General features: G+C 62.9%; 47 protein-coding genes (2 of these 47 cut by a window edge). 19 read left to right on the forward strand and 28 right to left on the reverse strand.

Annotated elements, in window-relative coordinates:
* Positions 1-316 carry the 3' end of an LPS export ABC transporter permease LptG gene (gene lptG, locus ACSYDV_RS18955; protein ID WP_438325456.1) on the forward strand. 782 nt of this gene lie to the left of the window's left edge, so only the last 316 of its 1,098 coding nucleotides appear in the window; the start codon falls outside the window, past its left edge; it ends in the stop codon at positions 314-316.
* A 206-nt stretch (positions 317-522) separates the two neighbouring features.
* On the opposite strand, the gene ACSYDV_RS18960 is transcribed toward lptG, so the two are convergent.
* Positions 523-1,521 (reverse strand): MarR family transcriptional regulator, encoded by a 999-nt coding sequence (locus tag ACSYDV_RS18960; RefSeq protein WP_438325458.1) that lies wholly within the window; start codon positions 1,519-1,521, stop codon positions 523-525.
* A 256-nt stretch (positions 1,522-1,777) separates the two neighbouring features.
* On the opposite strand from ACSYDV_RS18960, the gene ACSYDV_RS18965 reads away from it, so the two are divergent.
* From ACSYDV_RS18965 to ACSYDV_RS18990, 6 genes are all read left to right on the forward strand, one after another.
* Positions 1,778-2,359, forward strand: a complete 582-nt coding sequence (locus ACSYDV_RS18965; RefSeq protein ID WP_438325460.1) for a thermonuclease family protein — start codon at positions 1,778-1,780, stop codon at positions 2,357-2,359.
* 61 nt (positions 2,360-2,420) lie between these two features.
* Positions 2,421-2,798 carry a fluoride efflux transporter CrcB gene (gene crcB, locus ACSYDV_RS18970; RefSeq protein ID WP_438325462.1) on the forward strand — a complete coding sequence of 126 codons (378 nt, stop codon included), beginning with the start codon at positions 2,421-2,423 and terminating at the stop codon, positions 2,796-2,798.
* A complete protein-coding gene (locus tag ACSYDV_RS18975) occupies positions 2,795-4,042 on the forward strand; it encodes an RluA family pseudouridine synthase (protein ID WP_438325464.1) in 1,248 nt (415 codons plus the stop codon). The genes crcB and ACSYDV_RS18975 overlap by 4 nt, the downstream gene beginning before the upstream one ends.
* Positions 4,042-4,662 (forward strand): FMN-binding negative transcriptional regulator, encoded by a 621-nt coding sequence (locus ACSYDV_RS18980; RefSeq protein ID WP_438325465.1) that lies wholly within the window; start codon positions 4,042-4,044, stop codon positions 4,660-4,662. Before ACSYDV_RS18975 ends, ACSYDV_RS18980 begins: the two co-directional genes overlap by 1 nt.
* Complete coding sequence (locus ACSYDV_RS18985; RefSeq protein ID WP_438325467.1) at positions 4,659-4,895, forward strand: hypothetical protein; 237 nt, start codon at positions 4,659-4,661, stop codon at positions 4,893-4,895. The genes ACSYDV_RS18980 and ACSYDV_RS18985 overlap by 4 nt, the downstream gene beginning before the upstream one ends.
* Positions 4,896-4,902: 7 nt before the next feature.
* The gene (locus tag ACSYDV_RS18990; protein ID WP_438325469.1) at positions 4,903-5,592 is read left to right on the forward strand and encodes an ATP12 family chaperone protein; all 690 of its coding nucleotides are present in this window, start codon (positions 4,903-4,905) and stop codon (positions 5,590-5,592) included.
* Positions 5,593-5,947: 355 nt separating this feature from the next.
* Here ACSYDV_RS18990 and ACSYDV_RS18995 read toward each other — a convergent pair whose 3' ends face one another.
* The 4 genes from ACSYDV_RS18995 to ACSYDV_RS19010 are packed head-to-tail and all read right to left on the reverse strand — an operon-like array spanning position 5,948 to position 9,462.
* Positions 5,948-6,751 (reverse strand): crotonase/enoyl-CoA hydratase family protein, encoded by an 804-nt coding sequence (locus tag ACSYDV_RS18995; RefSeq protein WP_438325471.1) that lies wholly within the window; start codon positions 6,749-6,751, stop codon positions 5,948-5,950.
* 13 nt (positions 6,752-6,764) lie between these two features.
* The gene (locus tag ACSYDV_RS19000) at positions 6,765-7,382 is read right to left on the reverse strand and encodes a 2-hydroxychromene-2-carboxylate isomerase (protein ID WP_438325473.1); all 618 of its coding nucleotides are present in this window, start codon (positions 7,380-7,382) and stop codon (positions 6,765-6,767) included.
* Positions 7,383-7,408: 26 nt separating this feature from the next.
* Positions 7,409-7,882, reverse strand: a complete 474-nt coding sequence (locus tag ACSYDV_RS19005; RefSeq protein ID WP_438325474.1) for a hypothetical protein — start codon at positions 7,880-7,882, stop codon at positions 7,409-7,411.
* 56 nt (positions 7,883-7,938) lie between these two features.
* Positions 7,939-9,462, reverse strand: a complete 1,524-nt coding sequence (locus ACSYDV_RS19010; protein WP_438325475.1) for an acyl-CoA synthetase — start codon at positions 9,460-9,462, stop codon at positions 7,939-7,941.
* A gap of 195 nt (positions 9,463-9,657) precedes the next feature.
* Between ACSYDV_RS19010 and ACSYDV_RS19015 the strand changes: the two genes are divergently transcribed.
* A complete protein-coding gene (locus ACSYDV_RS19015; protein ID WP_438325476.1) occupies positions 9,658-11,202 on the forward strand; it encodes a class I adenylate-forming enzyme family protein in 1,545 nt (514 codons plus the stop codon).
* Here the strand turns inward: ACSYDV_RS19015 and ACSYDV_RS19020 are convergent.
* The 6 genes from ACSYDV_RS19020 to crtY all read right to left on the reverse strand — a co-directional run bounded on the left by ACSYDV_RS19020 (position 11,178) and on the right by crtY (position 16,566).
* The gene (locus tag ACSYDV_RS19020) at positions 11,178-11,699 is read right to left on the reverse strand and encodes an AAA family ATPase (RefSeq protein WP_438325478.1); all 522 of its coding nucleotides are present in this window, start codon (positions 11,697-11,699) and stop codon (positions 11,178-11,180) included. The two genes, ACSYDV_RS19015 and ACSYDV_RS19020, sit on opposite strands and share 25 nt — an antisense overlap.
* Positions 11,696-12,280, reverse strand: a complete 585-nt coding sequence (pnuC, locus tag ACSYDV_RS19025; RefSeq protein ID WP_438325479.1) for a nicotinamide riboside transporter PnuC — start codon at positions 12,278-12,280, stop codon at positions 11,696-11,698. The genes ACSYDV_RS19020 and pnuC overlap by 4 nt, the downstream gene beginning before the upstream one ends.
* A complete protein-coding gene (locus tag ACSYDV_RS19030) occupies positions 12,277-13,251 on the reverse strand; it encodes a phytoene/squalene synthase family protein (RefSeq protein ID WP_438325481.1) in 975 nt (324 codons plus the stop codon). The genes pnuC and ACSYDV_RS19030 overlap by 4 nt, the downstream gene beginning before the upstream one ends.
* A complete protein-coding gene (locus ACSYDV_RS19035) occupies positions 13,251-13,832 on the reverse strand; it encodes an LOG family protein (protein WP_438325483.1) in 582 nt (193 codons plus the stop codon). Before ACSYDV_RS19035 ends, ACSYDV_RS19030 begins: the two co-directional genes overlap by 1 nt.
* Before the next feature lie 101 nt (positions 13,833-13,933).
* The gene (locus tag ACSYDV_RS19040; protein ID WP_438325485.1) at positions 13,934-15,418 is read right to left on the reverse strand and encodes a phytoene desaturase; all 1,485 of its coding nucleotides are present in this window, start codon (positions 15,416-15,418) and stop codon (positions 13,934-13,936) included.
* Entirely contained in the window at positions 15,415-16,566 is a 1,152-nt protein-coding gene (gene crtY / locus ACSYDV_RS19045) for a lycopene beta-cyclase CrtY (protein WP_438325993.1), read from the reverse strand. The genes ACSYDV_RS19040 and crtY overlap by 4 nt, the downstream gene beginning before the upstream one ends.
* 52 nt (positions 16,567-16,618) lie before the next feature.
* Between crtY and ACSYDV_RS19050 the strand changes: the two genes are divergently transcribed.
* The 6 genes from ACSYDV_RS19050 to ACSYDV_RS19075 all read left to right on the forward strand — a co-directional run bounded on the left by ACSYDV_RS19050 (position 16,619) and on the right by ACSYDV_RS19075 (position 22,809).
* Positions 16,619-17,365, forward strand: a complete 747-nt coding sequence (locus tag ACSYDV_RS19050) for a sterol desaturase family protein (RefSeq protein WP_438325487.1) — start codon at positions 16,619-16,621, stop codon at positions 17,363-17,365.
* The gene (locus tag ACSYDV_RS19055) at positions 17,316-17,720 is read left to right on the forward strand and encodes a DUF2141 domain-containing protein (protein ID WP_438325488.1); all 405 of its coding nucleotides are present in this window, start codon (positions 17,316-17,318) and stop codon (positions 17,718-17,720) included. Before ACSYDV_RS19050 ends, ACSYDV_RS19055 begins: the two co-directional genes overlap by 50 nt.
* Positions 17,721-17,753: 33 nt before the next feature.
* A complete protein-coding gene (gene lnt / locus ACSYDV_RS19060) occupies positions 17,754-19,397 on the forward strand; it encodes an apolipoprotein N-acyltransferase (RefSeq protein ID WP_438325490.1) in 1,644 nt (547 codons plus the stop codon).
* Between the two features lie 50 nt (positions 19,398-19,447).
* Positions 19,448-20,668, forward strand: a complete 1,221-nt coding sequence (gene metK, locus ACSYDV_RS19065) for a methionine adenosyltransferase (RefSeq protein WP_438325491.1) — start codon at positions 19,448-19,450, stop codon at positions 20,666-20,668.
* 71 nt (positions 20,669-20,739) lie between these two features.
* On the forward strand, positions 20,740-21,471 hold the full coding sequence (gene trmB / locus ACSYDV_RS19070; RefSeq protein ID WP_438325492.1) for a tRNA (guanine(46)-N(7))-methyltransferase TrmB: 732 nt from the start codon (positions 20,740-20,742) through the stop codon (positions 21,469-21,471).
* 126 nt (positions 21,472-21,597) lie between these two features.
* A complete protein-coding gene (locus ACSYDV_RS19075) occupies positions 21,598-22,809 on the forward strand; it encodes a tyrosine-type recombinase/integrase (protein WP_438325493.1) in 1,212 nt (403 codons plus the stop codon).
* A gap of 432 nt (positions 22,810-23,241) precedes the next feature.
* Here ACSYDV_RS19075 and ACSYDV_RS19080 read toward each other — a convergent pair whose 3' ends face one another.
* The 4 genes from ACSYDV_RS19080 to ACSYDV_RS19095 are packed head-to-tail and all read right to left on the reverse strand — an operon-like array spanning position 23,242 to position 27,541.
* A complete protein-coding gene (locus tag ACSYDV_RS19080; RefSeq protein ID WP_438325495.1) occupies positions 23,242-23,529 on the reverse strand; it encodes a DUF3325 domain-containing protein in 288 nt (95 codons plus the stop codon).
* Positions 23,526-25,088, reverse strand: a complete 1,563-nt coding sequence (locus tag ACSYDV_RS19085) for a PepSY-associated TM helix domain-containing protein (protein WP_438325496.1) — start codon at positions 25,086-25,088, stop codon at positions 23,526-23,528. The genes ACSYDV_RS19080 and ACSYDV_RS19085 overlap by 4 nt, the downstream gene beginning before the upstream one ends.
* Complete coding sequence (locus tag ACSYDV_RS19090) at positions 25,085-25,393, reverse strand: DUF3649 domain-containing protein (protein ID WP_438325497.1); 309 nt, start codon at positions 25,391-25,393, stop codon at positions 25,085-25,087. The genes ACSYDV_RS19085 and ACSYDV_RS19090 overlap by 4 nt, the downstream gene beginning before the upstream one ends.
* Before the next feature lie 45 nt (positions 25,394-25,438).
* Complete coding sequence (locus ACSYDV_RS19095) at positions 25,439-27,541, reverse strand: TonB-dependent siderophore receptor (protein WP_438325498.1); 2,103 nt, start codon at positions 27,539-27,541, stop codon at positions 25,439-25,441.
* A gap of 168 nt (positions 27,542-27,709) precedes the next feature.
* Here ACSYDV_RS19095 and ACSYDV_RS19100 point away from each other — a divergent pair, with 168 nt between their 5' ends.
* Together ACSYDV_RS19100 and ACSYDV_RS19105 are read left to right on the forward strand one after the other, a co-directional pair.
* A complete protein-coding gene (locus tag ACSYDV_RS19100) occupies positions 27,710-28,345 on the forward strand; it encodes a DUF4198 domain-containing protein (protein WP_438325500.1) in 636 nt (211 codons plus the stop codon).
* A 120-nt stretch (positions 28,346-28,465) separates the two neighbouring features.
* Complete coding sequence (locus tag ACSYDV_RS19105) at positions 28,466-30,601, forward strand: TonB-dependent siderophore receptor (RefSeq protein WP_438325501.1); 2,136 nt, start codon at positions 28,466-28,468, stop codon at positions 30,599-30,601.
* 163 nt (positions 30,602-30,764) lie between these two features.
* On the opposite strand, the gene ACSYDV_RS19110 is transcribed toward ACSYDV_RS19105, so the two are convergent.
* Both ACSYDV_RS19110 and ACSYDV_RS19115 read right to left on the reverse strand, forming a co-directional pair.
* Entirely contained in the window at positions 30,765-31,394 is a 630-nt protein-coding gene (locus ACSYDV_RS19110) for a tyrosine-type recombinase/integrase (protein ID WP_438325502.1), read from the reverse strand.
* A gap of 142 nt (positions 31,395-31,536) precedes the next feature.
* Positions 31,537-32,889: a flavin monoamine oxidase family protein gene (locus tag ACSYDV_RS19115; RefSeq protein WP_438325503.1), complete on the reverse strand. Its 1,353-nt coding sequence runs from the start codon at positions 32,887-32,889 to the stop codon at positions 31,537-31,539.
* Here ACSYDV_RS19115 and ACSYDV_RS19120 point away from each other — a divergent pair.
* Positions 32,852-33,589 (forward strand): TetR/AcrR family transcriptional regulator, encoded by a 738-nt coding sequence (locus tag ACSYDV_RS19120; protein WP_438325505.1) that lies wholly within the window; start codon positions 32,852-32,854, stop codon positions 33,587-33,589. The two genes, ACSYDV_RS19115 and ACSYDV_RS19120, sit on opposite strands and share 38 nt — an antisense overlap.
* A gap of 403 nt (positions 33,590-33,992) precedes the next feature.
* Here ACSYDV_RS19120 and ACSYDV_RS19125 read toward each other — a convergent pair whose 3' ends face one another.
* The 3 genes from ACSYDV_RS19125 to ACSYDV_RS19135 form a co-directional block, all read right to left on the reverse strand.
* Positions 33,993-34,949 carry a C-terminal binding protein gene (locus ACSYDV_RS19125; RefSeq protein ID WP_438325506.1) on the reverse strand — a complete coding sequence of 319 codons (957 nt, stop codon included), beginning with the start codon at positions 34,947-34,949 and terminating at the stop codon, positions 33,993-33,995.
* 73 nt (positions 34,950-35,022) lie between these two features.
* Positions 35,023-35,862 (reverse strand): fumarylacetoacetate hydrolase family protein, encoded by an 840-nt coding sequence (locus ACSYDV_RS19130; protein WP_438325507.1) that lies wholly within the window; start codon positions 35,860-35,862, stop codon positions 35,023-35,025.
* Between the two features lie 43 nt (positions 35,863-35,905).
* Positions 35,906-36,706: an SDR family NAD(P)-dependent oxidoreductase gene (locus ACSYDV_RS19135; protein WP_438325509.1), complete on the reverse strand. Its 801-nt coding sequence runs from the start codon at positions 36,704-36,706 to the stop codon at positions 35,906-35,908.
* A 100-nt stretch (positions 36,707-36,806) separates the two neighbouring features.
* Between ACSYDV_RS19135 and lldD the strand changes: the two genes are divergently transcribed.
* Positions 36,807-37,955 (forward strand): FMN-dependent L-lactate dehydrogenase LldD, encoded by a 1,149-nt coding sequence (gene lldD / locus ACSYDV_RS19140; protein WP_438325511.1) that lies wholly within the window; start codon positions 36,807-36,809, stop codon positions 37,953-37,955.
* Between the two features lie 88 nt (positions 37,956-38,043).
* On the forward strand, positions 38,044-38,778 hold the full coding sequence (locus tag ACSYDV_RS19145; protein ID WP_438325513.1) for a FadR/GntR family transcriptional regulator: 735 nt from the start codon (positions 38,044-38,046) through the stop codon (positions 38,776-38,778).
* Between the two features lie 7 nt (positions 38,779-38,785).
* On the opposite strand, the gene ACSYDV_RS19150 is transcribed toward ACSYDV_RS19145, so the two are convergent.
* From ACSYDV_RS19150 to ACSYDV_RS19185, 8 genes are all read right to left on the reverse strand, one after another.
* Positions 38,786-40,114, reverse strand: coding sequence for an MFS transporter (locus tag ACSYDV_RS19150; protein ID WP_438325515.1), 1,329 nt, complete (start codon positions 40,112-40,114; stop codon positions 38,786-38,788).
* 112 nt (positions 40,115-40,226) lie between these two features.
* Entirely contained in the window at positions 40,227-42,893 is a 2,667-nt protein-coding gene (locus ACSYDV_RS19155; protein ID WP_438325517.1) for a TonB-dependent receptor, read from the reverse strand.
* A 187-nt stretch (positions 42,894-43,080) separates the two neighbouring features.
* Positions 43,081-43,854 (reverse strand): alpha/beta hydrolase family protein, encoded by a 774-nt coding sequence (locus tag ACSYDV_RS19160; protein ID WP_438325518.1) that lies wholly within the window; start codon positions 43,852-43,854, stop codon positions 43,081-43,083.
* Positions 43,851-44,699, reverse strand: coding sequence for a phytanoyl-CoA dioxygenase family protein (locus ACSYDV_RS19165; protein WP_438325520.1), 849 nt, complete (start codon positions 44,697-44,699; stop codon positions 43,851-43,853). The genes ACSYDV_RS19160 and ACSYDV_RS19165 overlap by 4 nt, the downstream gene beginning before the upstream one ends.
* Before the next feature lie 777 nt (positions 44,700-45,476).
* A complete protein-coding gene (locus ACSYDV_RS19170) occupies positions 45,477-46,064 on the reverse strand; it encodes a hypothetical protein (RefSeq protein WP_438325521.1) in 588 nt (195 codons plus the stop codon).
* 354 nt (positions 46,065-46,418) lie between these two features.
* On the reverse strand, positions 46,419-47,045 hold the full coding sequence (locus ACSYDV_RS19175; protein WP_438325522.1) for an OmpH/Skp family outer membrane protein: 627 nt from the start codon (positions 47,043-47,045) through the stop codon (positions 46,419-46,421).
* Positions 47,046-47,048: 3 nt separating this feature from the next.
* Positions 47,049-47,954 (reverse strand): SapC family protein, encoded by a 906-nt coding sequence (locus ACSYDV_RS19180; RefSeq protein WP_438325523.1) that lies wholly within the window; start codon positions 47,952-47,954, stop codon positions 47,049-47,051.
* 105 nt (positions 47,955-48,059) lie between these two features.
* Positions 48,060-57,671, reverse strand: the 3' portion of a protein-coding gene (locus ACSYDV_RS19185; RefSeq protein ID WP_438325525.1) for a filamentous hemagglutinin family protein. Its footprint extends 2,757 nt past the window's final position; only the last 9,612 of its 12,369 coding nucleotides appear in the window; its start codon lies off the right edge, out of view; it ends in the stop codon at positions 48,060-48,062.

Consider the following 57,671-nt stretch of genomic DNA (forward strand, 5'->3'; position numbering starts at 1 on the left):
GATCGCCGACCTCGAAGCCGCAGGGCGCCCGGTTGATGCGCTGAAGGGCGTGCTCTGGCACAAGATTTCGGGGCCGCTGTCGGCGATATTGATGCCGCTGCTGGGCGCGGTTGCAGCCTTTGGCCTCGCGCGGTCGGGCAAGCTGTTCGTGCGCGCGATTCTGGGAATGGGCCTCGGCTTCGCCTATTTCGTCGCCGACAATTTCGCGCTCGCGATGGGCGACCTCGGGGCTTATTCGCCCTTTCTGGCGGCATGGGGTCCCTTCATCCTCTTCGCGCTGATCGGCGAGATGATCCTGATCCGAAGCGAGGAATAACAGGCCCGCAAACGGCCCGTCACTCGCCGTCACCCCGGGCTTGACCCGGGGCCTGCCTTGTCTTTTCACCGGGCTAGGGAAAGCGATCAGGCTGCGGGCTTTTGATTGGATCTGCCGCCATTGACAACAAGGAAGGCGGGTCCCGGGTCGAGCCCGGGGTGACGAGTGAAGAGCGGCAGCTCACCACCCCAAAACGATCCTCGCCCCTATTCCTCCAACGCCTCGAAATAGCGCGCGAGCGCTTCGAACGCCGCTTCGGAGAGGCCGATGAAGATGCGGCGGCCATCGAGCGGGTCGGCTTCGCGCACGAACAGCCCGGCGTCGGTCATCGTCTTGATCCAGCGTAGCGCGGTCGTCGCGGGCACCGCGGCGGCGATGCACAGGCTCGACACCGACACCGGCTGGCGATCCAGCCGTGCGGCATAAAGATCGAGCAGCATGTCCCACGCCGGATCGGCGAACAGATCGGCGGGGAAATATTGCTCGCGCATCCGCCGCTGGCGCAGCATCCGTCGCACCACCTTTGCGCGTTGCCGGTCGATGGTGCGCTCTTCGGGAACGAAGCTGCGCGGCGCCGCAGTATAGTCGCGCGCCGGCGTGCGGACCTGCGGCGGATAATTGGCATAATCCTCCGCGCGGAGCGCAAAACCCGACGGCGGCGTGCCGGAGAGTCCGCCGCGCTGTCCCGCAAGGTCGCCCAGCAGGCGGGCGATTCGCGCGACCTCTTCCTGCAAACGGTCGATCCGTTCCATCGCGGGATCGCGCGAATCCTCGTGGACCGTTTGCCGATAGGCTTGCTGCGCGGCGGCCAGTGCCACAAGCCGGTCAGTCTCGTCGGCATCGACGAGCCATTCGACACGGATGACATCGGGAATCGCCGCCGCCACCCGGTCGAGCGCGGCAAGCGATGTTTCACAAATCAGGTGGCAGTTTTTTTCGATCGTCGCGGCACAAAGATCGGCGAGCATCTCGGGTTCGATCGTCTCCGCCGCGGCCAGCCAGATGATATCGACCAATGCCATCTCGCGGATATGGCCCGCAGCGCGCAGCACCGGGATGGCCGCGACCAGGCATATGCCATCGACCCTATCGCAATCGGGCGCATCGGCTGGCGGCCCGACGAACAGCAGGCGTTCCAAGGCGGTCGGCGCATCCAGCGCGCGCGCGACGCCATCGAACGGCAACGCCTGCGTCCGCGTTCGCATGAATGCCGAATATTCCATTATGCCCCCTCCCGCTCGTTCTCGATCCGCCCCGGCGCCCTTATGTCGTCAATCCGGAGATATTCACCCTTTGTTCGTTCGCATTTGCTGCCGATCCGGACCCAAGGTTCCACGAAGCATGAGTCGGCGTAGATCGGCCGGATTGGAATTGGTCCATTTTGGACATGATTTGTTCTCATCGTCAACCTCTTATTGTTGCTTGCCAAATCTCGGCCCTCCAGTCAGTCCAGGGCCGATGATGCTGCGCCCTTCCCCGCTCACCCGCCTGCGCTGGCGACGGCGTGTCCGGTCGCTGATCGCGCTCGTCCTGTTGGCCGCGCTCGCATTCGTCGCCTGGGTCTGGTTGCCCGCACCGGTTACGACGGTGCCGCTGGTGCATATCATCGACGGCGACAGCCTGAAGGTGCGGCAGGAGAAGGGGGACACCACCATCCGCCTCACCGGCCTCGACGCCGTTGAATATCGCCAGGATTGCGGACGCCCCGACGGGACGCGCTGGGCCTGCGGACGCGAGGCGCGGACGGCGCTGGAAAAGCTCGCGGGGCGCGGACCGCTCCACTGCGAACTCGCCGCCAGGGACGCCTATCATCGCACGCTCGCCGAATGCCGGACGCAGCCCTTTCCCGATGGCGTCGATCTCGGCGCCGAAATGGTTCGTCAGGGCTGGGCCGCCGCGACCACCGACGCCTATATGGTCGAGGAAGCCGAAGCGCAGGCAAAGCGGCGCGGAATCTGGCAGGGCAGCTTCATCACTCCCGCCGAATGGCGAGCCACCCACGAACGCCCCGCAACCGCAATCGCAACGCCGCCCGACGCCTGAGATCGAGGCCCCATCATCAGGTCGCTATGCCTCGACGCCGTTTGCGGCTAGGGCGGGCCTTATGAACAGCCTGTTTCCCGTCATGATCGGCGGCGCTATTGGCGCCGGCGCCCGGCATCTTGTCGGGCAATGGGTCGTTGCGCGCGCCGGCTCCGGCTTTCCCTGGGGGACATTGTCGATCAACATCGCCGGCAGCCTTGCGATGGGGCTGTTGATCGGCGGGCTCGTGCGCGGCGACGGCAGCGAAACAATACGGCTGTTCGTCGGCGTCGGCATCCTCGGCGGCTTCACCACTTTTTCGGCTTTCAGCCTCGATTTCTGGGTCTTGTTCGAACGCGGTCAGGGGGGACAGGCTTTCGCCTATATGCTCGCCTCGGTCGTCGGCGCGATCACCGCCTGCGGGCTCGGGCTTCTTATCACGCGGCAGGTATCGGTATGAGTAAAACTCCCCAAAATCAGGACGAGGCGATCATCGCCGAGGAAGACGACGGCATCCGCCTCGACCGCTGGTTCAAGCGCCATCGCGTCGGAACCCCGCACGCGCTGCTCGCACGCTGGGCGCGGTCGGGCGAACTGCGGCTCGACGGCAAAAAGGCCGATGTATCGGACCGCATCGCGACGGGTCAGAAACTCGTCATGCCGACACCGCCCGTCGAAACCGCCGCGCGTCCCGCGCGCAAGGGGCGCCCGCTGACCGACGCCGATGTCGAGCTGGCGACCGGAATGATGATCCACCGCGACGCGGCGGCGATGATCCTCAACAAGCCGCCCGGGCTGGCGACGCAGGGCGGGACCAAGACCGACGCGCATGTCGACGGTCTGCTCGACGCGCTGAAATTCGACGGCCCGGTGCGGCCCAAGCTGGTGCACCGGCTCGACAAGGACACGTCGGGCGCGCTGCTGATCGCGCGCACCCCGCGCGCCGCCGCCTTTTTCGCCAAGGCCTTTTCGAACCGCAGCGCACGCAAAACCTATTGGGCGCTGATCGTCGGGGTTCCCGAAATCCAGCAGGGCGAGATCGACCTGCCGCTGGCGAAACAGCCGGGATCGGGCGGCGAAAAGATGCACGTCCATGACGACGGCCTGCCGTCGAAAACGCGCTACCGCGTCATCGAACGCGCCGGCAACAGCGCTGCGTGGGTCGAGCTGCAACCGCTCACCGGGCGCACCCATCAGCTGCGCGTCCATATGGCGGCGATCGGCCATCCGATCGTCGGCGACGGGAAATATGGCGGCAAGGGCGCCTTCCTGACCGGCGCGATCAGCCGCAAACTGCATCTGCACAGCCGCCGGCTGCGCATCGATCACCCCGACGGCGGCGCGATCGACGTCAGCGCCGAATTGCCCGAACATTTCAAGATGAGCCTCGATTCGATCGGCTTCGACATGTTGCTCGGCGATGTCGGGATCGAACCCACGAACAAGGCCGCACCGCCCAAATCAGCGCTGAAGGCGCAGGCAAAGGCGCACAGCAAACAGATTCGCAAGGCACGACGCGGCGAACGTCGCGGCCGAACCGCCGACAGCAAGCCGACCGATTTTGTCGGCAAGCCTGCGAAGGACAAAGCAAAGGCCAAACCAGGTAAGCCCGGCAAGCCGGCGCGGCCCGCGAAGTCCACGACGCCCACCGGTAAAAAGCCGAGCGCGAAGAAGCATCCGGCGCGGCCCGTCAAGCCGGCCTGATGCACCCCAATTCGGCCTTCCGTCCGGGGCAGAAGGATCTCGCGGCGCTGTTCGTCCGCGAGATCGGTTTTGCTGCCATCTTCGCGAACACGCCCGACGGCCCGCGCGTCGCGCACGCCCCGGTGGTGCTGAGCGACGATGCGGCGACGCTGCAATTCCACCTCGCGCGCGGCAATGCGCTGACCCGGCACCTCGATAGAGCGAGCGCGCTCGTCGTGGTGCAGGGCCCCGACGCCTATGTCAGCCCCGGCTGGTACAGCGCCGCCGATCAGGTTCCGACGTGGAATTATGTCGCGGTTGAGATGGAAGGCATGGCGCAAAAGCTGGGCGATGAGGCGCTGGTTGCGCAGCTCGATACGCTGTCGGCGAGTCATGAGGCGCGGATCGGCGCGACCCCGCCATGGACGCGCGATAAAATGAACCCCGCGCTGTTCAGCAAGATGACCGGCGCGATTACCGGTTTCGAAATCCGCATCACCGCATGGCGCCCGACGATCAAGCTGTCGCAGAACAAGCCCGCCGACGAGCGCGAGCGCGTCGCCGCGGGACTGGACGCCACCGGCCATGGCGCACTCGCACAGTTGATGCGGCATCTTGGCGGCGATAGGGAGGGCGCATGACCTCCCCCGAAGATGCCCTCGCCAGGAAACGCTTTTTCGCGATCACCATGATCCGCATCACGGGCGCGCTGCTCGTGATGATCGGCTTCGTACTGATCCGCGGCGGATGGGAGCTTGCGGGCCAGCCGACCGACCGCTGGATCGGAGTCCTGTTCGTACTGGTCGGCGCGTTCGACTTCGCCGTGATGCCCAAGCTGCTCGCGCGGCGCTGGCGCTCGCCCCGCGACCTGTGAGCGCAGAATGAAACGTTTCTGGAAAGAGGCTTTTGCCATATCCCAGGATGGCGGCTGGGGCGTCGCGCTCGATGGGCGCCCGGTGCGCACCCCGAAGCGCGCTTTGCTGGTCGTACCGACCGAGGCGCTGGGCCGCGCGATCGCCGCCGAATGGCAGGCGCAGGGCGAAGAGCTGTCTCCCGCAACCATGCCGCTGACCGGGCTCGCCAATGCCGCGATCGATCTCGCCGCGCCCGACCCCGCCGCCTTTGCCGAACCCGTCGCCGCCTATGCCGCGACCGACCTGTTCTGTTACCGCGACGACCGCGACGCGTCGTTGCAGGCCGAACAGGCCGCAACGTGGAACCCGCATCTCGCCTGGGCCGAGGCGCGCTACGGGATCGAATTCACCCTCACCCAAGGCATTTTGCCCGTCGATCAGCCGCCCGCGACCGTGGCGGCGCTGCGCAATGCCGTGTTCGCCCAGGACCCGTGGCGGATGACGGCACTCACCCCGCTGGTGACCATCGGCGGCTCGCTCGTCGCCGGGCTGGCGCATGTCGATGAAGCGATCGACGCCGAAGCCCTGTGGCAGGCGGTCAGCCTTGACGAACTCTATCAGGAACGCCGCTGGGGCGCCGACGCGCTGGCGCAAGCACAACGCGCCGCGCACAAGCGCGACTGGGACAATGCGGTGCGGTTTCTGGAATTGCTCTGAGGACGCGCGACCTCGGCAAAGCAATCTCTAGCACGCAGGCCGATCGTCCCTTGTGGAGTGGTGAGCGGACATTGGCCAAGGCGTCGCCCCCGCGGAGGCGGGGGCCGCGGGCAACCTTACGCTACGCCGATAGCGGCCCCCGCCTTCGCGGGGGCGACGGACCAAGTACGTCAACAACTGGTCGTTACCGACCGCTCCTCTTTTCCGCTCGTGTCGAGCGAAGTCGAGACACCCATCGAGATCGCGCTACATTGAGGGGCATCTCGACTTCGCTCGATGCGAACGGGTTAGGTAGGCGTTACGGCAGAAATTGGTCGCGAGCCGACAACCGCTAATCGTCGCCCCCCTCTTCAGTTCAATCCACAAAATTCGGTTTGCGTTTCTGCATGCCCGCCATCACCGCTTCCATCTGGTTCGGGGTGCGGATCACCTTCACCTGTTCGTCGCTTTCGGCCTGCAATATTTCGGCGTCGCTCGCATGGCCGAGCATGTTGCACAGTCGCTTGGCGCCGCGGATCGCATGGGGGTTCTTGTCGGCGATCACGGCCGCCAGTTCCATCGCCCGTGCCAGCGGATCGTCCGATACATGGGTCGCAAAGCCGAGGAGTTTCGCCTCCGACCCGTTGAATTCGCGGTTGGTGTAGATCAGCTCGCGCAGCACATCGTCGGCGACCTGCGTGCGCCACAGCGCCATGCCCGCGACGTCGGGCACCAGCCCCCAGCGCATTTCCATGATCGCGATCCGCGTGTCGGGGTGGACGATGCGGATATCGGCGGCGGCCATGATCTGGCTGCCCGCGCCAAAGGCAACGCCGTGCACCGCTGCGATCACGGGCACCGGCAGTTCGCGCCAGCCCCACGCCGCATATTGGGCGTTGTTCGCAATGCCCTTCGTCCTCTCCGACAGGCTGCCGCCCGCGCTGCTGCCGCCCGGAGTGCGATCGTCGCTCAGGCTCGACAGATCGAGCCCGGCGCAAAAGGCGCGCCCTTCGCCCGACAACACGACCACGCGCAGGTCGGCCATGGCTTTCAACGTATCGATCGCCTCGCTCAGCGCCGCCCACATCTGGGTGTCGAGCGCGTTCATCTTGTCGGCGCGGATCAAGCGGACGTCGGCAATGCCACCATCGAGCATGGTGATCGAAATACGGTCCTTCATTGGGAGAGTCCTTCTAGCTTCTGTGTGTCAGCGCCGCTTCGACGAGCGGCAGTTGATCGTTTCCAAAATACATGTCGGTGCCGTCGACGAATATCGTCGGCGAACCATAGCCGCCGCGCGCGACGACCTCGTCGGTGTTGGCGCGAAGCCGCGCCTTGACCGGATCGCTGCCAGCGGCGGCGCGGATCGCCGCACCGTCCAGCCCCTCGGCTTCGGCAACGGCTTCCAGCACGTCGGGGTCGTCGAGATTCTCCTGCCGGTCGAAATAGCTCGTGAACGCCGCGCGCGCGAAACGCACCAGTGCCGCCTGATCATCCTCAAGCGCCGCAGCAAAGCGCATCGCCTGAACGCTCTTCGCCGGATGCCATTGCGACGGGAAATTCATCGGCACCCCGGCCAGCCGCGCCCAGTCCTTCAGCACTTTCCAGCTGTGCGCCATGCGCCGGTTATCCGCCTGTTCGCGCGCCGCATAGACGGCCGGGTTCACCGCATTGAACACCCCGCCAACCAGAACAGGGCGATAGCGCGCGGTCGCACCCGCCCGCTCCAACACCCCCGGCAGGTTGTGGAAGGCGAGACAGGTCCAGGGTGACGACAGATCAAAGAAGAATTCGATACGTTCGTCCGTCACCCCGGACCCCCTTTCGCTGTTTCGGCTCAGCCGACCTTGAGTTCGATATCCTTGACGCCCGGGCAGACGACCCGAACCGAGTTATAGGCGGGCTGTGCGTTCGCGATATCGAGGCTGAGCGGAACCGGCTCCACCGCGGCGCCCCCCGCGGCCGGTGCATTGGCACGCAGCAGAACGACCTGATTCGGCGGATTCATCTTGTCCAGCGGTCCCGCCTGAAGCGCAACGGCATAACCGAGTTGCGGCGCATTGGCAGTGCCGCTGACCTTCAACGTGTTCGTCGCCTTGTCGATCGCCGCCGCCAGCTTGACGTCGCCCAGCCGGTCGCAGGCATTGGGCTTCGCGGGATCGATCGGAATCGCCGCTGGCGTGACGGGCGCGGCGGGCGCCGCCATCGTATCGACCGACACTTTGTCTTCGGCCGGCGGGGCGTCTTTTTTGCCGCAGCCCGCCAATCCCACGGCGAGCATGATCGCCGCCGTCATCATTGCCTTGTTCATGAACATCCCTCCAACGTCAGGGCGACGGGCTGTCGATCCGTCGCCGACTCGCGCGGTCAATTCGCCGGCTTCCAATATTGATCCCGCAGCAGGCGCTTGTATAGCTTGCCCGTGTCGTGGCGCGGCAGGGCTTCGAGGAAGTCGATCCGCCGCGGAATTTTCACTCCCGACAGCTTCTCGCGCGCATAGGCGATCAGTTCGTCGCGCAGCGCGTCGGTCGCATCGGCCATGTCGGCGGGCTGGACGACCGCGATCACTTCCTCGCCCATTTCTTCGTGCGGACCGCCGATCACAGCGACGTCGGCGACCTTGGGATGGGTGACGAGGTGATTTTCAATCTCCTGCGGATAGATATTCACCCCACCCGAAATGATCATGAAGCTCTTGCGGTCGGTGAGATAGAGGAAACCCTCTTCATCGACCCAGCCCACATCACCCAGCGTCGACCAGCCCTTGGCATTGCGGCTCGACGCGGTTTTTTCGGGGTCGCCATGATATTCGAAAAGCTGTTCGCTCTCAAAGAATACCGCGCCTTCCTGACGCGCCGGCAGCTCGGTTTCATTGTCGTCGCCGACAATGTGCAGCACGCCGCTGATCGCGCGTCCCACCGTACCCTTGTGCGCCAGCCAGTCGGGACTGGTGGCAAAGGTCATGCCATTGCCTTCGGACCCGGCATAATATTCGAGCAGCACCGGCCCCCACCAGTCGATCATCGCCTGTTTCACCGGCACCGGGCACGGCGCCGCGGCATGGATCGCGCCCTTCATCGTCGACACGTCATATTTGGCGCGGACGTCATCGGGCAGTTTGAGCATGCGGACGAAATGGGTCGGCACGAACTGGGCGCTGTTGCAGCCAAAGCGTTCGATCGTGGCGAGCGCGGCCTCGGGATCGAATTTCTTCATCAGAACAACCGTTCCGCCCAACCGATGGATGGTCATCGACCAGCGCAGCGGTGCGGCGTGATAGAGCGGTGCCGGCGACAGATAGACGCTATCGGCGTTGATACCGAACGCGGCCGAGGCCAGCATGACCAGGCTGTTCGGTGCATCGATCGCGGGATCTTCAGGCAGCGGCACGCGCACGCCCTTGGGCCGCCCGGTGGTCCCCGACGAATAGAGCATATCGACCCCGGCACGTTCGTCGGCGATCGGTGTCGCAGGCATTTCGGCCAGCGCGTCCTCGATCTTCGGCCAGCCGGGGATATCGCCGCCCATCGAGAAGCGTTCGATCTGCGTGGTCAGTTGCAGCGCGGCCGGGGCCAGGCTGGCGGAGACGATCAGGATTTTCGCCCCGGAATTTTCCAGAATATAATCGGTCTCGTCCTGCGTCAGCCGCGACGAAATGCAGACATAACGCAGCCCGGCGCGTTGTGCGCCCCAAGTCAGCGCATAATAATGCGGGGTGTTTTCGAGCATGAAGGCGACGACATCTTCATGCCCCAGCCCATGTTTGCGAAACAGCTGAGCGGCGCGATTCGATGCCCCCTCCAACTCGCCATAGCTGATCGCTTCGCCCGTTTCGGCGACGATGATCGCGGGCTTGTCAGGGGTACTGCGGGCGTAAACAGAAGGGTGCATCGGGCCATCATCTCCGGGGAAGTTGTTTTCGTTGTGCCGCAGATGAGTAGCGAGTTGAAACTGTTGGTCAAGACGGGTGCGCGCGCAAAACACAGCCCTGCCCCTTCTCCATCATCAGCATGAGGCAGACGAAATTGCACTCGATCCTGGCGCGGCCGCCATTGCGCCCCGGCGCGCCTGTGCTACGTTTTGGCCATGACCAGTATCGAAATGCTCGACAGCGACTTCGCCACCCTGCCCGACCTGATCCGCGCTTACGCCCGCGAACGCCCCGCCGACATCGCCGCGGCGGACGCCGAACGGCGGTTGAGCTGGTCCGAACTGGACATGCTTATGGACCGGATTGCAGCACGATTGCAGCAAGATGGCTTTCAAAAGGGCGATCGCACCGCCGTCGCCGGACTGAACAGCGTCGAGCAGATGGCGGTCATCCTCGCCACACTGCGCGCCGGCGGAGTCGCAGGCCTGATCACCAACAGCGCGACGGGCGAACAAATGGCGGCGATGATCGCCGACACCGGCGCGCGCCACCTGTTCCTCGACGCGGGCGCCGCCGCGAGCATTGCCGGGCAGAATGTCACCGAACCCGATCGCATCGCAATCGACGGCAGCGACGCCGGAACCCCGCTCGACGGGTGGATCGCACCCGAGGGCAGCACCCCGGCTCCCGTCACGATCGATCCGCTCGACGGCTTCAACATCATCTATTCATCGGGCACGACGGGTACGCCGAAGGGCATCGTCCACAGCCACGCGATGCGCTGGCAACATATTCTTCGCGGCGCCCCCGCCTATGGCCCCAAAGCCGTGACGATCCTCTCGACCCCGCTTTATTCGAACACGACGATGGCCAGTTTCCTGCCCACGCTCGGATCGGGTGGGCAGGTCGTGCTGATGAAGAAATTCGACGCGCGCGGCTTCCTCGAACTGGCGCAGCGCGAACGCGCGACCAATACGATGCTGGTCCCGGTCCAATATCGCCGCATCATGGCGCTGGAGGATTTCGGCGACTTCGACCTCACCAGCTTCGTCGTGAAATATTGCACCTCGGCGCCCTTTGCCGCGTCGCTCAAGGCCGATGTGCTCGCGCGCTGGCCGGGCGGGCTCGTCGAAATCTATGGCCTGACCGAGGGCGGCGCGACCTTCATCCTCGAGGCGCATCATTTTCCCGACCGGCTCCACACCGTCGGCAAGCCCGCGCCCGGCCATGTCGCCAAGGTGATCGACGAAGACGGCAAGGAATTGCCGCAGGGCGAGGTCGGCGAAATCGTCGGCCGCTCACCCGCCATGATGACGGGTTATAACAACCGCCCCGACGCGACCAAGGCGATGCACTGGTACGATGGCGACGGGAATCTCTTCTATCGCCACGGCGACATCGGCCGCATCGACGCGGACGGCTTTCTGACCCTGATGGACCGCGCCAAGGACATGATCATTTCCGGCGGCTTCAACATCTACCCCAGCGATCTGGAGGGCATATTGCTGGCCGACGCGCGCGTGGTCGAAGCGGCGGTCGTCGGCATGCCGAGCGATGAATGGGGCGAAACCCCCGTCGCGTTCGTCGTGCTGAAGGATGGCGCCGATGCCGAGGCCGTGCGTGCGGACTGCAATGCCAAGGTCGGCAAGACGCAGCGGCTGAGCGCGATTACCGTGGTTGGCGAATTGCCGCGCAGCCCGATCGGCAAGGTGCTGAAGCGCGAATTGCGCGACGCCTATTCGGTGAAGTCGGCCGCCTGAATCGCCGCAAGCGCGCTCGCAAGGCGCGCGTCGCCTTCGCCCTCGACCCACGCCCAGCGCAGTTTGCGGCGCTCGAGCTCGCCGATTGCGACGTCCATGAACTGGCGCCGCGCAAGATCGCTGCCGAACAGCCGCGTCCCGTCCTCTTCCCATGGCAAGTCCATCGCCGGGACCAGATACAGGTCGGCGACGTCGCCCCACGCCTCGATCTCCGGCAGGCGCTGGCCGAGCAGCATCACCGCCCACGCCTGCGTCATCAGCGGGTCGGTGTCCGAAATCAGCCACGCCGGCCTGCGCGCCAAGGCCATCTGCGTCGCCGCGACATGGCCGCGGAAGATCGCGCGCAGGTCGTCGGCTTCGAGGTCGGTGCCATGCGCCTCGCAATAGGCGCGGCCATATTCCGGGACGACCAGTCCGCCCAATCGCGCGGCGATCCGCGGCGTCAGCGCCGACTTGCCCGTGCTTTCGGCACCGTGAAGACAGATATGGCGCGTCATGCCGCCAGCCCTTCCCGCAGCGCCTCGACGCGCGACGCCGCGCGCCGCCACTCGATCAGCCCGGCGATCGAAATGCCGAGCAGCAGCACATAAACCGCGCTCGTCGCATAAAGCCCGCGCCAGGCGAACAGCGGAACGGCGATCAGGTCGACGAGGATCCACAGCCACCAGCTTTCGACCCGCCGGCGCGCAAGCAGCCATTGCGCGGCGATGCTTGCCATCGCGATCGCGCCATCGGCCCATGGCGCCGCCGCGTCGGTGAAGCGATGCATGCCAAAGCTCCACGCCAGCCACGCCGCGATGGTCGCGCACGCCCATAGCGAGCGATCGCGGGCCGTCATCCATCCGACGGGGACGCCGCTGTCGGCGCGCGCGCGCTGCCAGTTGGTCCAGCCATAAAGATTGAGCGCGAAAAAAAAGCCCTGAAGCAGCATGTCGCTGTAGAGCCGCGCCTCGTAAAATACGATCGCGTAGAGGCTGACCGCGACAAGCGCGAAGGGATAATTCCAGACGCTGCGCCGCGCGACGAGCGCAACATTGACCAGCACCAGCGCGGCGGCGGCCCACTCGAGTTCGCTCATGTATCGGCCCCGTCGCCCGGTTCGACGTACCTTGGCCGCACCCACAATCCCTCGCGGCTGATCCGCCGCTGCGGCGGGCGGCGCAGCACCGACCAGCCGGCGCGCGCGACCCAGCCGAGCTTGCTCATCCGCGACGTGCCGGCACGGTGATCCCACGCATGGTCGCCCCGCGCACGCACCTCGCGCGCGATATCGCCATAGATGCCCGTCGCCGCGAGCACCGCCCAGCGGCTGCGCGGCGGAAGCTTGCGCGCGCCCCAGCGCGCCGACGCTTCATATTCCTCAGCCATTTCGGACAGCCATTTTGCCATCACCGACAAGCGCGAACGAAATGCCGGATGCATGTGCTGCCCCGGCGGGATATCGAGTTCGACCATCCATTCGACCGGCAGATAACAGCGGTCGGCGGCGGCATCCTCGGCCACATCGCGTGCGATATTGGCAAGCTGGAAGGCGATACCAAGGTCCGACGCGCGGTCGAGCGTCGTCTCGTCGGCCGGGTCCACCCCCATCACCAGCGCCATCGCGACCCCGACCGCTCCCGCGACATGATAGGAATAACGCAGCAGGTCGGCCTCGCTGCGCGGGCGCCAGTCGTCGGCATCGAGCGCGAAGCCCGCGATAATATCGTCGATCACCGCGCGCGGAATGGCGACGTCGGTCAGCAACATACCAAGCGCGTCGAACGCCGCCTCGCCCGTCGGTCGCCCTGCGAAGGCCGCATCGGTCAATGACCGGATGCGCTCCAGCGCGACGCTTGCATCATGCCCCTCGCGCATCGTCCCGCCATGGTCCTGTCCATCGGTCAGGTCGTCGGCGGCACGGCACCAGGCATAGAGGAGCCATACGCGTTCGCGCGTGATGCGATCGAACAACTGGCTCGCCAGTGCGAAACTTTTGGATCCGCGCGCGATGCTGTCGTGCGCGAAACCATGGAGGGCATGCGCATCATAGACACCCTCCCCCGTCATTACAGATCGTCGGCCTTCATCGCGAAAATGGGGGCGTGCGGTTCATAGGCCGCCATCTTGTCGAGCAACTCGTCGATCCCGGCATCGACGACCATGATGCCGGCGTGTGCGGGGCGAATGAAACCGACGTCGATCATCTTGCGGTTGAAGGCGATGAGATCATTGTAGAAACCGGCGGCGTTGAGCAATCCGACGGGCTTCGCATGATAGCCAAGCTGTGCCCAGCTGATCGCTTCCCACAACTCATCCATCGTCCCGACCCCTCCGGGGATGGTCAGGAAGCCGTCCGACAGGTCGGTGAACATGCGCTTGCGCTCGTGCATTCCCGACACGACATGAAGTTCGGTGCAGCCGCGATGCGCGACCTCGGTCCCGACGAGCGCGTCGGGTATCACCCCGATGACTTCGCCGCCGACTTCCAATGCGCTGTCGGCGACCGCGCCCATCAGTCCCAACCGGCCGCCGCCATAGACGACGCCGATCCCGCGTTCGGCCAGCGTGCGGCCAACGTGGCGCGCGGTTTCCATATAGATCGGATCGGCAGGGGTCGCGGACCCGCAATAGACGGCAAGACGTTTCATAAAGCCTCCCTTACCCGTTCGTGTCGCGCGAAGTCGAGACATGCTGCGCCAATTCGCCACCCAATGGCTTTCGCGGCTTCACCCGAAACGGCCCGAATCAATCAGTCGGCCGCTTCCAGCATCAACGCCGCCGTGGCCTTCGCGCTGCCGACAACGCCCGGAATACCCGCCCCCGGATGCGTCCCCGCGCCGACGAAATAGAGATTGTCGATCACATCGTCGCGATTATGCGCGCGAAACCACGCGCTCTGCCACAATAGCGGTTCAAGGCTGAACGCGCTGCCCAGATGCGCCGACAGGTCGCGGCCAAAATCGGCGGGGGTATAGTGGAAACGGGCGACCAGCTTCCCGCGAAGCCCAGGCAAAACGCGCCGCTCGACCTCTTCCAGTATCGCATCGGCGAATTGCGCGCCGAATGCGCCATCCCAATCGGCCTGCGCCTTGCCCAGATGCGCGACCGGTGCGAGCGCATAGAAGCCCGCATGGCCCGGCGGCGCCATCGCGGGGTCGGTCGCACTCGGATGGTGGAGATAGAGCGAGAAATCATCGGGCACGACGCCGTTCCGGTAGATATCGTCGAGCAGGCCCTTGTAGCGCGGACCGAATAATATGCTGTGGTGCGCGATGTCGGGATAATCGCCCTTCACCCCGAAATGGACGACGAACAGCGACGGCGACCAGCGCTTGCGCGCCAGGCTTTTTGCGACCTTCCTGCCGCGCGGATGCTCGGCGAGCAGCGCCTTGTAACTGTGCATCAGGTCGCCGTTGCACGCGACCATGTCGGCATCGCCCTGCCACCCGTTCGCCGTCGTGACCCCGGTCGCCCGATCCCCCGCCGTTTCGATTTTCGTCACCGAATCGCCGAGGCGCAGCGTCCCGCCAAGCCGTTCGAACAGCGCCGTCATGCCCGTAACCAGCGCATTGGTGCCACCGCGCGCGAACCAGACGCCGCCGTCCTTCTCGATCGTGTGGATCAGCGCATAAATTGCGCTCGTCGTCATCGGATTGCCGCCAACGAGCAGGCTGTGGAAGGACAGCGCCTGCCGCAGCCGTTCATCGGCTACATAGGAGGACACGACCGAATAGACGCTGCGCCACGCCTGATATTTCATCAGCGCCGGTGCAGCCCGGATCATCGACGTAAAATCCAGAAAGGCGACGGCCCCCAGCTTCACATAGCCCTGTTCATATACGCCCTTGGAATATTCGAGGAAGCGGTCGTACCCCGCGACGTCGGCGGGATGAAGTTTCGCAATCTCCGCGCGCAGCGCCGCTTCGTCGTTCGAATAATCGAAATTCGTCCCGTCGGGCCAGTTGAGCCGGTAAAAGGGCATGACCGGGACCAGATCGACATCGGCGGCCATGTCCTGCCCGCTGAGCGCCCACAGCTCCTCCAGGCACGGCGGATCGGTGATCACCGTCGGCCCGGCGTCGAAGGTGAAACCGTCCCGCTTCCAATGATAGGCCCGTCCGCCGGGCTGGTCGCGCGCCTCGACGATCGTCGTCGCGACGCCCGCCGACTGCAACCGGATCGCCAGCGCGAGGCCGCCGAAGCCGGCGCCGATAACAATCGCGCTGCGACTCATTTCCAGTCGAATTTCGAAAGCGCCGCAATCGCACGGCCGACCCGCACCGGCGGCCTGCCCGTCAGGATGCGCAATGTGTCGCCGCGTGTCGATCGTCCGGCATAGAAGCGCGCGATCAGCCCGGAAGACAGGCGATAGAAGCGCGCAAAAATGCGATACCGCTCTGCGGGTTCGGCGGCGCGGAACAGCATGGCGCCCAGCATACGATAGAAACGCTGACGCCGCCACCCGGCCGCCGCGCGATCGCGCAACGCCGCAGCCAGATCGGCGCGCCCAGCGAGGGCAGGCAATGCCGAAGCCGTCCGCACCGCGTCGGGCAGCGAATAGCCGGTCGTCGCATGAAAGGCCCCGGCGCGTGTTCCGATCCGCGCGGTGCGGTCAGAGGGGGGCCACAGGCGGTCGAAATCGCCCGCCATCACCACCGGCAGCACCCCCGTCTCCTCGCGCGTCACCGCCGCGACGTTCCAATTGCGCGCGGCCGCATAGGCCGCGATCCGCTCGCGAACCGCCGCGACGTCCAGATCGGCGTCGTCGCTGTAATATGTATCCTCGACGAACAATGTCTCGGCATCGAGCGGGAGCAGATAGACGAAGCGATAACCGTCCAGCTGTTCGACAGTCGCATCCATGACGGTCGGATGCGCAACACCGTGCCCGCCGCTGACCGTCAACGCCTGCCCGACAAATTTCTGCCAGCCGCAATCGAGCGTCGGAAATTTGGCCGCCCCGCGCGCATCGATGACGTGCCTTGCCGACAGCCGCCCGCCGCGCGCGAGCAACACATGATCGGGCGCGACATGTTTCGCGCGGTCGGCGATGATATGTTCGGCCGGCAGCGCCGCAGCAACCGCAGCCGAGAGCGCTTCGCCGGTGATGCTTTTGTAACCCATCTTCAGCGTGCGGCGATGCCCGGGGAAGGCGACATCATATTCGCCCCAATGATGCCGGACGAGCGGCGCGACCAGCCAGCGGTCGCCGCGGGCGATGTCGCTGTCGAAGAAGGACCAGATATGATTTCCGCCGATCGGGCCGGGTTCGACCAGCCGCACATCGAGGTCGGGTCGCTTCGCCGCAAAGGCCAGCGCAGCAAGCCCGCCGGCCAGTCCGCCACCGACAATCGCTATATCGCAGGGTAAAAGGTCGGGCACGGCCATGCACCAGCCCTAGCCGCGCGAACGCGCAACCGCTATCGCTTCGTGCATGGCCGCTTTGCTTTTCTCGACGCTCGCGATGACCGCCATTGTCGGCGTGCGTTATCTGATCAGCAGCGGCGCCTTTGCGTTTGCTACAAAAATGAAGCACCCCGGCCTTTATCGCGGACTCGAACCGCAGATGCGGCGCGAGATCGGATGGAGCCTCGCGAGCGCCGCCATCTATGGCGTCCCCGCAGGCATCGTCGCCTGGGGATGGCAAAAACATGGCTGGACGCGCATCTATACCGACCTCGATGCCTTTCCGATCTGGTATCTGCCGGTCAGCCTCTTCGCTTATCTGCTCATCCACGACACGTGGTTTTACTGGACGCATCGCTGGATGCACCGTCCCGCGCTGTTTCGCATCGCGCACGCGGTCCATCACGACAGCCGCCCGCCGACCGCATGGGCGGCGATGAGTTTCCATCCCGTCGAGGCGGTGACCGGCGCCGTCGTCATCCCCGCACTTGTCTTCCTGATCCCGATCCATGTCGCGATGCTCGGCCTTATCCTCACGATCATGACCATCATGGGGGTTGGCAATCATATGGGGTGGGAAATGTTTCCGCGTGCGCTGGTCCATGGACCAGCGGGCCGCTGGCTGATAACCGCAACGCACCATCAGCAGCATCACGCCGCTTACCGAGGGAATTATGGGCTCTATTTCCGTTTCTGGGACAAAGCGTGCGGCACCGATCTGGGCCTTGGCCGCTTTGCCGCTGCTGACCGCGAACACCCCGCCGCCGAAGGTTGAAGTCAGCGTCACCGGGCTGCGCAACATGAAGGGCCAGCTGCTGGTGTGCCTGACCACCAACCCCAGGGCCTTTCCCGATTGCAGCAAGGACAAGACGTCGGTGCGGATGGCGGTAAAGGCCGAAAATGCGGGAAATTTCAGGATCGCCGCGCCCGCAACCGGGACTTATGCGATCGCCGTCGTTCATGATGAAAACAGCAACAACAAGATGGACGTCGCGATCTTCCTACCCAAGGAGGGCTTCGGCTTTTCGCGCAATCCGACGATCACCGTCGGTCCGCCCAGCTTCAAATCGGCGAGCTTTGCGGTGGCAGGCGATACGCATCAGACGATCCGTATGAAATATATGCTCTAGTGAGCGGAAGAACGCCCGGCTAAAGCATCGCCCGTGACCGCGAACTCCTCCCGCATCGCCGCTTTCGCCGACCGCTGGCCAAAGCTGTTGGCCCTCGCCCTGGGCCTCGTCTCGGCGACCGGCTTCGCGCCGCTCCACCTCTGGCCGCTGACCTTGCTTGCGTTTGCCGGCTGGATGGCGCTGGTGGTACGCGCCCCGCGCGGCTGGCGCGCTTTCGGCACCGGCTGGGCGTTCGGGGTCGGCCATTTCGCGGCAGGGTTAAGCTGGATCGCGACCGCCTTCACCTATCAGGCGGCGATGCCGGCATGGCTCGGCTGGATCGCGGTCGTGCTCCTGTCGCTGTTTCTCGCCCTTTACCCGGCGCTCGCCGCATGGGGTACGTGGGCGGTGGCCAAATTCGTCAAACCTGTGAAGGCAGTGGCCGCCGGCGGCATGACGCCGAGGGCCCCTGCCCTTGCCAACGCGACCCTTTCCTTCGCCCTGACCTTTGCTGCACTATGGACGCTGACCGAATGGCTGCGCAGCTGGCTTTTCACCGGCTTTGCATGGAATCCCCTGAGCGTGATCGCGGTGCCCTGGTTCGCGGCGCCGTCGCGCTGGATCGGAACCTATGGCACCAGCGGCCTCGTCTTCATCGCGGCCGCCATTCTGCTGCTCGCCTGCTATCGCCGCCGCGCCGCCGCCCTCGCCCTTTTCGGCACGCTGTTCGTCGCATGGGGCGCCGCATCGCTGGTGCAATTGGGCGACAATGTCGATGCCGCCGTCCGGAACAAAGGGCCCGCGGATGACCGAACTGCGATCACCATCGTTCAGCCCAATGTCGGACAACAGGACAAATGGGTCGGCGCAAAAGCCGACGCCAATTTCGCGAAACTCGCGCGGCTCACGAAGTCCAAAAACGACAAGCCGCGCCTGATTCTGTGGCCCGAGGCGGCGATCCCCGACTATCTCGAAACCGGCTACCCCTCGGTCTATTACGACCGCTCACCCGCCGAGGCGCGCGGGCGACTGACCGATCTGATGAATCCGGGCGACCTCATGCTGCTCGGCGCGCTGAAGCTCGAACTTGACAAGACGGGCGACGTCGTCGGCGCGCGGAATGCAGCGATGACCGTCCATCCCGACGGCACGCTCGGCCCCCGCTACGACAAGGCGCATCTTGTTCCCTATGGTGAATATCTGCCGATGCGCCCCCTGCTCTCGGCACTCGGCCTGTCGCGCCTCGCGCCCGGGGATATCGATTTCTGGCCGGGCCCGGGACCGCTTACGCTCGACCTCGGCGCATTCGGCCGGATAGGCCTGCAAATCTGTTACGAAATCATCTTTTCGGGTCAGGTCGTCGACCGCGCGAACCGCCCCGATTTCATCTTCAACCCGTCGAACGATGCCTGGTTCGGCGCGTGGGGCCCGCCGCAGCATCTGGCGCAGGCGCGATTGCGCGCGATCGAGGAAGGCCTGCCCGTCGTGCGCGCGACCCCCACCGGGATCAGCGCGGTGATCGACGCCGACGGCCATATACTCAAATCGCTGCCGATGCATCAGGCCGGGCGGATCGACACCAGCTTGCCGCCGCCGCATGCTCCGACATTGTTCGCCCGCTTCGGCAACATGCTGCCCGTCGGATTTGCGTTGCTGTTGCTCGCGCTGGGCATTGCCTTTCGGCGGCGCGGACGCTAACAGCCCGGTCACATAAAGCTTCCTTTATATCGGTTCACAAAAGGCTCTCTATGCGCAACAGCTTCCTCTTCACCTCCGAAAGCGTGTCCGAAGGACACCCCGACAAGGTGGCCGACCAGATCAGCGATTCGATCGTCGACCTGTTTCTGTCGAAGGACCCCGAAGCCCGCATCGCGTGCGAGACGCTGACCACCACCCAGCTTGTCGTCCTCGCCGGCGAAATCCGCTGCAAGGGCGTGTTCGAGAACGGCGAGTGGGCGCCCGGCGCGCTGGAGGAAATCGAAGCCACGGTGCGAAACACCGTTCGCGAAATCGGCTATGAACAGGACGGCTTTCACTGGGAAACCTTCCGCTTCGAGAATAATCTCCACGCCCAGTCGGCGCATATCGCGCAGGGCGTCGATGAAAGCGGCGACAAGGACGAAGGCGCCGGCGATCAGGGCATCATGTTCGGCTATGCGTCGGACGAGACCCCTGATCTGATGCCCGCTACGCTCGACTACAGCCACAAGATCCTCGAACGCATGGCGGCCGACCGCAAGGCGGGCAACGCGCCTTTCCTCGAGCCTGACACCAAAAGCCAGGTCACGCTGCGCTACGCCAACGAACGCCCGGTCGAGGCAACCGCGATCGTCGTATCGACCCAGCATGCACCGGGTTATTTCTTCCACAATGGCGAAGGCGACGAAGCGAGATATCTCGAGCTGCGCAACTATGTGCTGCGCGTGATCGCCGACGTTCTGCCCGCCGAACTGCTGACCGCGAACACCGTCTATCACATCAACCCGACAGGCCGTTTCGAAATCGGTGGTCCCGACGGCGACGCCGGCCTGACCGGCCGCAAGATCATCGTCGACACCTATGGCGGCGCAAGCCCGCACGGCGGCGGCGCATTCAGCGGCAAGGACCCGACGAAGGTCGATCGTTCGGCCGCCTATATCACGCGCTACCTCGCCAAGAATATCGTCGCTGCGGGCCTCGCGCGCCGCTGCACGATCCAGCTCAGCTATGCCATCGGCGTCGCCGAGCCACTGTCGATCTATGTCGATCTGCACGGCACGGGCAATGTCGACGAAGGCAAGCTGGAGGCCGCGATTCCACAGCTCGTGCGCCTGACGCCGAAGGGCATCCGTACCCACCTCGGCCTCAACAAACCGATCTACAAGCAGACCGCAGCCTATGGCCATTTCGGCCGCACGGCGACCGGCGAGGCTTTCCCGTGGGAGCGCACCGATCTGGTCGATCAGTTGAAGGCCGCACTCGCCACCTGAGGCAGATTTGATGCTGCATCAGGCCGGGTGGCGGGTTGCCGCCGCCCGGCCTCGCGGCTAATGCCCGCCGCATGACTGCACATAAACCCGGCGACCCCACGACGATCAACCGCCTGTACGGCCGTTCGAAGGGCAAGCCCCTGCGCGCGGGTCAACAGGATCTCATCGACAATCTGCTGCCGCAGATCGCCGTGCCCGATGAAGGCGACGTCACCGCCGAGGCACTCTTCGGTTACGACCGCCCCCTGCATTTCGAGATTGGCTTCGGCGGCGGCGAGCATATGGCCGGCCGCGCCGACATGCTGCCCGATCATGGCTTCATCGGCGCCGAACCCTTTATCAACGGCGTTGCACAGGCGCTGGTCCACGTCGCCGGCGATCCCCATCTCGCTAAAAAGGGGGGCGAGCGCTTGCCGCTCGGCAATGTCCGCATCCATCATGGCGATGCGCTGGAGGTGCTACGCCGCATTCCCGACGGCGCGCTCAGCTTCGCCTATCTGCTCCACCCCGATCCCTGGCCCAAGGCGCGCCATGCCAAGCGGCGGATGATGAACGACGGTCCGCTCGACCTGATCGCGGCCAAGCTCAAGCCCGGCGGCGAATTTCGTTTCGGAACCGATCATCCCATCTATGTCGCGCACGCGCTGATGGTGATGCGTCGCCACCGTCATCAGTTCGAATGGCTGGCCAAGGATTCACAGGATTTTCTCGTCCGCCCCGGCGGCTGGCCCGAAACCCGCTATGAAGCCAAGGCGCGCACGCAGGGGCATGAGGTCTGGTATTTTCGCTGGAAGCGTAAATAGGGATACGATAACGTAGAATTTTCGGCTTATTTATAATTGCTTATGCGACAATCGTACGTTGTTGCGCGCCACCATTTCCGCTATGGTGATTTCCGAGTGATTGTAAGATCACGGCTGAGGTAACACATGGCGACAGGCAGAATCAGCAAGGAAACGGTCGACCGCCTTCAGGCCGAATCGGCGGCGTCGTTCCTTTGGGACGACGAACTCAAAGGCTTTGGCGTGAGGGTCACGCCGTCGGGCGCGAAGAGCTACATCTTCCAATACCGAATGGGTGGCCGGGAAGCGAAGACCCAACGCTACACGATCGGCCGCCACGGTTCGCCATGGACCGCGGCAACAGCTCGAATGGAGGCAGTGCGGATTTGCACTCTTGTCCGGCAGCGCCGCAATCCAGTCGACCTGGAGAAGCAACGACGGCGGGAAGCAGTCGAGCTACCATTTGCGGCCTACGCCAGTCGCTTTGCACAATCATGCACAGGTAAAGGCTGGCGGACGTTAGTTGAACGCTCGCTTCGACTTCATCTCATTCCAGCGCTTGGCAACAAGGCGCTGCCACAGATTGTACGGTTCGACATCGTCATTGCGATGGATCAGATTCCAAAAGAGCAGATTGCCAACCGACGTAACGTATTTGCGGTTGCGCGACGTCTCTTTCGTTGGGCGGTCAGTCGCGGCGACATCCTAATCAGCCCGATGGAAGGAATGGAGACGCCAAAAGCGGTCAAACCGCGAGATCGTTGGTTAAGTGACTCGGAATTGCCGCGCATATGGAATGCGGCTCCACAAGCGCATCCGTGTTTCGGGCCTATTGTCCGCCTGCTGATAGCAACCGGACAACGCCGCGAGGAAGTGTCGGGGCTCAGTTGGGCTGAGCTTGATCGCAAAGCGCGGATGTGGACGTTACCCGGTGAGCGAACCAAGAATGGCGAGCCCAACTACATTCCCCTCAATGATCTCGCGATAGCGGAGTGCGACAAGATAGCAGGCGGAGAAAACTGGCCGAAACGCGGACGAACATTCGCGACCTCATCCGGCGCCGCTTTCTCAGGATTCGCTAAAGGCAAGCTCAAGCTCGACAGCCTGATCGAGGGTGACGGCAGCAACCCGATTGCCCCTTGGCGCCTGCACGATCTGCGCCGAACTGTCGCAACCGGATTTCAACGGCTGGGTGTCCGGTTCGAGGTCACTGAAGCAATATTAAACCATGTTGGCGGCTCGCGGGCCGGGGTGGCGGGCATTTATCAACGCCACGATTGGAAGCCCGAAAAGATCGAGGCCTTGCGGTTGTGGAATGACTATCTCGAGGCGATCTTCTTGAACCAGGCCGAGTTTTAAGCCCGTACGCGTTCAAGAGGTTTCGATGACTTGGCCCCTTCTGGCCGACGGCAGACTGGCAGCTGTTAGCGAGAAATGAGCCTGAGCTGCCATCAAAGGCCCGGTAGATGGCCGGAGATTGATTTGGAGCGGCTCTCGGCTAATCCGGATCAAAGGCGCGGTCGAGTGCATCCAACTATAACCCGCGATGTACAATGCCGAATGAGCGCGGTCTAAGCGCAATTCACTCGTGCCTGAGCATTCACCGCGCCATCGCTAGGAATGGTCCGGTATGGACAGCCTGTTCGAACATCATCGCAAGTCGTTCGGCTTCGTCGTACACCTTAAGATTCGTCGGAATGCTGCATAGGCTTATGGCCGGCCAGCTTTCACTCAAGGATCGACAATAGCGGACGACAGGGACTGAAATAAACTCAGGCTTCGTCGGTTCCGTCAGCGCCGCGACGAAACGCGTCTTGATCGGCGCGAAAGGATGATCATCGTCATCAGCGCCCCGCTGCTCGACAGACCCAACCATTCAAGCGTGCCGACGGCCCATCCCAAGCGGTTGCCGGCGAGCAGAAATGCAAGAGCAAGGAGCGAGGCTCCGATCCACCGCGCATATTTCATGGTTTTCTTGGCGAGCTTGCGGTCTATCAAATCGCGTTGGTGCCGCTCGCGTGAAAGGCAAAGCAGGCCGAAACCCAAGGTCGCAAGGAACAGGAGAAGCAGATGGGTCATGCGACCTCCGTCGCGGGCGATCTTGTCGGAGGTTTGCCTCTCGTCATTCTCAGGCCCGTCGGTTGACGCAGTGCCTTCGAAGCTGCCCAACCGAAGGCGGCGGCAACGACGAGCATAGTCATATCGAAGCCCGCAAAGACCCAGTCCCTGCCGACCAGGCTGGCAACCAGAGAACGATCGGTCGTGAGCGCGTTTACGATCGGGATCGAGGCGAAGGACGCGGCTGTCAGCGCGAGCGTCTCAATCCACGCACGCCGCGACGGTCGAGCCGCCGACCAAATGAAAACCGCGCCCCACGCTATGAAAAACGCCGAGATTTCTCGGTCGCTCCGCCCCTCGCCTTCAAGCGGCAAGAAGCGGTTGGCGAGGAAATAGACCGCCATTGCGAAGGGCAGCCCGGCAATCGTGCCGATATTTAGCTTTTCAACGACTAGAAAACCGAAATGCGGGCGACCTGGATCGGGCAATTTGGCGCGGCGCTTTACCGTCCACAGGATGAGACCTGAGGCGACCATGACGCAGCCAGCAACGCCCGAGAGGAAATAGAGGGTTCGCAGCACACCGCTGGCGAACCGGCCTGCGTGCAGTCCGATCATCGTGCCTTCGGTCGCCGTCGCGGCGCCCGACGGATTGTGCGCCGAAACCAGCTTCCCGCTCACACCGTCGAACGTAAGCGACCGCGGTCGGACCGACAGGCTCGCGTCGGGCGCCGTCGACACGATGACCTGCGCCGTCCGGTCGCCTGGGTTGAGAATCCGGATACTTCCGGCGGCGGCGCCCCATGACCGCTCGGCGCGCTCGACCAGCGGTGCGACGGCGGTCAGCGGCGCTTCCCCCGCCTTTTCAGCCGGAGTTGGCCAAGGGAAAGTCGCCTCAAAAAACTTTTCTTCGCTGGCATAGTTGGCGGCGATTCCCCACGGCATATAGTGAGTCGCGAGGCTCACCAGCCCGGTGTATGTGATCATCAGGATGAACGGCAGGAAGAGCACGCTCGACGCATTATGGGCGTCGAGCCAACTCCGCTGGCCCTTCCCCAAACGAAGCAGGAAGAAGTCGGCGATGATCTTCTTGTGGGTGACGATGCCGGAGAAGATTGCGACGAGCATCGCCATTGCGGCGATCCCGACGATCCAGCGCGCCCAGTACCAGTTGATATAATGAAGGTTGTAATGGAAGCGGTAGAGAAAATCCCCACCTGCCGTTTTACGTGCGTCCGTCTTCCGCCCCGCCCCGTCCAGCCGGGCATCGGTAGGCGCGTCGGCAAGCGCATCGGGACCGTTAACCCAATAAAGTTGCAGGCCCGCAGTGCGCTCGCCTGCTGAATAGACCGACCATTCGCTGGCGCCCGGCGCTTCGCGCTCGAGCCAGCGTGTGGCCGCGGCAAAGCTTTTCGGACCGTCCGCCGGAACGCTGCGCACCTCGGGCGTCATCCATGCGGTAATCTCTTCCTGAAAATAGGATGAAGTGCCGGTGACGAAGATTGCGAACAGCAGCCAGCCGAGCAACAGGCCGGTCCAAGTGTGGAGCCATGCCATCGATTGCCGAAAACCGTTCTTCATAAGCGGCCTCCCCACGCGATGAGACACCAATCGGCAAGCCCTGCGGCGACGCCGGTCGTGATCAAGCCAACCCACAGCCGCAACACCGAGCGCACGGCGAATGCGGTCATCGCAACGCCCGCGAAGATGAGGAAGGACAGAAGCGTCGCGCCGACCGATGCCTGCTGGGCGCCGCCGGGCAAAAGCCGCGCGATCAGCATAGTCAGCGCACTGGTCACGGCATAGTTCAATGGCACGGCGGCCAGCGCACGCGCAGCGACATCGCGCCAAACTGAGCCGCGCAAAATTTCGACTGCCCTGCTCATGCTGCCCCTATCGCAAAATTGCGACTGACTCTCAATAGCCCGAGATCAGAATCGATAGCCTATGGTTCCCATCACATTACGCGGAGCGCCAACGAAGCAGTCGCCGCGCGCGAGGCAGGAGGCAAAATACTTGTTGTTGAGCAGGTTCGTCGCGTTGACTGCGAAGCGCCAGTTGTTCCAGTTGATCTCTGCCAATGCGTCGACCGTCGTGCGCGAGGGCGTAACGATCGACCACACCGGGCTGGTCGAGACGCTCTTGCCGCTATAGACGACGCCGCCGCCCAAGCGCAGCTGCGCTTCATCGACGAGGCCGAAGGTCTTGGTGGTCCAGAACGACGCGGTGTGACGCGGCATGTAATCGAGACTGGTATTGGTTTCCGACTTGAGCTTCGAATAGCCGTAGTTGGCGAGCAGCTCGAAATTGCCGGGCAGCGTGTGACTGGCCTCGATCTCGAAACCCTTGGTGTTCAGTTCGCCCGACTGGGTCGTACCGCCGGCGGCGAGATAGAGGACGCGGTTGCGCTCCTTGATCTTGAACGCAGTGGCGGTGACGAGCGTGTTCGGCGTCGGCTGCCATTTGATGCCCGCTTCATATTGCGTGCCGGTCTGCGGCCGATAGGGATCGCCGAAGGTGCCGTCGCCATTGTCGATGCGGCCGGCGACCGGCAGGAAGCTTTCAGTATAGCTGATGAACGGCGAGATGCCGGCGCCGATTTCGCCGATGATCCCTGCGCGGAAGGTTGTGGCATTGTCTTTCTGGCCCGACGAGCCGGTGACGCGGTCGCGGCGCGCGCCCAGCACGACCGAGACGCGGTCGAAGAAACGGATCTGGTCCTGGACATAGACGCCGAGCTGCTTCTGGCTTTCGGTGGTGAAGGGGCCGGTGGGATCATAGGTCGTCAGCGCATCATAATCGATGTCGTAAAGGTCGACGAGTTCGCCTCCCCCGGCATAGCGCTTGCCGACCTTGTTCCAGCTATAATCGATGCCGACGAGCAGCTTGTGCTCGATATTGGTGCCGGTGTTGAAATTGAACTGGAGATTGTTGTCGGTCGAGAAGACATTCATCCGCGCGTCGCTGGCGTCGGCGATCAGGCCGATGGTGCGCCCATCGGTGCCGTAGACCGAGAAAGGATCCTGCGGGTTGGTGTAGCTGTCGGCATAATGGGTATTATATTCAAGGTCGCTGTCGATATAGCGCGCCTTGAGGTTGAGCTTCACATTGTCCGAGAAGCGCTGCGTAATCGATGCCCCACCCTGAAGCGAGCGGCCTGCATAGCGATCCCAACCCGCTTTGCCGACGAACGTGTATTGGCCGAGCTGCTCGCCAGCAACCGTATTCGGCCTGAAAGTGCCGATGATCGGCAGGAATTGTGAGGTCGATCCGGTATCATCCTCCTGATAGAGGCCGCTCAGCACGATGTCGGTATCCGGCGTCGGTTGCCAGCGGATCGAGGGCGCAAACATAACGCGGTCGTCTGGGACATGATCGACATAGGTGTCGGCGTCGCGCGCGCGGCCGACGAAGCGGACGGCGAGATTGTCGGCGAGCGCGAGATTGACGTCGCCGAGCACTTCCTTGCGATCAAAGCTGCCATAGACGAGGTTTATTTCGCCGCGCGTGGTGAAGTCGGGCGTCTTGCTGACAAGATTGACGAGGCCGCCGATCGATCCTTGGCCGAAGAGCACCGAGGCTGGCCCGCGGACGATCTCGACGCGAGAGAAATTATACGGGTCCGAGGTGATCGAGGCATAATATGAGAAGATGTCGCGCATGCCGTCGCGGAACTGCAGCGCATCGAGGCCGCGGACGTTGAAGCCGTCGACGCGGGTATCGCGGCCATAAGGATTGGCGAGGACACCGGCGGCATATTTCACCGTGTCGCTGATGCTGATCGCGCCCTGCGCCTGATATTGCTCGGCGGTGATGACCTTGATCGGCTGCGGCAATTCCAGCAGCGCGGTATCCGTCTTGGTGCCAGTATAGCCGGTCACGACGATCACATCCTGTCCCGCGTCTGCATCGATTTCGGCGGCGGACTCGATATCTGACCCGACGGCCAAAGCCGCACCATCGTTCGCCCACGCCGGATTCGCGGCGATTGCCAGCGCGGTTACCCCGCAGAGGGCGGCTGTTCGAAGATTCATGGCGCTTCCCTTTTTTGCGACTCGGTCTTAACTAGGCGCCGGCGGCTATAGAGAACGAGTCGCAATAGCAACCCTGCAATGTATTAGGTCACCCGACCTTGGCCCTGCCCGAACGAGCAAGAATCGAGCGTTCCAAACCCAAAATTGCTTTCAGATAGAGGATGCCAAATGAACAAAATAATCGCCGCCTTAATGGCCTTCAGCTTCCTCGCGTCACCTGCGATGGCACATGAGGTGTGGATGGAACGCGACGGGAGCGGCTCGGCACGCATCTATCTCGGCGAGCCCGCCGACATCGTTCCCGAAGCTGGCGACCCAGAGTTTCCGAACCTCAAGGCACCGAAACTGCTTGGTGAATCGGCTCCGCTCGTTCGCCGCACAAACCATATCGAAGCTGCGATTTCGGGCAGCGGCGACGTCCGCCTCGTCGACGATAATGTCTTCGCACCATGGGAAGGCGAAGGTGGCAAATGGGAAGGCGTCATTTATTACGCGCGCGCCGGACGAGCCGAGACGCGTCAGGAGCTTGACCTGGAAATCGTCCCGATCGCTGCGAACAGCAACAGCTTCAGGGTGCTTTGGCAGGGCAAACCGCTTTCGGGTGCGAAGGTCACGGTTGTGAATGCCGACCGGTGGCAGAAGAGTTTCGCCGCCGATGGTGAGGGCCGGATCGACGTACCGGTGACCGGCGGCGGGCGCTATCTGCTCTCGACCTCGCACGACGTTGGCGGCGCTCGCACGCTCGGCGGGAAGACCGTCGACAAGACCATTCACGTATCGACGCTCACTTTTGTCGCGAACTAGCCTTCGGGCCGCCCCGACAGCCGTACCGATATCGGAAGCCTGAAGGCCGGTCGCCTCATGCGGGCGGCCGCGGAGTTTGCACGGTCGCGTCCGAATCCCAAGTCATTCAAAGGGAAAATAATGCGCCTTTCATCTCGTCTGATGCTCATGGGGTCCGCCCTGCTTTCCGCCCCTGCGCTGCTGCATGCGCAGCAAATCGAGCCGTCGGGATCATCCGAAGAGGACACGGAAAACGCTATCGTGGTGACGGGCTATGGCCGAACCGACCAGCCCACCGCCGCGACCGGCCTTCCGCTTTCTCCGCTTGAAACCCCGCAGACGATCAGCGTCATCACGCAGCAGCAGATTCGCGATCAGGGGTTCAATACGATCAACGAGGCACTCGACTTCACCGTCGGTATTTCCAAGAAGGATATCGATCGCGGACGCAGCGCGATCACTGCGCGTGGCTTCGAAGTCCAGAATTTCCAGCTCGACGGTGCGCCCTTCCAAAATGGTAATGTCGGCTTTGGCGAGACCAGCACCGCGCAATATGAGCGGGTCGATCTGGTGCGCGGCGCCGCCGGCCTGATGCAGGGCGCCGGCGACCCGTCGGCGGTCGTCAACCTGATCCGCAAACATGCGACGACAAGCGAATTTGAAGGCGACGTCAGCCTTGAGGTCGGCTCGTGGGACCGCTTCTCCGCCACCCTCGACATTCAATCGCCGCTCAATGCAGCGGGCACGGTGCGCGCACGCGCGGTTGCCCAAGCCTTTACGCAGGACAGCTTCGTCAATCTCGAAAAGAAGAAGGGCCTCCTCCTCTATAGCGTGATCGATGCCGATCTGGGCGACCTCACCACCCTTTCGATCGGCGCCAGCTACCAGCGCGACGAGCGCGGCGGGATCTTATGGGCACAGTTGCCCTATTGGTACAGCGACGGCACGCGCACCGACTGGCCACGGTCCAAGACCACCGGCACCGACTGGGGGCTCTGGAACACGACCGAGATTTCGGCTTTCGCTACGCTCAAGCACAAACTGGGCGGCGACTGGGAAATTCGCGGTGACCTCGGCTATCACAAGGGGCTTGAGAATTCGAAGCTGCTGTGGCTCGACGGCCTGCCCGACAGCGTTACCGGCGCGGGCGTTAGCACCTATGGTTACTGGTACAAGACCAGTCCCGAACAGTGGCATGGCAGCATCCAGACTAGTGGCAGCTTCACCTTCCTCGGCGGCCGGCACGATCTCGCGTTCGGCGCGATGGCCAGCCGCGTCAACGACGGCTGGACCAACCGCGATCCGGTTGAGATCGACCCGATCGCCGATTTCAACAGCTTCGACGGCCGGCTTGCCGAGCCCGAATGGGGCGACCGCTACGACATGTCGGGGTTCGGCAACACAACGCAGGCCGCGGCGTATGCTTCGACGCGGATCAACCTGATCGGCGGGCTGAAGCTCATCGGCGGCGGACGGCTCAGCTATTACAAGCGTAACGAACATGAGAGCCTGTACAGCTCGCCCTACATCCTGTCGTACAAGGGGCAGATCACGCCTTATGTCGGACTGGTCTACAACCTCACCGACAATCTGTCCGCCTATGCGAGCTATACCAATATCTTCAAGCCACAGGGCGATCTGCGCGACCGCAACAACCATCTGATCGACCCGCTTGAAGGCACGAACTACGAAGCCGGCCTGAAAGCCTTGTTGCTCGACGGCCAACTGCTCGCGACGGCGTCGGTCTATCGCATCAAGCAAGATAATCTGGCGGTTGCCGACGGCCTGATCCCCGGCACGCCCATCCAGGCCTACCGCGGCATGAAGGGAACCGTCGCGAAGGGATATGAGCTGGAAATCGTAGGCAAGATCACCCCGCAATGGGACGTCAGCGCCGGGTGGAGCGACTATAGCGCAAAAGACGCTGACGGCGCGCATGTGCTCGCGCACCAGCCGCGCCGGGCGTTCAATTTTGCGACCCGTTATGACTTTGCCGGCACGCTTGAAGGGCTGAGCCTCGGCGGCGCAGTCAAATGGGAAAGCCGCCCCCCTGTGACCGCCGTCAATCCCGGCTCCGGCGTTGAGGAACGGATCGGCCAGCCCGCTTATGCGATTGCCAATATCATGGCGCGCTACGAATTGAACGAGGCGCTGTCGCTGCAAGTCAATGTCGACAACCTGTTCGACAAGCGCTTCTTCAGCGGCAACGTTTGGTTCCCGGGCTTCGTCTACGGCGAACCGCGCAACGGGCGGGTGACGCTGAAATATGCCTTCTGAGGAGCGCCTCCTCCTAGGCACCGCTGCCTCCTTGCTGGCGGCGGAACGCTCACCGCTGACTGTGGCCGGTTGGAGACGGTCTGCTTTCGGTAACCAAACAAAGAGAGCGGACGTACCGCCACGAGTTAGAACGCTCGCTCCCCAGGATGCCGCGATTTGCTGGTTAGACTTCAATGCCTTCCGCCAAGGTCAACGCATCTTCAACATCGACGCCCAAGTATCGCACCGTATTTTCAATCTTGGTGTGTCCGAGCAATATCTGCACGGCGCGCAAGTTCCCGGTCGCCTTGTAAATGATCGACGCCTTTGTTCTGCGCAACGAATGCGTCCCATAGTCTTCACTCCGGAGGCCCACCGCGGTGACCCATTCGTCAACGAGGCGCGCATATTGTCGCGTGCTCATATGCGCTGAGTGATCGATGCGGCTCGGGAACGCGTAGTCCTCGATCGATCCGCCGCGACGTTCGAGCCAAGCAAGGAGGCTCCCGCGAGCATCGGACATGATTTCGAACTGAACTGGTCGACTGGTCTTCTGTTGGATCACCATCGCCCGCGTTCGCAACTCACCGCCGGCTACAAGGTCGCCGATCTTTATCTTCACAAGATCGCAGCCTCTCAGCTTGCTATCGATCGCAAGATCGAAAAGCGCCCTGTCTCGAAGCCGATGCTCGCGATCCAAATGAAAACGAATTGCCCAAATTTGCCGTGGTTTTAACGGCCGTTTTGCGCCAACCTTTCGACCGGCGTTCCACGCCAGTCGCGCAGGTAAATAGTCGAATTCGGACCTACCCATGATCGTTCTCCTGCGGCCAAAATGGCCAAAAAGCGAAACGCTCGGGTCAAGCCGATCGGCCAACAGCGAACAGTCTGCATCTCGGCGGAAAAATGAAAAGCGGCTCCCGGACCGTTGGTCGACCCCCTCAACGAGAAGCGCGTCAATCGACTTGGCGGAGGATTTCTGCAGCGCGGACGCCGGCTCGCAACGCACCTTCGAGATAACCTGGAAATTCAGTAGCAGCCTCGGTTCCGGCCCAGTGGACGCGCCCACATGGTTGACGCAGCGTATCGCCGTAGCCTGTCATGACGCCGGGCGGCATGTGGGCCGCATAGCCCCCGAGCGACCATTGTTCCGTCAACCAATCCTGCTCGACATAACCAACTGGTCGCGCTGCCTCGGGTCCGAAATAATGCACGAGGTCGTCGATAACCGCCGAGCGGCGCTGGTCTGGATCGAGCATGCTCATTGCCACCGCGTGGCGGGCTTCGATCAGCCCGACCAGCACACCGATCCCGTCGTCAGCGAGCGACTGATCGAAAACTGTGCCGAGATGGCGATCCCCGCTGACCGCCGAGCCGCTCAGCCCTTGCCGACGCCAGAATGGTGCATCATAAGCCACATGAACCTTGATGACCGCACCCATCGGCATCCGCTGCATCAGCCCTGCCCGTCGCGCAGGCAGCCCCGGTGTGAAGTGAATGCGCGAGGCGAGAACGGGTGGCACTGCCACGACGACGTGGTTGGCCAGGTAAACGCCGCGTGAGCCAAAGACGCGAACGCCCTCGTCATCCTGTTCGACAGCATGCACAGGGCTGACCAGTTCGACCCGCGGCCCGAGTATATCTGCAATCCGCTTCGGGATCTGCCAAGCACCGCCGACAAACTTATCCTGCTGTGCTCCGCCCTCGACTCCGATCATCGTCTCCAGCCCCCCACAGCTTCGTAGCATCTCGAGGAAATGGAGATAGGATATCTGGCTTGTGTCGATGCAGAGCAGCGCTCCGGCTATCGTCCGCACGAAATAGCGCGCGCCGTCTGTCCGCACATTCCTCAAAGTCCAGTTTTCGAGTGATTGCGCATCCCACTCGCGCGCCCGGCGCGCCAGCCAGGGCGTTCCTGCCGGCAGCTGCGCGATGTCGCGGCGCCAGCGCCGCTCGATCAGGCCCAGTTCGGCGAGCGACGGCAACGGAAGTTTCGGCGTCGAGGTAAAACGGCTCACCAGGCCATTGCGGCTCAGCAGGTTTGCGCCTTCGGTATATTGGGCACAGATATCGATCCCAAGATCTCGCGCTTGCGCTAGGAGAAGCGTTTGCTGTGGCCCGACCCACTGCCCACCAAAATCGACGACTTGCCCACAGATTTCGCCGGGCATCGATCGACCCCCGACACGATCGCGCGCTTCGAGAACCCGAACGCTCTTGCCTGCCTGCTTCAGTTCGAGCGCCGTTTTCAGCCCTGACAGCCCGGCACCGATGACGACCACGTCGCAGCGGCCTTCCGAATCAACCATTCCGCGTCCCTTCCATCACAATCGGGCTTGCTTTAATAGAACGCGTTCATTTAAAGCAAGCCCGATGGATAACGCAGAACCGAAAACGCCCCGACGCGGCCGCCCGCCGCGCGATCGAAAAACGATCGAGGCGAGCCGCGCGCGCATCGTTGCAGCGGCGCGCGACCTGTTCGCCGCAGAGGGATATGACGGCGTTTCGATGCGCAAGGTGGCGGCTAAAGCTGGATGCCTGCCCTCCACGCTCTACACCCTCTTCCCCGGCAAACGGCAGCTGCTCCATTTCCTGTGGAGGCAGATCTTTTCCGACCTGATTGACGCCCTTGATCGCAGCAATGTGGAAAGCGCGTTCCAAGACGGCCTGGCGAGCCTGTGCCTCGCACACATCGACTTCTGGCTAGAGCGGCCGCAGGATTACCGGGCCATCTTTCTGGTCGAGGATCAGATCCAGGATTCAGGCGATCCCTATTTTGTCGAAAGCGACATCGCGGCGCGATACCTTGACGTCATGCGCCGCGCGATCATCGACGCGCAAGCGCGAGGAGAAATCGGCGATGCCGATCCCGACGAGATTCGCAAAATGCTGCTCTGCTGTATTCAAGGCGTTGCCTATAACCTGATCGCGATACCCGAATATGAATGGGGCGATACGCAAAGGCTCAAGACCATGACGATCAGGACCATGTTGCTAGGATTGCGATGATCTAGGTCATTTTTACCCTTTTGGCCGCTGGGAGACTGTCGACTTTTGGCGGCGGCAACCGCGAAACCGGACATCTGGTGGAGCGCGCCAGCAAGCCTGCAATAAGTGGTCCTTCACTTTTTGGCGAAAAAACCCCACGTGCTTATTCAAGATGATGCGGATTGCGCCGTCAAGAGCCCCTCCCTTATAGCGTCTCCCGCGGCCCGCGCAGCACCTCCACGCGCTCTGCATCGAACAGGGCAACGACCGGGAAAACCGCGTCGGCTGCCTTTCTGCCAAGCTTGCCAAAGACGGGCATTCTCTCCGCGATTCCGTGATGACAAGAAAGCTGTCATCGCTCGACCTCGGCATCCGATCCCCTTGTGCACGAACCGGAAACGACCGTCGTCGCACCTTTCCCGCGTTAGGCGCCGGTTGCGGATCGCCGCATCGGCTGACCCGTGAGATGCCGCCTGACTTCGTCGGCTGCAAGCGACTGCAGACGCTCGATCGCACTGGTGGAATACCAGGCAGCATGCGGGGTCAGGATCAGGTTCGGACAATGGCGCAGCGACGAATCGCGCGGCAACGGCTCCCTCTCGAAAACATCCATTGCGGCCGCGCGCAACTGGCCGGATTCGAGGGCATCGGTGAGCGCATCCGGATCGATCAGCCCCCCCCGGGCGGTATTGACCAGCGCGGCCCGGTCGGACTTGCGGGCCAGTCTGGCAGCGTTCACCACATGCCGCGTTTCGGGCGTGAGCGGGCAATGCAGCGTGATCACGTCGGCGCGATCGAACAGCGTGTCGAGATCGACCGCCTCGACGCCCAGTTTGGCAAGCATTTCCGGATCGGCAAACGGATCGGCGACGATAGCCTGAAAGCCAAATGGCTTGAGCCGGGCGAGCACTTCCTGCCCGATGCGTCCGAACCCGACAAAACCAACCACGGTTTCCGGAAAAGCCCGCAGCGACCCGGCGACTCCCACAGCGTCCCATTTTCCGTCGCGCACCGATTGGTCCAGAGGCACCACGCAGCGCAGCATGGTGAGAATCAGTGCGGCCGTATGATCGGCAACCTCGCCAGTGGCATAGTCGGGCACATAGGCGACCTTCACCCCGTGCGCCTGCGCGGCCGCAAGATCGATATTGTCGAGCCCAATGCCATAGCGAACGATTAGCGAACCCGGCGCCAGCCGGGCGATCGCTTGCGCCGTAACCTGCGCGAACTGGACGATCAGCACATCGGTGCCCTCCGCCGCTGCGATAACATCGTCAGCGCTGACGCATTTCGCCTCCACGAACGCCGCCCCAAATTCTTCGGCAACCGCGCGCTCGTGCGTCAGGGAGGGAAAGGTCGCGTCCGTCACAGTGATTTTCATGCTTGGTCCTTATGGAAACAGGGAAAATGTCAGAGGGGTTTGCCGGGAAAGACGGTCGCCCCTGTATGCCGGTTCAATCGATCAGCCGGACCAGCTGCTGCTGGGTGCCGAGCCCCTCAATGCCGAGCGCCACCCGATCGCCAGGTTTCAGATAGACTGGCGGCTGCTGCCCCATCCCCACACCCGGCGGTGTGCCGGTGGAAATGATATCGCCCGGTTCGAGCGTCATGAAGCGGCTGATATAGGAGACGAGGAAGGCCACCTTGAACACCATCGTCCGCGTCGAGCCGTCCTGCATGCGCTGACCGTTCACGTCGAGATGCATCGCCAGATCCTGCGGATCGCCGGCATCCTCGCGCGTAACGAGCCACGGCCCGACAGGACAGAAAGTGTCGAGACTCTTGCCCTTCAGCCATTGTCCGGTTCCTTCCAGCTGGAAACCGCGCTCGGACACGTCGTGGACCACCGTATATCCGGCGACATGATCCAGCGCCTCAGCCTCGCTCACACGCGTCGTCCGCTTGCCGATGACGACGCCAAGCTCGACCTCCCAGTCCACCTTTTTGGCGTCGGCCGGAATCCGGATATCGTCATTCGGGCCGCAAACCGACGTATTCGCCTTCATGAACAAAACCGGCTCGACCGGCACTTCCATATTGGTTTCCGCCGCATGATCCGAATAATTCAATCCGACGCAGACGACCTTCCCGACGCGCGCGACGGGGCATCCAAGTCGCACATCTTCGGGCACGGTTGGCAGGTCGCGTGGATTTACATGGCCGAGGGCCTGGACAACCCGGCTGAAATCGCCGACATCGTCGCCGAGGGCCGACGATGCGTTACGAATGACGCCCGCATCGTCGAGCAGGCCGTATCGCTCCGCTCCTTCCGGACCGAACCTGAGAATATGCATATCTATCCCTTCTGATTGTGTCGCCTGTCGGCGGATTTGCGGATCAATAGGTCGCCCGGCCGCCGGAAAGGTCGAAAACTGCCGCCGTGGTGAACGAGTTTTCTTCGGTCGCGAGCCAGCAGATCATCGACGTGGCTTCCGCGATATCGAGCATGCGGCCCCGCGGAATCTTCGAAAGAATATATTCGATATGCTGCGGCGACTGGGTCATGGCGAGCGCGGTTTTTGCAAACGCCGGGGTCACCGCATTAACCGCGATGTCATGACCCGCCAGTTCCTTGCCCAGCGATTTGGTCAGTGCCAGCAGGCCGGCCTTTGCTGAGCTGTAGGCGACGGCGTTGGGATTGCCCTCCTTGCCCGCGATCGAACTCACGTTGACGATCCGGCCATAGCCCTTCTGGATCATATGCGGCACCACCGCGCGGCAGCAGTAAAATGCACCCGTCAGGCCCACATGGACGACATCGCGAAAGGCATCAGGCGGATATTCCCAGGTCGGAACATTTGGTCCGACCAGCGCCGCATTGTTGATCAGGATATCGATCCGGCCGAAATGCTCGACCGCCTGTTGTGCAGCAACCTCGACGGCACCGAGATCGCCAATGTCGACGCGCTGACGAAGCGCGCGCGCGTTGTCGCCGAGCCGCGCACCTGCATCGTCGAGCATCTTGCCATCACGGTCCCATAGCGCAACCGCCCCACCCCCGGCGACAATACGCTGCGCCACACCGAAACCGATGCCCTGCGCACCGCCCGTGACGACAGCCACCCGACCTTCGAAATCATAATGGTTCCCCACCGCATCACCTCGGCCTTCGACAGGGGGAAAACTTTGGCTCGTCATCGCGATCTCATTCTATTAATTACCTTTGATGTGGATAATAAGTATGATTATATACCCAGTGTCAAGGCAATATTGAAGGTTTAGGAGGTGTTTTCCGGACATGAGGGTTGCAGCATCGATATCCGACTATCGCGAGCTGGCGCAGCGCCGGCTGCCGAAATTCCTTTTCGAATATGTCGATGGCGGATCCTATGACGAGGTCACGCTTCATCGGAACCGGGCCGACCTCCAGCGCATAGCGCTGCGCCAGCGCGTGCTTCGCGATGTTTCCGGCATCGATCTGGGCATCGAGATTTTCGGGCGGCAGCAGTCGATGCCCATCGCGCTGGGGCCGATCGGACTCGCCGGCATGCTTGCCCGCCGCGGCGAGCGGCAGGCGGTCGCCGCGGCTGAAGGTGCCGGCATCCCTTTCTGCCTGTCGACCGTATCGGCCTGTTCGCTGGCGGAAGTGGCTGCGGCTGCGCGGGCGCCCTTCTGGTTCCAGCTCTACATGATGCGCGATCGCGGCTTCGTGCGCGATTTGCTGGCACAGGCACGCACGCACGGCTGCGCGGTGCTCGTCTTCACCGTGGATATGCCGGTTCCCGGCACGCGCTATCGCGACTACCGCTCGGGCCTTGCCGGCGCGCCCGGCCTGAAGGGGGTTCTTCGGCGCGCATTTCAGGCGATGCGCCACCCCGGCTGGGCACTGGATGTCGGACTGCTGGGTACACCGCACAGTCTTGGCAATGTCGCGCCACTGCTTGGAAAAAGGAGCGGTCTCGACGATTTTCTGGGCTGGATGCGGGGCAATTTCGATCCCGCTGTTACCTGGCGCGATCTCGAGTTTATTCGCGGCGAATGGACGGGCCCGCTGGTCATCAAGGGGATACTCGATCCGGAAGACGCGAGCATCGCCGCAGCGGTCGGCGCCGACGGGATCATTGTCTCGAATCACGGAGGCCGGCAACTCGACGGCGTGCCATCGACCGCCGAAGCGCTTCCCGCGATCGCCGATGCGGTGGAAGGCAAGCTCAAGATACTAGCCGATGGCGGGATTCGCTCGGGACTGGACGTCGCGCGGCTGCTTTGTCTCGGTGCCGATTGCGTGCTGCTCGGCCGGGCATGGGCCTATGCACTCGGCGCCGGCGGCGAAGCGGCTGTGCGCCACATGCTGTCGCTCTTCGAAGCGGAGCTGCGCGTTGCGCTCAGCCTCACGGGCGTCGATCGCGTCTCCGACCTTGATCGCCGGACCCTCGTTCAGCAATAGCGGAACCGGGACAGCCAGCTATATATTCGATCATATTTATGTGCCATAAATCCCGTGTTTCATATGTTAACGGGCGAACCACAAACCGATGAAAGCTGGTGAAAACAAGGGACTGCACGGCCGCGTGATCCAGGAACTCGGCCAGGCCATATTGTCCGGTGAATTCGCGCCTGGGGCGACACTGCCTGGGCAAGAGGAATGCTGCGCCCGGCTGGGGGTCAGCCGCACCGTGCTCCGCGAAGCGTTGCGCGTGCTCGCCGCCAAGGGGCTTGTCGATGCGCGGCCGAAAGCGGGCACATTCGTGCTCCCGCGCGAGAACTGGAACTTCCTCGACCCGGACATTCTCGAATGGCGGCTCCACTCGGAAGACCGCGATGCGGTCCTCGAACAATTGTACGAACTTCGGCACATGGTCGAGCCAACCGCCGCCTTTCTGGCCGCGTCGCGCGCCAAGCTTCACGACTTCCGGCGCATGGGCGAAGCCTTTGATGCCATGGCCGCGGCGGGGCGATCGCACGACAGCATCGAATCCGATCTCGCCTTCCACCGCGCGATCATCGAGGCTTCGGGCAACGATATGTTCGCGTCGCTGGGGCGAGTCGTGGAATCGGCGCTGGTCATCAGCTTCCGGATCGGGGCGGACAATCCCGACGGCACCGGACATTCGCTCGCTATGCACAAGGCTATCCTTGATGCTATTGTCGATCGCAACGGCACCGAGGCCCGCGTTGCGATGCGCAAGCTGATCGATTATTCGAAGGGCACGGTCGCACGCGTGTCGGAGACGAAGGGAAGCGAAGCCCGCCGACTGTCGAAACGCTAGCACTCCGTCAGGGCATGCCGCGAGCGTGTCTGGTGCGCAGCCGTTTCGCGATCAGAAGGAGCGCGGCGATAGCGATCGGCGTCCATATGATCATCACGAAAACCAGCGACAGGCCGATCCGTGATTTGTCCTGCAAGACGCCCTCGGTGAACCAGCTGACCATCGTCGGCCCGATGAACAGGCCCATTACCGACAGGAAGGTCACATAGACCGCACCGATACTGGCCCGCAAAGACGCCGGCGTTCCCAACTGCAACGCAGCCGGGGCATAGCCCGCATAGGTATAGGTCACACCCCAGAAGAGGGTCGAGGCGAACAGGAAAGCCGTCGGGCTCCCTGAGAGAATGCCGGCAATCATCGCCGGGATCGAGAGGCACAAGCCGATCGCCGGAATCTTGGCGTGCGCATCGGTCATGCCGCGATTATAGAGGCGCTCGACCAGCCAGCCCATTGCAAGAAGCCCGATCACCCCGGCAATCCCCTGCGTCGCACCATAAGCGATGCCGACTTCTTCGATGTTCCAGCCATAGGTTCGCGACATGAAAGTGGGCGTCCATACGTGGAACGCCGTCACGATGACATTCACCGATCCAAACGCGAAAGGGTAACCGAGGTAGAACAGCGGATCGGTGCGGATCAACGCCCACAGGCCTGGCGCCTGCCCGCCATCCGCAGGCATTTCGGATGCTGCCGGACGCAGATTCTCGCGCAACAAAAGTGCCAGCGGCGCGGCCAGGATAGTCAGCCCCCCGACCAGCAGAAAGGTCAGCTGCCAAGGATAAAACTGTCCCAGCAGTGGCACTGCGACCATACCTGCATGCGCCAGCTTGTGAACGAGCCAGCCGCCGCCCACGATCGCGAGGCCGCCTCCGGCAAAGGCGCCGATGGTGTAGAAAGAATAGGCGGTAGCAAGGCGTCGGCGGGGCACTTGCTCCGCCATGAGCGAATAGGCGGCAGGCGACAGGCCCGCTTCCCCCGCGCCGAGCCCAAGCCGACTGGCAAAGAATAGCGAGAAACTGGTCGCCATGCCTGATACCGCGGTCGAAAGGCCCCAAAATGCTACCACACCCATGCACAGCCAGCGCTTGGAATAACGGTCCATCAGCCGGCCGAGGGGAATACCCGCGGCGGCATAGAAAATACCGAACGCTGGTCCCAGCAACAGGCCCATCTCGACATCGGTGAAATCGAGGTCGCGCTGGATCGGTTCGACCATCAGCGAGATCAGCGCGCGATCGACGAACGACAGGAAGTAGAAGAACATCAGGATGGCGACGAGCGGCCATCCCGAGAGCAAGCCCGTTGTTTTGGGCTCCAGACCGCTCACGTCATTCATTCGCCTGCTCCTCCCCACCCCGGCCGTACTGCTATGCGCATCTGATCGAGGACCCGTCTACCGGTCGCTCGCTCGCAACCGGCCTCAAACCAACGGCCAGATGCGCATTCGCTCAGAGCTTCATCGAGAGTGTAAGATAGAAAGCCCGGGGCTGGTTCGGCAGGACGGAAAACAGCTGGTTTGGATCGGCCTGCACCTGTGCAGGCGTCAACGTCTGCCTATCGAGAGCGGTCAGCAGGCTGCCGCCCTTCGCCCAGCCCATGATGCCGACGGTATTGAACAGGTTGGTGACATTGCCCTGAACGCTGAAGTTGCTGTTCACATCCCATGCGACGCCAACATCGACCGTGCTGAACGCGGGCAGATACCAGGCTTCGCGGCGGTTGGCGGCGCGCTTGCCAAGATAGGAATAGGTGGCGAACAGCGAAACCGCCTCGACCGGCCGGTAGGTCGCCGTCGCGCGGGCGATGACCTTCGGATTATTGTCCGCCGTGCCCGAAGGAACCGTACTGACGATATCGTCGGTGCCGTCACCCTTGGGGCCTTGGGTATATGTGCTGAACCCGCTTGCCTTCGGGTCTTGCAGCGTCAGATCGGCGTGGAGATTCAACTGGTCGGTGACGTCGAAATCACCGGAAATCTCGATGCCATAGGTTTCGACCCGACCAAACACCGGTGGCGGCGAGTAGTTTGTTCCCGCGTTCGGCGTCCCGGGCTTGTAGGTGAAGGTCTGATTATCTGCGATGTTCGAATTCTTGCTCCAGAACGGGAAGGCCTGGATGAATATGCCGTTATCGCGATATTTCAGCCCCATCTCGATCTGCTGGATTTTCTCCGGCGAAGGGAAAATCGTTGCGATCGCCCCCACCGTCGTGATCCCCGACAGAATGCCGAAGTCCGGCGCTTTTTTGCCGCTGGTGTACCGGGCATAGGCTTGGAACGTATCGGAGAATTGATAGGCGGCCGAGCCCGAGAAGGCGAAATAGTCATATTTGCGCTTGAACGGCAGCCTTGCACCGCGCGCCGTGGTCGCGTTGTCGTACAGCGTCAGCGGATTGCCGTCCCGCCCGCCGGTGGTCAGCTTGTTGCCCGTAAACGCCACGGGCACATAGGTGTATGAGTCATAGTTCAGGCTTTCATAGCGACCGCCGACATCGATGGTGAGCTTGTCCGTCACTTCCCAGGTATCGCCGCCATAGATCGCAATGTCGGTCATCTTCGTTCCGCTCTCGCGGATGGCAAGGCCCTGCCCGATCCCCGCCCAGCCCGATGAATCCGTCACAAGATAGACCGAACCGTCGGGGCGCGTCAGCGTCGTGCTCAAAAGCACCGGCCGCGGCGTGAGGGTCATGACCCCGCCGCCAGCGCCCGAGAAACGCTGATGAAAGGTGGATTGATTGAAATAAGCGCCCAGCGAAAGGCGATGCCGCCCGAAGGTTCCCGATATCGTCAGCTGATCCTGAAAAGTTTCCGACCGGAAATCGGGCTGATAAGCGAGCCCCGCCATAATCCCGCCGGCAAGGATATTCTGGTTGGGCAGATTGTTTGTAACCAGGGTGCGCGTCGCGCCCACCTGCGACACCACGGCTGCAACCGAGCCGTCCGGGAGCCGGTAGGTATAAGTGCCGTCGATCCCGTTGGTGCCCTGAATCGTACGGATACCCCCGTCGGCGTCGGTCAGCGGCGTCGCGAAGTTGACCGCGACGGTGTTCCAATGCGCCTTGTTGCGTGAAAAGCGGAAGCTGTTACTGATCTGGATATTGTCGGTGAGGTCGTGACGCCAGTCCACGTCAAAGGCCACCGCCGTGCTCTTGACGAGCTTTGACCCGTCCCAGTCACGCAATTCACCGGTGCCGAAATCGGGATAGCTGTGCGGCGATGCGGGCGGAAGAACCGACGACAAATTGGTGTACGGCGCCAGAATCTTGGGATCTTTGAAGTCGCGCGCCGGCAATGTCTCGAACCAGCCGTTATGATCGTTCAGATATTTCCCGCGGATCGTCAGCGATCCCTCGCCATAATCCCACAACAGGTTGCCGCGGATCTGGCCGCCCTTGTTCAGCTTGTAACCAGGATAGCGGGCCCCGTCGCTGACGCGATAAAAACCGCCGATCGCATAATAAAGATCGCTGTCGGCGATCTGCCCGCCGGTATAGCCGTCGAAACGATACAGCGGCGATTTGCCGTCACCTTCAAGACCAAGCTTGAACTGGAACTGCGTGCCGGGGGCGGATTTCCCCGTTTTCGAGATATAGTTGAAGATACCGCCCGGGGCGTTCGCGCCCGTCACCACTGCGGTGCCGCCGCGCAGCGCTTCGATGCGATTGTTCATCAGGTCGAGGCGGCTGAAATAGTCGGGGCCGAAGTTAGTCGCGGTCACCGGCTCGACGGGCAGGCCATCCTCCTGCAACGATATGTAGAAATAACCGCCGGCGGCTTCGAGCGAGCGAGCGGACACCCCGCGTGAAAAGACGATGTTGCGAATTTCGCCGAGCGACGAATTGACGAACACGCCGGGGACGCTCTTCAAGGCATCGGCCGAACTGATCGGTGCCTGACGCTTCAGCGCATCTTCGGTTACGGCGGTGATCGAAATCGGTGCACGTTCAATCGAGGTCGCACTGAAGACGCCGGTGACGATGATCTCCGGATCCCCCGCCCCCGAAGCCTCGTCCTGCGCCGGCGCTGCCGGTGCGACCTGCTCCTGGGCATTCGCCACACCGGCCAGCGACGTCACCGCCATTGCGGACACGGATACGAATAGTGCTTTACGCAACATGCTTTCCTCCCATTTGGCCGACCTGCGATTCCGGCCGATTTATCGTTATCTTAAAACCGCGCAATTCCGTTGATTCTGAGTTATAATACCATATTGTTTATCAGAATATATATCATTTAATATGCCTAATTATTTTTGACGTCAAGCTGCTATGTCTGATGACAATTCGCCTGTGATCTATACGAAACTAGTGGGAAAACAGGGCGTCAGGATCGCGGCGAGCCTCGAACCATGAAAGCGCCTCGCTCCACATCCACGGCGTGAACCGATGTGCGATGCCGGGTTGGCGCGCGATCGCCAGATGCGCCGCCCTGTCCGGATAGAGATTCTCCAGCATCGCAACGAACGCCTCCGCTCCTTCGGGAGGCACCTGCCGATCCTCCGCGCCGCAGACGAACAGCATCGCGGGACAATGCCGGTAATGCGCGGGATGGGTCAGCGGATCGAACCGGCGATACAATGCCCATTGCTCTTCCGCCGCCACGCCCTGTGGCTCAAGCGATCCCGGGCGCAACCAGTCCGGCGTGGCCAAAACCGCGGCGACACGCGCGATCCGGCGATCGAGCCCGGCCGACACGACCGCAATATCGCCCCCCATCGAGATGCCGCCGATGCCCACATCGGCAGAACAGCCGAACTGCGCGACGGCCCAGTCGATGATGGCAGGCGCCTCCTCGGCAGCACCGGCCAGGATCGGCCAGAAATGGCGGCGCAGGTCGCTGCGGACACGCTGCCTGATCTCATCGGGCGTCTCGTCGCTTCGTTCGCCATGTTGGGGCAAATCCCAGCTCACCGCCACGAAGCCGCGCGCGGCCAGTTCGAGCAGTTGCGGCGCGACATCCTCCTTCGACCAGCTGAAGGCGTGCAACCAGAGGACCAGCGGTCGCGCGCCCGCGCTTGCCGGTTCAGCCCATATGAGTGGAATATCCCCCAGACGCGCGGTTTGCAGACCGGTTTTCACGGCTCGAGGGCAGCACGATCCTCGGCGATCCACCGCCCCCACATCTCTTCATCCGGTTTGAGGAACAGACTGTTCGCGCGCGCTTCGATCAGATCGTCGACACCAAAGAGTCGCATCAACCGGCGATCGTTGCGTGCGCGCGCCGCTTCGACGATCCGCTGAACGGCGGGGCCGTTGTGATTGTCGCGCGTCGGCAGACCTACGCGGTTATAATAGGTGCTGAAGAAATAGCGCGGCTTGCCCGACGTGTTCGGCGTACCCGTGTGCAACAGCGAGCAATGGGTGAAGACCACATCGCCAGCCTTCACGTTTAGCACCGTTTCTTCGGGATGTGGTAGAGTGCGATGCCCGTCGGATTCGATGGTCACCGCCCGCCGATGCGATCCTTCGACGACGCGCAGCGGACCATATTCGTCGGTCAGGTCCTGCAGATAGCAGATCGCGTTACAGGCGATGGGCCGGATATATTGGGGTCCATCGGGCATCCAGCCCCAGCGATCGCGGTGCCAGAAGCTCACCTTGCCCTCAGCCTGCTCTTTGGGCTCGGACGGGAAGGCCATGAAGGTGAGATTGTCGAGCTGGATGAAGGGGCCCATGACGCGCTCCGCGAAATCGAGCACTTCCTGATTATTAACCGCTGGCAACATCAGCCCGGGCTCCTGCTCCAGCGCGCTGGTCACACGCAGACGCCGCTCCGACGCACCCGGCGGCGTGTTGCGCCGGACCATATCGTCATAGCGGTCCTTCCACGCCTGCATCTGCCCCGCATCATAAGCGCCTTCGAAAATCGTATAGCCGCGCTCGCGAAACTCGACGAGACGCTGTTCCAGGGCCTTCACTGACATTCGCCACCTCTCCTGTATGGTCGCCCGAAGCGATATTCTTTATATGATTATAATTAAGATCACTGTCTATATAATATGATTATATTTTAGAGCGAGTCAATCCGGAAGGCTTCGGGGTCAAGGCAGCAAAACACCGACTCTACCTCGCTCCGCATCTCCCCCGGGACAATGATCAGTTCGCCGCAAATGGTGCAACTGTCGCCCCCCGGGAGAACCACCGTCGAAATCACATGTGTGGATCGATACACGTCGTTCCGCGCAAAAAAGAACGGCAGTTATTAGGAAAGGACCAGAGTTTGCGGAACCGGCCGACATGAGGCGCAAAGCAGACCCGAAGCTAACTGCCTTTCAACGCCAACTTCCAAGAAAATTCCTTGATCCGCAGCACCGAAGTTCAGTGGGATTTGCACGAATATTACCCAGTGCTTATAAAATCGCGAAGGACACGAGGTTTTTTCTCATCCGAAAATCATACGCTTAGATACGAAAAACCGCGATAACATGCGCCAGAATGCGAGGCCATGAGGTCTGGTATTTCCGCTATCGCCGGACGGACACCAAATAGCGAAAATACCTCATGTCCATTGTGGAATATATTGATTAAATTCAATATGTTGTATGTATATTGTTCCAAACCGTGAAGCCGAAAGGAAGAATGATCTCGCTCATGGCGAGGGACAGCGCTTCATCGATCAGGGGACGTCGGCGCCATTGGCGCCTTTCGAGACGGCATTTGAACGTGGCGCCCTCAATGAGCGTTGGCGGCTTGAAGAGCGTTTAGCCCTGAAGCTGCAACTGGTCGAGCCCGCCACGATCGGACAGGCCCAGCGCCCCGGTAGCTGAACGCCCGACTTCCTCAGTAGAGCGCAGCGTGCCGCTGGCCTTATCGAGCACCGATTCCCGAGACGTGTCTTCTGGCGCGGGCGGAATCTGGACGAGGATGCGCAGGGGAAGAAGTATGTCCTCGGGCGGAGGCATGTCGAGGTGGCCGCCGACGATCAACGCCTTGAGATCGGCATTTGCCCCTGCATGCGCGAACGGCGCGTGGTCGATGCGCGACACCGTGCCGTCTGCATTGATCCAGACCTTGATGAGAAGCGGTGCAGTCGGCTGATCGGACGCGGGGCGCATCGCATTGAGGTAGGCACGCAGCCGCATGGCACTTTCACTCTCTGCCTCGAGCCATTTGCTGATCGTCGTCGTCGCATCGCTGGCATAGGCCAACCATTCGGCAGGCGCTTCCTGAGGTGAAATGCTTCGCGCCGAGGCTGGAGCGGATGCGGCAACCGCGCCAATGCCGATGGCCGAGGCCAGTTTCCAGGCGATCCGGGCATACCGTGAACGGCGGGGCGGTGAACTACTCATCATATCACTCCAAGCAACAGGATTGCGAGCAACAAGGCTCCGCCCATCGACAATAACTGGGAAATGCGCGCGTCCATGCGACCGATCAGACGCGTGCGCTTCAGCCTGCGAAGGCGTATTTGCTGCGCTATTGCCTGCCCCCAGCCGCGGCGCGCACCTGTCTCAACCATGGTCCGCGCGCCGCATAGTCGTGATCGGCGCACCAGCTAGCAGGGCGATGCCCGCCAGATGGCTATCGAAGACCCGCACAGTCCCGGGCACGCAAGATCCCGAACACCCGGAAAGCCGCCAGGCCGATGGCGATCCCCGCCAGCCGCGAAGCAATCCCTTCAGCATCGCATCGCCTGCCTCGGCTTAGCGCTGCGCTGGCGTGACAGGCTGCTCGGGCAGGCGCTCGCGCTCGAACGTGATCGTTTGGATCCGGCCATCGAGCGCACGCACCACGTCGGCGGTCAGGTCGTTCGCGAAATTGCCGCCCATTGCAACATTGCGATCGAACAGCATCCCGCACTTCCTGGAGGTATAGACCTGCGTGATCACTGGCTGCGCTTCATTGGCGATGCGCTCCAGCACCTTGGCGCGGGTCGCCTCGATTTCACGGCTGGTATGCGCCGCCTTTTGCTGAAGCGCCTGCCAGCGAACAGCTAGCGCCTCGCGCTTCTGTCGGTTCGCGGCATTGTCACTCTGCCCTTCGAGCGCCTTGGCCTCGGCCTCGATCACCGGGCGCTGGCTATCGATCTCCGTCTGCGCCGCGCGGGTCAGGTCCTGAAGGCGGGCGCTGGCGGCCTTGCCGACCTCAGCATTGGCGAAGATTGCCTCGCGTGAGAGCAGGCACAGACCTGGGATAACCGGGCCGCCGAGCGGCTGGGCAGCCGGCTGCCCTGCGGCGGCTGGCGTTCCCGCCGGAGCGCCGCCGATCGTTTGCGCGGAAGCGGTGGTCACGAGCAGGAAGGCGGAGATGAGAAGGAGGGGGGATTTCATCGGTCAGGCTTTCTTCTTGGTTGGCGCCGCGGGTTCGGCCGACGCTACGTCTTCGAAATTGGGAAGGACGACTTCGTCCGCCGAAGCATCCGTTGATGACGCTTGCGTGACAGCTTCATCGGCAGCGGCAGCGAGCGCCCGACGGTTCAGCAGCAGGCTGAACCGATCGAGTGAGGCCAGGTGGAAATGCACGGCTGCCAGCCAGCCCTTGCGGTGCCAATCCAGCACCACATCGTCTGCGAGTTTGCCGAACGCCTCCTCATCGACGATCTGGAATCCCTCCAGCCCCAGCTTGCGGCCATCGGGCAGGGTCGCGTCCGCCCGGCGATCGATCAGCAAGCCCTGTGCCTTCAGCGCATCGGTGAAGGCTCTGGTCGCCGCAGCATCCGACTGAAACGCGTCGCAGAAGGCCAGCGCCTGTTTCGTCAGGTCACTGGGATGACCATCCTCGAACAGGGCCGCGCCCTCGGTTCCGCTCTGCGTCACGCGTTCCGAGCTACTGTCGATCGCCAGCGCAAACCCGTCCGGATTGGCGGTCTGGATTAAGGCGAAGGGATAACGACGCACATAAGCGGGCGCATAGGCGTCCTGCGCCCAGCGCCCGTCCGCGACGAACAGGTTCTGCCGTTCCAGACCCAGCACCGCCACCGGCTGCGCGCTGTCGGCTGCGAACACGACGGGATAGCTGCGTGAGATTGCGGCGAGTTCACCCACCACCACCGGCACGAACGGCGTCTCGTTGGCAAAACCCGCATCACCTCCGTGCAGGCGCCAGTCGGCATGAAGCCGGGAGTTAAGCGGCTGCAACGCCTTGTAAAACAAAGGCAGCAGCGGTGCGGCCTCAGGACTGGAAGACGCTGGATTCGTAAATGTCGCGGCCGCGGCCGTCGGTTCGGCAATGTCTGACATGATGATCATATCTCCAATTCATATTGTCCGAACTGGCGACCATCCGAAGAGAGCCGCCGGTCCGGTGGAATGGCGCTATGGGGCAGCGCCAAAGCCGGCGAGGTCCTACTCGCCAAAACCTGCAAAGGTCACGGTGACGATAGTGGGCACTTCGGTGCGAACCTGCGGGCGTGACCTCTCGGCAAGGTTCGCCGCCTGATTGGCGACTGCGCTCGCCGCAGAGCTGGCCGAGGTCAGCGCTCCGGTATTCACTGCCGCCGCGACCGGGATGCCCGAGGCTTCGCCTTGCACCTTGATATTTGCGGCGTTGAGCACCTGAAGCGCAGCGAGGTTGATGTTGCCCGACACGCGGATGCCAGCCTCACCAGCGTCGATCGTGCCCAGCGGGGCAATCAGATCGATGTCGCCCGGTGCAACCTCGGGGATCGGGTTGAGGGTAGCAATACCCGCACCCGACGATGGCACCTGCGGCGCAAGCCGCACGTTGCCATAGGCGTCGTAGGTGCGAAGCGGCGGGGTGTAGAGCACCGTCGTTTTGGCGCCGCGACCCGCGTTGATGTCACCCGTCGCGGACCAGCCGAAAATCGACCCGCCGAAGGTTGTCATGATGCGCGACAGACCGAGCAGGATCGACTTCTCGCTATAGAGGCGAATATCGCCCACCCCCTGCGTCACCACGCCGGCGCTTGCGGGCGGCACCAGACCTTGCACGCCGATCACGATCTGACCGCCCGGCGCAAGCATCTCGATGTTGCCACCAAAATTGGTGCGCACACCCGATCCGCCAAACATGAGGATGTCGCCGGTGCGGGTGATCTCATTCCCGTCCTTATCCTTGTCGGGGAACAATGTGGCGATCATCTCGCGGCCGCGGAGATAGGAGCCGAAACGCGGACTGTCCGGATCGTTGTACTCGCGGCCACCTTCACGGGTCTCGGCAAAATAGACCTGCCGCAGGAAGACACGCTGATGCTCCGGCGCGAGGGCGTCGAAATAGGTGAGCGCCTCAGCGTCCGTGCCTGTGAAGTCGTAGCGGCTCTTCAGCCAGTCGGCCAGGTCCTTGGTATAGACCTTGGCGACCTTGCCTGCATTTTCCGGGTCGGCGAGCGGACGTGCCGGATCGGCAAGATTTGCGGGATCGAGATAACTCAGGCGCACATCCTGCCAGTTCACGTCCGTCATGCCAGCAGCCATTGCGATAGAAGCACCGGGCCGGGTATCGCCGGGAATAACCGCGCCGATCGATGTTACGGCGGCCTGATCCTCCATAAGGAGATTGCGCCCCGCCGAAATCTCGAGCGTGCCCGGACCTGCGACGGTGAAGTTTCCGTAAATGATGTCACGGCCTGCCGAAACCACCGATATGTCGGTCGGGCTGCTGTGAAGCATCAGGTTGGTTTGCTCCAGACTACCGCTGGCCACGATATCGCGGCCGGCCATCATCCGCAGCGGTGCCGCCGCCACCAGCCACTCGCCATAGACCCGTCCCTGGTCGACGCCCATTCTTCGCTTGTCGCCCGTGCTCAGGCCGACAATGTCACCCGTCCCGGCATAAATGCGAACGGGATCGTGCGCGCCTTCGCCCGGCGTATTGAGCGCCGCGCTATTTGCCCCCAGAGCGAAATGCGAGAAATGTTCGTTCCAGGTGTTGATACGGCCATTCTGCTGTGCGTCGAGCGAAAGGCCATCGAGCGAGAGGTTGGTCACCACTTCGGAATTCCTCGCGCGGGCGCGCCCGACAAAGGCCGGATCGAAGATCGTCACAACCCTTGTGCCACTGGGCGACAGGCTGATGACATGGCGCGAGGCCAGACCGCCGCCGACCGCACGGTCACCCCCGTAGATTGACCCTGCCGCGAGGATCAGAAGTTCGGAGGATGATGATGGCGCCAGAACATCGCTGGTGAGGGTTTTATCCATCCAGCCCGCTGATGCACCGAAATAGAGGTTTCCGCTCAAGGCGCCAATCCTCAGGACCGAAGGCCAGGTGTCGGCAATATCCGCTGAGTTCAGCAATGCGTAGCTGTCATCCACGCCCCGCTTGCTAGGGGCCATGTCTCCGCCGGCGGAGAAGAGATTGATCGCGGTGTTCTCAGTCCAGAGGCTGAACCAGCTCCAGCCGCCGCCGCCATAGCTTGTGCCTTTTGCGGCGAAGGGCGAGCTGTTGAGGGCAACACTGCGCGTCGCATCACCTGCGCCGGCGATCACCTGATCACCCCGTGTCTGGACGGTGAACACCGAATCGCCGGGCACCAGCGCCACGCCCGAAAGCGCGTTTGCATTGGTTCGCTCGAACGGGTCTGTGCCGCGAGGGTCAAGGGGATTGGGCAGAGTAATCGCCCGGTAACCCGATTGCACGGCGCCAATCTCGCCAGCGCCGACGCTGGTTGCACCGCGCAGGTTGATGATGCTGCCGCCCAAGGCCGTCTTGGCGGTATTGTTATTTGCCTCGGTATAGGGGTTCAGTGAGCCACCCACCCGTAATTCAAGATCGCCGCCGCCGGTGAGGGTGAGCGCGCCATTGGCGCCAACCCGGCCCGTTGAGCCGACCGCCAGTATCAGGCCGCGGCTGCGCACATCGCCGTTGTCGCTGACATGATACCCGCCCCGCGATCCGGTGCGTCCGGCATCACCGCCGACCTGAACCGACAGATCGCCGCCGCCCAATGTGCCAAAGCCGGTGAAGCCCGACGTGGCCGGATGGGAGACAGCGCCGCTTTCGTAACGCGACGTATAGGCCCCGAAATTGATCCACCACGCGGTGGGTGTCGCCTTGTCGACAAGCGCGCTTCCCGTGCCCTGCCGCCACAGCCAGTTGCCCGCGACAGCGCTGGACGCATAGGTGGCGGAACCGGCCCTGCGGTAGCCCATGATGTCACCCACCAGATCGCGGCCAGCGGATATGGTGAGATTGCCGCCGTGATCGGGATACCAGGCACGATAGGCGGCAAGCGCTGCGGAATAATCGCCATCCCCGCCGACGAGGGCGCCATTTTGCAATGTGCCGCGTGGCAGATCATAGCCCTCCCCGGCCACCGTCGATGTGCCCGCGGTATAGACGCCGAACAGCGAATCCATCCGGATATCGCCCGCGGCCGTCAGGGAAAGATCGCCGGTGCCAGTGCGCAGTACGCTGAAACCGGGAGCCTTATAGTCGAAACCCGTCCAGACCTGTTCTCCCCCGCCGGGCTTGACGACGCACAGTTCTGCGTAGATTTCGCACAGCGTCATCTCGTCGTCCTTGACCGGCTCTCCCTCCGGCATGCCAGCCCAGTTGCCCGGCGCCCAGACGATCACATCCCCGCCAGCGGGCTTGGTGACGCACAGTTCGGCGTAGGTCTGGCACAGCACCATCTCCTCTTCCTTGACCGGTTCGCCCTCCGGCATGCCGGCCCAGTTGCCCGGTGCCCAGACGATCACGCCCCCGCCGACGGACTTCAATTCGCACAGCTCGGGGAAGGTGTTGCACAGTGTCATCTCCTCTTCCTTGACCGGCTCGCCCTCTGGCATGCCGGCCCAGTTCCCCGGCGCCCACACCAGAACCTCGTTGCCGCCCTTGCTGGAATAGGTGGGAGCACCCGAATAATGCGAGTCAGCCAGCAAAATCGTCCCCGCCGAGGCCGGGTCGACCGCGCGGCGATCCGCCGATGCGAGATCGGCGCCGGCCACCAGTTGCAGGTTCCAGCTCGTCGTCCCCTCACCCAGCATCGGGGCAACGGCCCAGTTGCGGTTGGTGAAACCCTGATCCGCCGGGCGCAGGTTGATGCCCAGATCATCCACCAGCTGCACTTCGCTCATCGACGGGATCAGCGATCCGCGCGCCAGCGTCACTTGCGCGCTTGCCACCATCTTGACCGGCAATGGCACGCCCTTAGGCCAGGTCATCGCCATCACATCCGCGCGGGCGAACAGCGTTGTGCCCGCACCAAGCCGCATACCCGCCGTGAGAGTTGCGGTCTGATCCAGAACCGTGCCGGCGGCATAGGCCAGTGAACCATCCGAGTTGTAGACATTTGCCGCCAACGCCTGCCCGGCGGCGATCAGGAACGGGCCGGAGAGTATCACATCAACCGGCAGCACCGTGCCGGCGGGAAGAGACGCGGCATCGACCGGCACATCGTAGTTCAGCGTCGAACCCGCCGGGAAACTTGTGCCGGTATCGAGCACGACACCATCGATCGGAACAATGATATCGCCGCCGAACGGGGTATAGCCGCCGCCCGGCAGACCCGCGGGCGGATTGGTTTCGGTCAACACCCAGCCATTGTCATCCGGCGTGGCGACTGGCGGCGCGAAGCCGTCATTGATGCTGCCGAAGATGTTGAGGTTGCCGCCTGCGCGCAGAACCAGCACACCCGGTTCGCCATAGCCGCGCCGCTGCGGGTCATTCCGATTGGCCTGCGGGCCATAGCGATAGCCCGAAAGATCGAGATCGCCCAATACCGTCAAATCGCCATTCGGCGTCGCACTGACGATTTCGACACCGGGGCGCAGGTGATAGACGCCCAGACCCGTCAACCGCGCGCCTAGCGCCGTATTGCCCAGCGCCGCGTTGATGTAGGTCTGACTGTGGCCGTCGATCGTATCGAGATAGGCCTGGGTAATCAGTTGCGGACGGTTGCCCGATACGTCGGGCAGGGCCGCAAACGGCGCATCGTCATAGCTGCGGAAGGCATTGACCGCGATGGTCTTGGCACCCCGCACAATCACGTTGCCGCCAACTTCCAGCGCCACGTCGTTTGTCCCGCGCCGGGCAGCGTTCAGGTCAAGGGTTCCGCGCGCGACATTGTCATAAGCCGTGGAAACCTTGGCATCGGTCGCTACGCGCAAGTCGATGCGGGCACTGTCGGTCAGGGACAGGGTGCCATCGCGGCTGGTCAGCTCGACAATCGCCCGGTTGGGGCTGTCGATGATCTTGCCGTAGCTGTCGACCCGTAGCCCGGTTCCATGCGCATCCAGCGTGCCGTTGACCGTGAGGTCGCCCGCTGCGGCCAGACGGATCGTCCCGACCTGATAGCCCGACGCATCAATCGTTCCGTTAACCGTGAGGTCGCCGCCATCCACAACAATCTGCACTTCATTTGCGCGCACGCCGTCACCGACGACAAGATCGCCCTGTTTGATCTGGAAACGCCGCGCGGCGAACACGCCGCCATCGTTCAGCCGCGCGTTGAGCCCGGAAAAATCGGCAAGCGTCTGCGCGCGTATCGTCAGTTCAGCCGTGTCATAGGCCGCTGTCGTTCCGCCGATATTGGTCTCGCCGGTTGCCGTCCCGAGGATCGCTCCGGCAAGGTCCACAAGGCCCGCGTCGGCGCCAAGGGCGGTGACATGGATCGAACCGGCGCGGTTGTTAATGGCGGACAGGTCGATGGTTGAGCCTTCCAGCGCGGCAATATTGCCGCCAGTGCTGGAGAGGACAAGATCGCCGCCCCAAGTATATTGCTTGGCGTCGAAGATCTCCACCAGGCGACCGGAAAGGTCGATGCGGGCATTCGCGGCGAGTGTGATATCCTCGGCGGCGCTCAGCGTCAGTTTGCCCGAAGGCAGGACGATAGCGCTGTCGACTGTAATCCGGTGGCCGGAAATGGCGATCTGCGCGCCCAGCAGGTCGCTCCTATGGTTGCCCGTCATGTCCTCGGGCGCGGTTATGGATACGTCGCCGCCAGCCTTGACCGTGAATACGGACCCGGCCTCGCCGGTGAGGATCGGGGAAGAGACGGTCAGATTGCCGCCGCTATAATTCCACCCTTGTCCGGTGACAAAGTCGCCGCGCTGCTCATATACCGAAAGCGTGCTCTTGCCGCTGGCGGCTATGCGTTGCGCCGCGTTAAGGCTGACCTGCTGGAAGCCGAGGGCCAGACGCTCGTCCACTTCTGTGCTGGAAGCCTGCGAATTCGGACCATAGCCGAAAAGGATGGATTCCGCCTGAATTTCGAGAGAACCGCTGCCCAAAGCCGCCGCCACCGGCGCGCCGGGAAGGTTGCTTCTGCCGGTCCAGACGAACTCGTCAGCGCGAATTGTTGCGACCTCTCCCGCCGCGCCATAGCCGTAGATGGCGGGCGTGCCCAAAACGAGGCGATCCAGCGAGGATGCGTCGAGATCGACCGCGCCATAGACATTGACCGACTGGCTGGCATTCAGCACCAGCGTTTCCAGCGCTGGCGCCTTGGTGGCAGTGTTGCCTGCCAGCAATTCCGCAAGGCGCGCCTGGTTGAGATCAAGCCCGGCTGGAACGAGGCCATCGGCTCGGGCAGCCGCAAGTGCAGCCGTCTCGCCGAGGTTGACTGTCGATAGCGCCAGCACGAGATTGCGTGTGCCATAGCTGACATTTGGTTCGATCGTCAGCGTGCGATTGGTGGCCAGCGCGATTGTGCCTTCCGACAAAAGCTGGGTAGGCGTATCGCAGGCCTGCGTCACACAGGCGCCTAGATCGACATAAAGGCCGTTGGGATCGTTCGGGTTTTCGTCTTCCAGTAGCAGGTTGAACCAGCCGTTGGACAATGCGAGCACGCCTCTGCCGGTAAAGGTGTAACCATCGTTCGAATCATAGCTGGACTGGCCCGCGCCAATCGTGCTGAGCACGGCGCCTTCTTCAACCGTCAGCAATCCACCATCGGTCTGCCCCAGCTTTGCACCGCCAATGATGATATCGGCAGCAGAGATGATCGCCCCGCTGCGGATCGTCAGCGAACGCTCAGCCCGGATGCTGACATAGCGGCCGGTTTTCCCGTAGAATGAATCCAGGCGGGCATTGAGGACGAGGCGCGGAGCTTTCAGCGCGCTCAGAGCCCCGGCATCCACCGAGGCGCCGGCCAAGCCCAAGGTTGCGGTACTACCCGCAGCAACGACTTCGTCGATGCCGCGCACCTGTACGGCCCCTGCATAGCCCTCGCTTTTGACCTGTGCGTCGAGGCGCACCTCGCCGGCCATGGTAAGCGCCAGCCCGGTCGTGCCGGCTGGATGGCGTACGAACTGCAAGTCCAGCGTCGAGGCGTCGGACGTCAGCATGCCACGCGGTATTCCAAGCCTGGTAGCGTCGGCCGTTACGAAGGCGTTGTAACCCATTTCATTATAGCTGCTATGCGCGCGCACGGCATTGGCGGATGTCAGGATGATTTGCGCCGGCAGGGCATTGCGAATGCCCGTATTCGCGAAGCCGAGTATGCCGGACGAAAGATAGGATCCGTTGCCAATTGAATTAGCGCCGCCTGCAAGGGGGCCGTTCGGCAGATCGGGCCCGATCTCCACGCGAAAGGCACCGGGCAGCAAGGCATAAGTGGACGGCATCAAGGTATAGGTGCCTGCAGCCAGACCGGGAACGCCTTCGGGGACCGTTATCTGCTGGCCAATCGCCGGATCGCCATGCCCTGCGTCGGGCGCGACCGGGGCGTAACCTGTCGTGACAGAGGGGACGATGGCGTAGACGGCATCCCCATTCCAGCCTGGCGCATAGCCCGGCCGGGAATTTGCAAGGCCGGTCTGGAGAATGTCTACAGAGCCGCCCCGACCGCTGACAAAGCCTGCACCCAAAAGGTCGCCGCCGCCCGAAAGATCGAGCACAGCACCTTCCTGCACGTTGAGCCGCGCCGTCTGAACGTCGATTCCGCGCCCCTCGTCGGTTCCGCCCACGCCGTCGATTTTCAGATCCACGCCGTCATACAGATATTTGATGCCGTCAACGGTGCCGCCATAGGGCATGATCAGGCCATTACCGCTCACCGATGTTACGCTGCCGGGCAACAAGTTGATCTGGTGGGTGATCGTCCTGTTTATGGCGCTGCCAAGCGTGATGAGGCCCAGCGGCGCACGCACCACGCCGCCCTGGTTTATCGTTTCCGCGCCAAGGCCCAGATTGCCAAATGCCGATAGCGGCACCGGCGCCAGACTGTCGCCATAACGGCGGATGGTCAGCACGCTGCCCGGCCTGTAAGGCTGGGAACCGCCCGTCCCCATATAACCCGCAACGATCTGGCCGCCCGCGCCGGTCGCCGGATAAATTTGCGCGGCAGTGATGGTAATATCGCCGGTACTCGAAAGTTCGCTCGTGTAATTGGTGGTCAGCCCTCCGCCGGGCGTGCCTGCCAGCAAGCGCAGGTCGCCCCGGCTGGTGACGTCGACCATCGAGAAGCCGCGGCGGTCCACCGCGGCCCCGGTCGACAGGTCGGTGCCATGGGCGCCGAATCCAACCCGGTCGCGGACGTCAATGTGATCCGCCTCGACCTTGAACAGCGCTGCCGTTTCCGCTGTCGAAGGGCCGTAGCGCCAGTGCAGAACCGGTAGGACGTGCCCGTCCGCACCATTGCCCGTAACCCCGGCAAGACGCACATATGGCGCCTTGATCGAGACAGTGGAGACGTCGCTCGCCCCCTCGGCCAGCGCATAGGTGCCGGCATAGAGGCGCACACTTTGCCCAAGCGAGAGCGAGACATCGCCCGCAAATGACAGCGCGCCGCCCACCAGCAGGGACAGGTTGTCAAAGCCGCCATCGTTGATCCGGTCCACGCCCAGATAGCCCGTGCCGGCGGTGAGCGCTGAGGCTCCCTCATCCGTACCAAAGCCGGCTGGAACCAGGCTGGGCCCATGTTCCTGCGACAGGATAAACTCGCGCGACCGCAGCAGTTTCGCGGGCGTGTTCTCGAGCCTGTAGGTCGCCGATTCCAGCGCAATGCCGAGCGTGCCACCCGCAGCGCCCTCCCCCCCGGATTTCGCTATCATCGTCCCGTCGAGATAAAGGCCGACATTCGATTTGACGATAATAGACCCGCCATTGCTGGCAACCGGAACCGGGTTCTTAAGGTTGCCCAGATTGAGTGTCGCGCTCGTGCCGGATGCGTCGAGAAGGGCGCCGCTCTCGATCACCACAAAAGCGTCGGCCGCGGTCGATGCGAACCCTGTCGTCTCCCAATCGAGCTGTCCGCCTATGGCAATCGTACCGCCATCAGCTACAATGCCGTATCGGCGGCCGAGCCTGTCAACCGCAGTGGCGGCGCGCGCCGCCACATCGAGAGTTGCTGCGCTGCCGATGCGAATGAGGCCGGGGTTGGTGGAGCCGATCCCCGCCTTCATAATGATGTCGCTCCTTGGCACATCGAGGACAATGGAACCGCCCCAGGCCGTCAGATTGCCATCGACGGAGACATCGCTTCCCAGCAGCGTGATGGACTGTCCGGGATCGACAATGATCGATGAATTGCGACCGATCATGATCTGGCCGGTCGCCCGGTCGGAGCCCTTGACCGCGCCAAGCGTGGCAGCGAGCGTCAGGCTCGCCCCGCCGCGCTGGCCGAGAATGCCGCTCTCCTGATCTTCAGTATAGGTTGGCGGTGTCCACAGTTCGAGCGCTGCGGTCGGATCTGCACCCGTTGCCGTTTCGATCGATGTGCCGGTGAAACGCAGCACTGGCATGGAAACTGCGAGACTGGTGCCCTCGCTCAGCGTAACGCCCTTACGCCCGACAACGCGGTAGTCCGAGAATCCGGTCTGGAAGAGCGCCGGGTCAATCGATGTTCCGCCGCCCCCCTCGCCGATCACGAATGCCGTGCCGGTTTCGATGTGAAGGGTGCCGCCGCCCAATACACCTTCGCCGCGTATCTGTCCGCCAAGCATCAACACGCCATCCGGATCAGCAGTAGCGTTGACCACGTCGGCGATCAGCGAAACGTCGCCGCCCCTCCCCCCGGCCATCTGACCTTGCGCGAGGATCGCGGCGCCGGAGGA

Origin of the sequence: Sphingopyxis selenitireducens, from assembly GCF_051550705.1 — a bacterium.
Classification (GTDB): Bacteria; Pseudomonadota; Alphaproteobacteria; order Sphingomonadales; family Sphingomonadaceae; genus Sphingopyxis.

Coding starts and splice junctions, on each gene's coding strand:
- ACSYDV_RS18960 (WP_438325458.1), bottom strand. CDS start 1,521: ATGCGAACGCGGACGCAGGCGTTGCCGTTCGATGGCGTCGCGCGCGCG.
- ACSYDV_RS18965 (WP_438325460.1), top strand. CDS start 1,778: ATGCTGCGCCCTTCCCCGCTCACCCGCCTGCGCTGGCGACGGCGTGTC.
- crcB (WP_438325462.1), top strand. CDS start 2,421: ATGAACAGCCTGTTTCCCGTCATGATCGGCGGCGCTATTGGCGCCGGC.
- ACSYDV_RS18975 (WP_438325464.1), top strand. CDS start 2,795: ATGAGTAAAACTCCCCAAAATCAGGACGAGGCGATCATCGCCGAGGAA.
- ACSYDV_RS18980 (WP_438325465.1), top strand. CDS start 4,042: ATGCACCCCAATTCGGCCTTCCGTCCGGGGCAGAAGGATCTCGCGGCG.
- ACSYDV_RS18985 (WP_438325467.1), top strand. CDS start 4,659: ATGACCTCCCCCGAAGATGCCCTCGCCAGGAAACGCTTTTTCGCGATC.
- ACSYDV_RS18990 (WP_438325469.1), top strand. CDS start 4,903: ATGAAACGTTTCTGGAAAGAGGCTTTTGCCATATCCCAGGATGGCGGC.
- ACSYDV_RS18995 (WP_438325471.1), bottom strand. CDS start 6,751: ATGAAGGACCGTATTTCGATCACCATGCTCGATGGTGGCATTGCCGAC.
- ACSYDV_RS19005 (WP_438325474.1), bottom strand. CDS start 7,882: ATGAACAAGGCAATGATGACGGCGGCGATCATGCTCGCCGTGGGATTG.
- ACSYDV_RS19010 (WP_438325475.1), bottom strand. CDS start 9,462: ATGCACCCTTCTGTTTACGCCCGCAGTACCCCTGACAAGCCCGCGATC.
- ACSYDV_RS19015 (WP_438325476.1), top strand. CDS start 9,658: ATGACCAGTATCGAAATGCTCGACAGCGACTTCGCCACCCTGCCCGAC.
- ACSYDV_RS19020 (WP_438325478.1), bottom strand. CDS start 11,699: ATGACGCGCCATATCTGTCTTCACGGTGCCGAAAGCACGGGCAAGTCG.
- pnuC (WP_438325479.1), bottom strand. CDS start 12,280: ATGAGCGAACTCGAGTGGGCCGCCGCCGCGCTGGTGCTGGTCAATGTT.
- ACSYDV_RS19030 (WP_438325481.1), bottom strand. CDS start 13,251: ATGACGGGGGAGGGTGTCTATGATGCGCATGCCCTCCATGGTTTCGCG.
- ACSYDV_RS19035 (WP_438325483.1), bottom strand. CDS start 13,832: ATGAAACGTCTTGCCGTCTATTGCGGGTCCGCGACCCCTGCCGATCCG.
- ACSYDV_RS19040 (WP_438325485.1), bottom strand. CDS start 15,418: ATGAGTCGCAGCGCGATTGTTATCGGCGCCGGCTTCGGCGGCCTCGCG.
- ACSYDV_RS19050 (WP_438325487.1), top strand. CDS start 16,619: ATGGCCGCTTTGCTTTTCTCGACGCTCGCGATGACCGCCATTGTCGGC.
- metK (WP_438325491.1), top strand. CDS start 19,448: ATGCGCAACAGCTTCCTCTTCACCTCCGAAAGCGTGTCCGAAGGACAC.
- trmB (WP_438325492.1), top strand. CDS start 20,740: ATGACTGCACATAAACCCGGCGACCCCACGACGATCAACCGCCTGTAC.
- ACSYDV_RS19075 (WP_438325493.1), top strand. CDS start 21,598: ATGGCGACAGGCAGAATCAGCAAGGAAACGGTCGACCGCCTTCAGGCC.
- ACSYDV_RS19080 (WP_438325495.1), bottom strand. CDS start 23,529: ATGACCCATCTGCTTCTCCTGTTCCTTGCGACCTTGGGTTTCGGCCTG.
- ACSYDV_RS19085 (WP_438325496.1), bottom strand. CDS start 25,088: ATGAAGAACGGTTTTCGGCAATCGATGGCATGGCTCCACACTTGGACC.
- ACSYDV_RS19090 (WP_438325497.1), bottom strand. CDS start 25,393: ATGAGCAGGGCAGTCGAAATTTTGCGCGGCTCAGTTTGGCGCGATGTC.
- ACSYDV_RS19095 (WP_438325498.1), bottom strand. CDS start 27,541: ATGAATCTTCGAACAGCCGCCCTCTGCGGGGTAACCGCGCTGGCAATC.
- ACSYDV_RS19100 (WP_438325500.1), top strand. CDS start 27,710: ATGAACAAAATAATCGCCGCCTTAATGGCCTTCAGCTTCCTCGCGTCA.
- ACSYDV_RS19105 (WP_438325501.1), top strand. CDS start 28,466: ATGCGCCTTTCATCTCGTCTGATGCTCATGGGGTCCGCCCTGCTTTCC.
- ACSYDV_RS19110 (WP_438325502.1), bottom strand. CDS start 31,394: ATGGGTAGGTCCGAATTCGACTATTTACCTGCGCGACTGGCGTGGAAC.
- ACSYDV_RS19120 (WP_438325505.1), top strand. CDS start 32,852: ATGACGACCACGTCGCAGCGGCCTTCCGAATCAACCATTCCGCGTCCC.
- ACSYDV_RS19115 (WP_438325503.1), bottom strand. CDS start 32,889: ATGGTTGATTCGGAAGGCCGCTGCGACGTGGTCGTCATCGGTGCCGGG.
- ACSYDV_RS19125 (WP_438325506.1), bottom strand. CDS start 34,949: ATGAAAATCACTGTGACGGACGCGACCTTTCCCTCCCTGACGCACGAG.
- ACSYDV_RS19130 (WP_438325507.1), bottom strand. CDS start 35,862: ATGCATATTCTCAGGTTCGGTCCGGAAGGAGCGGAGCGATACGGCCTG.
- ACSYDV_RS19135 (WP_438325509.1), bottom strand. CDS start 36,706: ATGACGAGCCAAAGTTTTCCCCCTGTCGAAGGCCGAGGTGATGCGGTG.
- lldD (WP_438325511.1), top strand. CDS start 36,807: ATGAGGGTTGCAGCATCGATATCCGACTATCGCGAGCTGGCGCAGCGC.
- ACSYDV_RS19145 (WP_438325513.1), top strand. CDS start 38,044: ATGAAAGCTGGTGAAAACAAGGGACTGCACGGCCGCGTGATCCAGGAA.
- ACSYDV_RS19150 (WP_438325515.1), bottom strand. CDS start 40,114: ATGAATGACGTGAGCGGTCTGGAGCCCAAAACAACGGGCTTGCTCTCG.
- ACSYDV_RS19155 (WP_438325517.1), bottom strand. CDS start 42,893: ATGTTGCGTAAAGCACTATTCGTATCCGTGTCCGCAATGGCGGTGACG.
- ACSYDV_RS19165 (WP_438325520.1), bottom strand. CDS start 44,699: ATGTCAGTGAAGGCCCTGGAACAGCGTCTCGTCGAGTTTCGCGAGCGC.
- ACSYDV_RS19170 (WP_438325521.1), bottom strand. CDS start 46,064: ATGAGTAGTTCACCGCCCCGCCGTTCACGGTATGCCCGGATCGCCTGG.
- ACSYDV_RS19175 (WP_438325522.1), bottom strand. CDS start 47,045: ATGAAATCCCCCCTCCTTCTCATCTCCGCCTTCCTGCTCGTGACCACC.
- ACSYDV_RS19180 (WP_438325523.1), bottom strand. CDS start 47,954: ATGTCAGACATTGCCGAACCGACGGCCGCGGCCGCGACATTTACGAAT.